Source organism: Leucobacter chinensis, from assembly GCF_019049105.1.
Lineage (GTDB): Bacteria > Actinomycetota > Actinomycetes > Actinomycetales > Microbacteriaceae > Leucobacter_A > Leucobacter_A chinensis.
In genome coordinates, this window is record NZ_JAHQZR010000013.1 from 114,684 (window position 1) to 172,354 (window position 57,671).

Genomic DNA, 57,671 nt, shown 5'->3' on the forward strand with positions numbered 1-57,671 from the left:
GCCGACCGAGAGCGGCGTCATCTCGCTGAACTGCTCGAGCGTCGGACCGTGACCGTACACGGGCGCCTCGTTGAAGTAGGGCCTGAAGCCCTCGTAGGCATCCTGCGACTTCTTCGCGATGAACGCCTGGCCGCCGAGCCCGACGATCGCCTGCTTCTTCGCGCCGTGGCCGTAGTGCTCGTAGCGCTCGCGGTAAAACTCGACGAGCCGCATCGAGTGCTCAGTCGGAGCGAAAATGTGGTTCGCGAAAAACCCGTCGCCGTAGTAGGCCGCCTGCTCGGCAATCTCAGGGGTGCGGATCGACCCATGCCACACAAATGGCGCCACGTCATCGAGGGGGCGCGGCGTCGAGGTGAAGCCACGCAGCGGCGTGCGGAAGTTGCCCTCGTAGTCAACGACATCTTCGGCCCAGAGCTTGTGCAGCAGGTTGTAGTTCTCGAGGGCGAGTGGCAGCGCCGTGCGAATGTCTTTGCCGAACCAGGGGTACACGGGCGCGGTGTTGCCGCGGCCCAGCATGAGGTCCATACGGCCGTCGGCGAGGTGCTGCAGCATCGCGTACTCTTCGGCGAGGCGCACGGGGTCGTTCGTAGTAATGAGCGTCGTCGAGGTGGTCAGCTTGATGCGCTCGGTCTGCGCTGCCACGTACGCGAGAAACGTGGTCGGGCTTGACGAGAAGAACGGCGGGTTGTGGTGCTCGCCGATCGCGAAGACATCGAGGCCCACCTCTTCGGCCTTCTTGGCGATTTGCGCGGTCTGCTTGATGCGCTCGGCCTCGCTCGGGGTGTAGCCCGTCACGGGGTTGCGGGTGATGTCGCTGACGCTGAAGAGTCCAAATTCCACGGGGTGCTCCTTGGGGTGTGTTCGATGCATCTGAATTATATGCGTATGCATGTAATAACGTCTGGGTGCTGGGTTTATTCCCGCGAGCTTCTATCGTTTCTGTTTAGAAGGCTTTCTGGCTTTACTTTTTGTCTTTCTTGCTGTTCTCTCGTGCTCGGCTCGTGATACGAACTGCTGTACGAACTATTGCCTGATTTTTGAGCGAAAAGCACCCGAAAAGGCTCAAAAGCGGCGAAAAATCAAGCAATGGTTGCTAGCGGGGCGCCCAGAAGAGCTTCAGTGCGCGTGCGGAGTTCGTGCTGGTATCGGTAAAGCAGGCTCGCCGTCACCCTTAATGTGTGCCAGCCGGCGGCTGCGTAAGCTGAGTATTTTTCGATGTCACGGTTCCACTGACGGGTGGTAACTCTGTGATGGTCACCTTCATACTCCACGGCGACTCTGAGGCGAGGGTATGCAATCTCACTGCACCCGAGAAATTCACCTCTTGTATTGCGCACGTCGTAGTCGAGCGCTTCGGGAGGATAGCCCCACGACGCTAAAAGGAGCCGAAGGTGTGACTCTGGCACTGAGGCTGCGTGCTCTGTGAGCTGTTGCAACTGGTTGGCGAGCAGCGCTCGGTGTGGTCGGTATGGGGTTGCGGTGATGCGCTCGAGTTCTTTCCGAGTCGCAAGCGGTTGTCGTGAGTAGCGTGATGTTCCGCCGATGCGAGGCCGATGTAGAACGGCATCACCCAACGCGATCGCATCAGCAACTGGTAACGAAGGAGCGAGTACAGCCCAGGTATGCGCGGGGCTGCCGAGGGCTTTCTCGTGTGAAAAAACGATCTCTGCAAAATTGGCCCCCACCTGCACAGAGCGAATACCTCGTCGTTGAAGACGGCCCACTCCTCGTATAGAACTCACCGTGATTGGCGTCTGAGCAGTGACCTGCACTGGTAATCCCCACATGAGTGCCGCTGTCTCGTGCGAGAAAAACTGTCCGGTGCGTAGATGTGAGGCAACACCATTTGCGCGCGAAAGATGCGCCGTTCGAAGGGCTGCGTACGACGTATGAACCGACATGGTGTGAGTCTGCCCGGGGCAGCACGCAATGAACGAGGCTCCTCACAGGAGTTAAAGACAATGCAGCTCATGGCGGCATGTGAACGGCTAACAGAGCTGCGTCGTCGAAATGCCAACGGGCTTACATGCCCAACACACAAAAGCACCAACCCAGCCCCGCAAAGCACCCAACCCAGCCCCGCAAAGCACCCAGCTCAGCTCAGCTCAGCCCAGCCCCGCAACGCCACCACCGAACCCCACCCCCAAAAAAACGCAAAAGCGGGGTGCGGATCGCGCGGCCCGCAGTGGGCCCCGATCCGCACCCCGCTGGCGTCGAACGAAGGGGCGCGCGCCTTACTTGGCGAGCAGCTTCTGGATGCGCTGGATGCCTTCGAGCAGGGCGTCATCGCCGAGAGCGTAGCTGAAGCGCAGGTAGCCTGAGCGGCCGAAGGCCTCGCCGGGAACGGCTGCGACCTCGGCCTTGTCGAGAATGAGGTCGGCGAGTTCGAGTGAGTTCTGCGGGGTGACGCCTGCGATCTCGCGGCCGAGGGCCTCGGTCACGTCGGCGTAGGCGTAGAAGGCGCCCTCTGGGTTCGGGCAATTGAAGCCGTCGACCTTGTTGAGCTCTGCGATGATGACCTTGCGGCGGCGGTCGAATGCCTGGCGCATGCTCTCGACGGCGTCTTGCGGGCCACTGAGGGCTTCGGCGGCGGCGATCTGCGCGATGTTGTTGATGTTCGAGGTCATGTGTGACTGGAGGTTCGAGGCAGCCTTGGCGATGTCGGCGGGGGCGATCATCCAGCCGATGCGCCAGCCGGTCATAGCGTAGGTTTTGGCGACGCCGTTGACCAGGATGGTGTTGTTTGCGAGCTCGGGCACGGCCTCAACGATCGAGATGGCGCGCACGCCGTCGTAGGTGAGGTTCTGGTAGATCTCGTCGGTGACGACGAGCAGGTTGTGCTTGAGTGCCCATTCGCCGATGGCGCGGGTCTCGTCGGGTGAGTAGACGGCGCCAGTAGGGTTTGAGGGCGAGCAGAACAGCAGCGCCTTGGTGCGGTCGGTGCGAGCGGCTTCGAGCTGGTCGACCGTGACTTTGTAGCCCTGGTCGGCGCCAGCGAACACGGCGACGGGAATGCCGTCGGCGAGCTGAATCTCTTCGGGGTAGCTCGTCCAGTATGGGGCGGGCAGAATGACCTCGTCGCCCGGGTCGAGAATGGTCTGGAACGCCGAGTAGACAGCGTGCTTGCCGCCGTTCGTGACCATGATCTGCGAGGGGTCTACCTTGAGCCCTGAGTCGCGCAGCGTCTTGGCTGCGATTGCCTCGCGCAGTACGGCGAGGCCGGTGGCCTGCGTGTAGCGGAAGTTCTTGGGGTCGTCGAGCGCTTTGCGGGCGGCTGCGACGATTGAGTCTGGCGTTGCAAAGTCGGGCTCGCCCGCGGCGTAGCTAATCACGGGGCGGCCCTGAGCCTGGAGGCCCTTGGCTTTGGCGTCAACTTTGAGTGTCGCCGATTCGGCGATCGCGGCAATTTTCTTCGAAATACGAGAGTTCTCAGTCACCCCTCCAGTCTAGCTCTTTGGGGTCTTTCTGTCAGTGATATATCGCCGGTAACACAGGTAGTGTTGAGGCATGAGTAACGCTGAGGTTGATCCGCTCGAAACGGTGTGCGCCGCGGGTGCGTCGCGGGGCGCCGGTGTCGAGCTCATTGAGCCGCGCGATGTGCCTCTTGGCGGGCTTCGCGCGATGCGGGTGCGGCGCACGTTACCGCAGCGCCGCCGCTCGTTCGTTGGCGCGTGGTGTTTTCTTGATCACTACGGCCCCGAGCTTGTCGAGCACTCCGGTGGAATGAACGTCGCCGCCCACCCTCACACCGGCCTGCAGACGGTGAGCTGGCTCTTCGAGGGTGAGATCGAGCACCGTGACAGTGCCGGCTTTCATGCGATGGTGCGGCCCGGCGAGATGAATCTCATGACCGCGGGGCACGGCATTAGCCACTCTGAGCGCAGCACTCCCGAGACGACGACGCTGCACGGGGTGCAGTTGTGGGTTGCGCTGCCCGAGTCGGCACGGCACGGCGCGAAGACCTTCGAGCACTACGAACCTAGCCCGATCGAGGGAGAAGGGTGGCGTGCCTGGGTCTTTCTCGGGTCACTGCTCGGCGAGACCTCGCCCGTCACGATGTTTACGCCGCTCGTCGGCGCCGAGATCGTGCTCGAGCCCGGCGCGAGCATCACGATCGCCGTTCACAGCGAGTTTGAGCACGGCGTGCTGGTCGACGCTGGCGAGGTGACGGTTGCAACCATCACGGCGGATCGCCCCTCCCGCACAGGCCTCTCAACCGATGAAACGCTCTCGCACGAGCCCGTCGCCCACGCGCACCTGGGGTACGTTGCCCCGGGCGCTACTCAGCTCGTGGTGAGTGCCGCTGCGGGCGGTGGGCCCGCCCGCGTCATCCTCATCGGTGGCGAGCCGTTCGCCGAAGAGATCGTGATGTGGTGGAACTTCATCGGGCGTGACCATGACGAGATCGCCCAGGCCCGGGCCGATTGGCAAGACCAGATTGAGGCGACCGGGGTGGGTGACCCGAGCGATCCGCTGGGGGAGTCTGGGCGGGGGCTCACGCCCGAGCCCGGTCGGTACGGGCTGCCAAACGATGAACCCGAGCCGCCGCTGCCCGCCCCGAAGCTGCCAATCGCGAGGCTGGTGCCGCGAAAGCAGCCGGGAGAGCGGGCGGGAGAGCGGCCAGGGGAGTAGCCGGGGCAGTGGCTAGCGCCGTCGTGAGTGCCGCCGGGGCACGGGCAGCGTGTGAGGTGCTGTCAGCGGTGCGCCACGCGCGGGAAGTGTCAGCAAACGAAAGAAAAACAAACACCGGGTTAGACATTGAGGCTTTGATCCCGTAAACTTTCACGAGGTTGCTTCACCGCATAATTTTTCTATGCCTGCTGATCGAGCGGGAGTAGCAGAGAAAATGCGATGAAAAACCCACCGAGGGCGGTGGCTCAATTGGTAGAGCAGCGGTCTCCAAAACCGCAGGTTGCAGGTTCGAGTCCTGTCCGCCCTGCCACCCCAGTAAGCAGAAACCGGAACTGCTTTCTGGAATATCGAAAGGACACGCACGTGAGCAGCAACGAAATCGAGGCCTCAGGCGCCCCGAACAACGGTGCTGAGGCTTCTGGAAAGAAGCTTTCGTTCATCGGCAAGATCGTGTTGTTCGTACAGCAAGTCTTTGCTGAACTGAAGAAGGTTACGACTCCGACGCGCAAGGAGCTCGTGAACTTCACGCTCGTCGTGCTCGGCTTCGTCGTTGTGATGATGGCGCTTGTCTGGGCGCTCGACCGGGTGTTCAGCTGGCTTGTGCTGTTTGCGTTCGGTACTCCAGGGTTCTAACGAACCGAACGGGTAATACGCATATCAGTGGCAAACGAAACGAATTGTAGGTAGAGGCGACTTCTTATGGGCGATGCACATAACACCGAGCAAGAGCTTGATGCGGCTCTCGACGCACTCGCGACCGAGGTTGGCGCTGACCCTGTCAAGCAGGAAGAAGATTCGAGCGTAGACCCCTACGCCGAGTTCAAGCGTGAACTTCGCCGTAAGCCGGGCAAGTGGTACGTGATTCACAGCTACGCCGGTTACGAGCGCAAGGTGAAGTCAAACCTCTGGAACCGTCGTGAGGTCATGGGTGCTGTTGAAGACATCTATGAGATCCAGGTTCCGATGGAAGAGGTCATGGAGGTCAAGAACGGCCAGCGCAAGATGGTGACCCGCGTTCGCATTCCGGGTTACGTTCTTGTTCGCATGAACCTCAACGAGAACTCATGGTCTGTCGTGCGCCACACTCCTGGCGTGACGGGCTTCGTCGGCAACGCGCGTGATCCGATTCCGCTCCGTTTCAACGAGGCATTCGAGATGCTCAAGAGCACCTTCGAGCTCGAGCCAGAGCAGTCGCAGGCAAAGGGCGTGCCGCAGAGCCAGCCCGTTGCTGAGATCGACTTCGAGATCGGTGAGACCATCACGATCAAGTCGGGCTCGTTCGAGGGTCTGCCTGGCACGATCTCAGAAATCAACCCAGCGAGCGGCAAGCTCACCGTGCTCGTCTCGCTCTTCGAGCGTGAGACCCCGGTTGAGCTCGCGTTCGATCAGGTTTCAAAGATTCTGTAAAGCTTTTCGCGGGGCCACCCGCGAAATACCGCTCTCGAGAAAAGCTCGAGTCGCGGGAGAAGTTGGTGACAACTTCGAGGAAAGGAAAAATAATGGCACCGAAGAAGAAGGTTTCGGGTCTGATTAAGCTTCAGATCCAGGCTGGCGCCGCTAACCCAGCGCCTCCCGTTGGCCCGGCTCTGGGTCAGCATGGTGTGAACATCATGGAGTTCTGCAAGGCTTACAACGCGGCTACCGAGTCGCAGCGTGGCAACGTGGTTCCCGTTGAGATCACCGTTTACGAAGATCGTTCATTTACGTTCATTCTCAAGACTCCCCCTGCTGCTCAGCTCATCAAGAAGGCTGCTGGCATTCAGAAGGGTTCAGGCACCCCTCACACGGTGAAGGTTGCAAAGATTACCGGCGAGCAGGCTCGTGCGATTGGTGAGCAGAAGATGGCTGACCTCAACGCAAACGACCTCGACGCTGCTCAGAAGATCATCGAGGGCACTGCCCGCTCGATGGGCGTCACGGTCGAGTAGGGAGAAGAGACATGTCAAAGAATTCAAAGGCTTACCGTTCAGCGGTAGAAAAGATTGTTCCTGGCAAGTTCTACACCCCTGAAGAGGCTGTAGCACTCGCAAAGGAGACCGGCTCGAAGAAGACCGACTCGACCGTTGAGGTTGCCCTCCGTCTCGGTGTCGATCCTCGTAAGGCCGACCAGATGGTTCGAGGCACCGTGAGCCTGCCTCACGGCACCGGTAAGACGGCTCGCGTGATCGTCTTCGCAACCGGCCCCGCAGCAGAGGCAGCACTCGCTGCTGGTGCTGACGAGGTTGGCGGCGACGAACTCATCGAGAAGGTCGCTGGCGGCTACACCAACTTTGACTCGGCAGTTTCGACTCCCGAGCTCATGGGCAAGGTTGGCCGTCTTGGTAAGGTCCTGGGCCCCCGTGGTCTCATGCCGAACCCCAAGACCGGCACCGTTACCCCCGATGCAGCCAAGGCTGTCACCGATATCAAGGGCGGCAAGATCGAGTTCCGCGTTGACAAGCACGCAAACGTGCACTTCATCGCAGGTAAGGCTTCGTTCAGCCCCGAGCAGCTCAGCGACAACATTCGCGCAGCGCTCGACGAGATCGTACGCCTCAAGCCCTCATCTTCAAAGGGCAAGTACATCATGAAGGGTGCCGTCTCAACGACGTTCGGCCCGGGCATTCCGCTCGACACCGCAAGCATCTAACGCATCACTCACAGGGCCTCGGGAAATCCCGGGGCCCTTTGCGTATCATTGAAGGTGGGCCCATTGCGTGAAAGCTTGCACGCGACGCGCCAGCTGCACCAGGGAGGGAATGAGACGAGATGACTCGCAACTACGGCGAAGAACCTGAATTCGACGACCAAGTGGTCGAAGACTACCGGCGTATCTCGGCCGAAGATTTTAGGCGCCCACCCTCAGCATCGCTTCGCCAGGCACCGAAAGAGACTCCCTTCCGCTGGCCAGGCATTGACCAGCGGCGCGACACGATTGCGCTGCAGCGTGATGAATTGCGTGAGGCGGTTGAACAGCATGGCGAGAAGGCCGCCCAGGCCGCGGCCAGGGGGCGCGCCGATTGGGTGCTCGAGCTCGTCGATGGCCCGCTGCTCGCGATGCCCTCGAAAGACGTCATCGTTGGACGTAAGCCTGGCACGATCCCCGGTTGCACGCAGCTTGCGGTTGATGACCCCGGGCGCACGCTCTCGAAGTCGCACGCTCGCCTCACGCTCGAGGGCGAACGCTGGGTCGTTGAAGACCTCGGCTCGACCAACGGCACAGCCACGTTGCATCCTGAAGACGATGGCACGATGAGCGAACGCCCGCTTGCCGCGGGTGAGCCGGCGTACGCGACTGACGTCTTTCGCATCGGCACCCTGCGTGTTCGTTTGCGCCCGATCATCACTCAGTAGGGGCTGGGACGAGTCGCCACGATCGACTACACTCGGAGCATACCGAGGGAGAAAACTATCGTGATTGACTGGATCAACGCACTTTTTGACGGCACACTCTACGCTGGCGGGGTCTTTCTCGTTATCGGCATTGTGGGCGTTGTTGTGCTGCTCTTTTCATTCTTGCTTGACGGCGTCTTCGACCTCTTCGACGGTGGCGACGGCCCGCTCAGCCTCACGACGGTTGGCGCCTTTGCGACCCTGTTTGGATTCACCGCTTTTGGGTGCGTTGGCGCTGGGGTTCCAGTCGGTATCGCGGCTCTGCTTGGCGCCATTGCAGGCGTGCTCGGAGGTTTTGGAGCATGGTGGCTCACGCGCTCGTTGCGAAACGATCAGTCGAACACCTCGGTGACGACGAGTTCACTCGTTGGCGAGACCGGCATGGTCGTTCTCGCCATTCCTGGCGGATCAGGCTTCGGTGAGATCGCTCTCACGAAGCATGGCGAGCGCGTGTCGCTTTCCGCGACCGCGTCTGAAGATATCCCGAGGGGAACCCAGGTGATCATCGTTCACACGCTCTCAGCAACGTCGGTTGCTGTTGAACCCTATCAATCAGCTGACGAGAACCGTTAGACTTTTCGAGACCAGCCCCCAACCCGAGCTCATCTGAGCCGAGTAAAGGAATATCGTGCCCCTTTCAATGAGCCCGATCATCGCAATTGTCGGAGCCGTGCTCGCGGTGACGCTTGTCGCTCTCGTGATCATTAAGCGTTATCGCATCGCGAAACCCGACGAAGCGATCATTGTCACCGGTCGCCGCGGCCACAACGCGACGCCGGGCGCCGAGGGCGACCTTAGCGGCCAGAAAGTGGTCACGGGTGGCGGTGTCTTCGTGCTGCCCTTTATTCAGAAGTCGTACTCACTCTCGCTGCACTCACGCCGCCTCTCAATTTTGACCGAGGCACAGACGACCGACGGCATTACGATTCAGGGCCAGGCCGTTGCCGTGGTGAAGGTTGGCGGCAGCCAAGAGATGATTCGTGCTGCTGCGCAGCGCTTCCTTTCGAACGCCGACGAGATTGATCAGTCAACGCAGGAGGTTCTCTCGGGTTCGCTGCGTTCGATCATTGGTGGCCTCACGGTCATGCAGATCATTCGAGATCGCGCCGTCGTCGCGCAGAACGTGCTTGAGGCTGCCGAAGAGGCGCTCACCAAGCAGGGTCTCGTCGTTGACACGCTCCAAATTCAAGAGATTCGTGACGGCGCTGACTACATTGCGAACATCGGTCGCCCCGAGGCCGCGAAGGTGCGCCAGGCGGCCGACATTGCCGACACGAATGCATACCAGGCATCAGAAGAGGCCAAGATTGGGGCACAGAAGGTGCTGCTCGATCGCAACCGTGAGCTGAAGCTTCGAGAAGCCGAGATTCTCGCTGAGACTGATCGTGCCGCAGCGCACGCTCGGGCGGCATCACCACTCGAAGACGCCGTGCAGCGCCAGGCTATCGTTGAGCAGGAGCAGATCGCGGCTCAGCGCGAGGTCAAGCTGAAAGAAGAGCGGCTGAACGCCGAGGTGCGCGTCGTCGCTGAGGCTGAGGCCTTTAAGGTCGAGGCGCTCGCAAAGGCCGAGGCCGCCGCATCGGTCGCAGCTGCAGAGGGCCGCGCCCGTGCTACGACCGTTGAGGGTGAGGCAGAAGCAAGCGCGATTCACGCGAAGGGTATCGCTGAGGCACAGGCGATCAACGCGAGGGCTGAGGCCCTCGAGCAGCAGTCGCAGGCGGTGCTCGCGCAAGAGCTTATTCACTTGTTGCCAGAGATCGCGGCCGAGTACTCGAAGGCGATCGGCGCGATCGACACGATGACCGTGGTGAGTGCCGATGGCACCTCGAAGGTCGCGAGCGACGCGATGGGCAACATGAAAGGTCTGCTCGACATGGCCCGCGATACCGTGGGCATCGACCTTGTGGGCATGCTCAACGGCGTGGTCACGGGTGGGGCCGCGGGTTCGGCAGCAGGCAAGCAGCTGCGCACCGAGGGCAGCGTGCTCACGGGCGATACGGGAGCGCACGGCCAGGTGGCGACATCTGAGGTGAGCCCTGCGGCCACCGGTGCAGCCGGCGCGGCGCGCGAAACCTCGCCGACGACCGATGCGGCCCGCGCTGCGGTGAACGACACCGCTGGCAACCCCGCCAGCGAGTAAAGCAGAGACTCGGGAGCCCCGGGCACGCGTCACGCGGCCTGGGGCTCTGCTCATATACCGCCTGATGGCAAGAGTGCACCGTTCAGGCGGCAATGCGGCACAATAGAAGAGGCGAAAGGAATCTCTTGACGGTAACGATTGGTGTCATTGGTGGCGGTCAGCTCGCGCGAATGATGATCCCACCCGCAATTCACCTCGGTCTGAACATCAGCGTGCTCGCAGAAGTCGAAGGGTCGAGCGCGGCCCGCGCAGCCGACGCTGTTGGCGACTATCGCGACCCCGAAACGGTGTACGCTTTCGCCGAGACCGTCGACGTTGTGACGTTCGACCACGAACACGTTCCCAACGAGATTCTGCTCGAACTCGAGCGACGCGGCAAGCAGGTGCACCCGAGGCCGGGCGCACTGCAGTACGCCCAAGACAAGATTCTGATGCGCGAGAAGCTCGCAGCGCTGGGTGTCCCGATTCCCGCGTGGATCGCGACGAGCAACCCTGACGAGCTTTCCAGCTTCATCGCAGAACACGGCGGGAGCGCCGTCGTCAAAACTGCCAGGGGCGGCTACGACGGGAAGGGCGTGCGTGTTGTCGACACGGCCGCAGAGGTGAACGACTGGTTTGACGGCCTTGCCGAGGGCGAGCGACTGCTCGTCGAAGAAAAAGTAAACTTCGTGCGCGAGCTCTCGCAGCTCGTTGCGCGCCGCCCGAGCGGCGAGATGCGCTCGTGGCCCGTCGTTGAGACCGTGCAGAAAGACGGCGTATGCGCCGAGGTCATCGCGCCCGCACCGGTCGCGAACGCCACGACACTCGCGACCGCCGCCCAGATCGGTCACACCGTCGCCGAGGGCGTCAGTGTGACCGGCGTTCTCGCCGTCGAAATGTTTGAGACGACCGACGGGCGCGTGCTCGTCAACGAGCTCGCGATGCGCCCACACAACTCAGGCCACGTGACGATCGAGGGCAGCGTCACGAGCCAGTTTGAACAGCACCTGCGCGCTGTCGCTGACCTTCCGCTCGGCTCGCCAGCCATGACCGCCCCCGTCGCGGTTATGGTCAACGTGCTCGGCGGCCCGCCAGAGGGCACGATGTCGCTCCGCTACCCCGAGGTGCTCTCGCAGTACCCGAACGCCAAGGTGCACAGCTATGACAAGACCCCTCGCCCTGGCCGCAAGGTAGGCCACGTCACGGTAACCGGCGATAGCCTGCCCGAGGTGCGCGGCGAGGCAAACGCCTGCGCCGCGGCATTCCTCTAGGCGGGCACGGCCGCGCGATCCGCCCGGTGAACCACGGGCATCGCGACGTGGGGTGGCTCGCAACCGGGTACGATTGAGCCATGACACAAGCACTCGTAGGCGTAATCATGGGCTCAGATTCTGACTGGAATGTTATGGGCGACGCTGTCGACGCGCTCGCCGAGTTCGGCATTCCCTACGAGGTCGAGGTCGTCAGCGCGCACCGCACCCCCGAGAAGATGGTTCGGTACGGTCGCGAGGCCGCCGGCCGTGGCCTGCGCGTCATCATCGCCGGTGCTGGAGGGGCCGCACACCTGCCCGGCATGGTCGCCTCGCTCACGACGCTGCCGGTGATCGGCGTTCCCGTGCCCCTCGCAAAGCTTGACGGACTCGACTCGCTACTCAGCATCGTGCAAATGCCGGGTGGCATTCCAGTTGCGACGGTCTCGATCGGTGGCGCGAAGAACGCGGGCCTGCTCGCAGCACGCATGCTCGGTGCTCACGACGAGGCTCTCGCGGCGAAGCTCGCCGAGTACGCGGCCGGGCTTGAACGCATGGTCGAAGAGAAGAACACGGCGCTGCAGCAGCGCGTCTCAGAGCGCTAAACTCGCCGACCCGCCGAACCCACCGGCGGACCGCTAAGCTCGCCGTACCCGCAGGGCCGGGGCTTCTAGCGCCTTCCGTACTGCGCCGCAATCGGGCAGTCGAAGGGGTCGCGGGCGGCGAGCCCCACCCGGTTCAAATACTCGATCACAATCGCGTATGAGCGCAGCAGTGAGGTCTCGGTGTAGGGCACATCGTTTTCGCGGCAGAACTCGCGCACAATGAGCCTGGTCTTTGCGAGGTGCGGCCGTGCCATGCTCGGAAAGAGGTGGTGCTCGATCTGGTAGTTGAGGCCGCCCATGAGCACCGTTGCCCACCAGCCGCCGCGAATGTTGCGTGACGTACGCACCTGCTTTGCGAAGAAGTCGAGGCGCGTGTTGGGGTCAATGACGGGCATGCCTTTATGGTTGGGGGCAAAGCTTGCTCCCATTCCTACTCCGAATACCGCGAGCATGACTCCCGAGAGTGCGAACGCTTTGCCCACGGGCAGGAAGAAAAAGATCGCCCCGAACAGCAACACGAATCGTGTGCAGATCAGCACGATTTCGGTGGCGCGCGCCTTGACGGGGCCGCGGCCGAAGAGGTGCTTGAACCCGTGCAGGTGAAGGTTGATCCCCTCGAGCGTGAGCAGCGGGAAGAAGAGCCAGCCTTGACGCTGGGTGATCCACCGAATAATGCCGCGGGACTCAGCAGCATCGACCTCGAGAAATGAGATGGTATCAACTTCGATGTCTGGGTCGCGGCCAACCTGGTTCGGGTTTGCATGGTGGCGGCTGTGCTTTGAATCCCACCACGAGTAGCTCATGCCGATTGATGCGGCGAATACCCGTGCGAGGCGATCGTTCGCTGGCCCGGTCGAAAGGATCTGGCGGTGCGCAGCCTCGTGTGTCAGAAAGGCGACCTGTGTGAAAAGCAAGCCGAGCGCGGCACCGATGGCCAGCTGCCACCAGCTGTTGCCAATGAGTATGGCGCCCGTGATGGTGATGGCAAAACCGAGCCCGATAGCAGAGGCGACGAGGGCATAAAAGATGGGTGCGCGGGCGAGCAAGCCCTGCTCTTGTACCGTGCGTGAAACCGTGCGGTAGGCCTTGGTGACCGATGGAAAGTCTTCTGCGCGAGCGTAGGTCTGGCGTACCGGGCCGAGGGTAGCAGTGAGCGGTGCGGTTGCTGATGGCAAAATCGGAACCTGTCGTTTGGGGCAGCGCATGGAGCCGCTGTCGTGAAGCCAAAGGCGGTTGCCGATTGCTCTTTCACTGTAGTAAGTAAGGCATGCGGTATTGCATATATAGTGCGTGCCGCTCTGGCGCAGAGACCCGCCCACGCATACCCTTGAAGAGGCTCGGCCCGGGGTGCCGGCCAAGAACTCACAGAGAGGTGGTGTGTCGTGCCAACGACGCAAAAGATTCTCACGCACCCGAATATCATTGGTGCCGTGCCAGATACCGGCGTAGAGGCAGCCGTAATCGATGCGCTGCTTGTCGATGGCGGTGATATTCTTGCGGTTGGCGAACGCGACGATCTTCGCGAGCGCTACCCTCAAGCGATTGAGGTACGGTTGCCGGGGGAAGCGATCGTTGCGGGGTTTCACGATGCGCATATACACACGGGTAGTTACGCGCGGGCACTCGCTACGGTGAACCTCAGAGGCGCTGAAACGCTTGATGAAGCTCAGCAACGCCTCCGTGAATTTGTCGTTGAAAGCGAAACCCGGCACCCGGGCGACGACCCTGAGAATGCCAAGCGGTGGATCACCGGTGGCTACTGGGATGCGAATTCGTGGCCCACCGGTCTACCGTCGAGGCACGACCTTGACGCAGTGGTCGCGCATCGCCCGGTTGCGCTTTCGAGTATTGACGGGCACTCGTTATGGGTTAATTCCTTGGGTTTGAAAATCGCTGGTATTGGTGCCGAAACCAACGACGTTCAGGGTGGGGTCATCGTTCGAGAAGGCGAGGGGCGTGAACCCTCTGGCCTGCTGCGCGAGCTCGCCTGCGACCCCGTGATGGCATGTTTTGCTGAGCAGAGCAATGAGTCGCTACCTGAGCTGCTTGCTGCCGCACAGGAACGGCTGCTCGCGATGGGCATCACGCACGTGACCGACTTTGATGAAGACGCAACACGGCTTGCATTCGAGGCGCTGCACGAGCGTGGCGAACTCAAGCTGCGGGTGCACAAGGGTATTCCGGCGGTTGATCTTGACCGTGCGGTCGCCGAGGGGTGGCGAACGGGGGAGGGCGACCGTTTTATAACGACCGGGCCCGTGAAACTCTTTTCTGACGGGGCGCTCGGCTCACACAGTGCCCATATGCTGGCAGACTTTGCCGATGCGCCGGGCAACCACGGCGTCGAGGTCATTGACACCGAGGCGCTCACGGCTCAGGTTGAGAAGGCGAACGCGGCCGGTATCGCTGTCGCCACGCACGCGATCGGCGATGCGGCGAATCGTAGCGTGCTGAACGCGTACGAGCGAACAGCCAGCCTCACGGTGCAGCGGGGGCTGCGCAATCGCATCGAGCACGCACAGCACGTGGCTCAGAGTGACCTGCCGCGCTTTGCATCGCTCGGCGTTGTCGCTTCGCTGCAGCCAACGCACTGCACCACAGACTTTGCGCTCGCCGGGCGCCGTATCGGCGACCGTGAAGTACTCAACTACGCTTGGCGCTCGCTACTCGACTCTGGTGCGCGGGTCGCATTTGGCTCTGATGCGCCGATCGAGCCTGCCGAGGCACTGTTTGGGGTGCACGCCGCAGCGACGCGTCAAAACCGGCTCGGGCAACCAGCTGGAGGGTTTGAGCCTCATGAGAGAGTGACCGTGGCAGAGGCTCTGACGCTCTTCAGCGAGGGCCCCGCCTATGCCGCGGGGCTCGAAAATGTAGTGGGGCGCATCGCCGCTGGGCAGTACGCCGATCTTGTCGCGTTGAGTGATGACCCACGCGAGTGCGACCCGGCGCAGATCGCCGAGTTGCGCGTTATCGCGACGGTGGTCGACGGTGAGTACGTGTATGAAGCAGACGACAGTGAAAGGAACCCGCGATGACGCAAAGAAATACGAGGCCGCGGCTGCAAGAACTCGGGGTGGGCGAGGGGTCAGCACCGCGAGGCCCGCTCAACGCGATCACTGATGTTGCGGGAGTTGCCGTGGGGCATTCGACCACTCGCACCGAGACGCTCAGCACGGGTGTTACCGCGATTGTTCCCGAGGGTTTTGCCGCGGGCCGGAAGACCTTCGCCGCGGCGCTATCGGTCGGCAACGGTTATGGAAAACTCGTTGGTGCAACGCAGGTTTGCGAACTTGGCGTCATCGAAACCCCGGTGCTGCTGACCAGCACGCTCTCGGCCTTTAAGGTTGCAGACGCGCTCGTTGGCTACGTGCTTGAGCAGCCGGGGTATGAGCAAACCACCACGCTGAACCCGGTGGTCGGCGAGACAAACGACGGCTATCTCTCTGACATTCGGTCGAGACCCGTGAACGATGCGATGGTGCGTGAGGCGCTCGCCGCCGCATCCCGGGGTCCCGTGGCTGAGGGCTGTGTCGGTGCTGGAACCGGTACGGTGGCGCTCGGCTTCAAGGGAGGTATCGGCACATCGTCGCGCATCGTGCCGATCGGCGAGGCCGAGTACACCTTTGGGGTTATTGTGCAGAGCAACTACAGCGGCACCCTCATGATCGACGGGGTGAAGATGCCGGCCGATGAGATGCTCGCTGAAGAGCCAGCCGTTGGCCCCGGCAACTCTTGCATGATTGTTGTTGCGACTGACGCTCCCCTCGATGCAAGGCAGCTGAAGCGCGTTGCTAACCGCGCCGTCTTTGCGTTGCGCGGCACAGGGTCAGACTTTGCCGAGGGCAGCGGCGACTACGCGATTGCGTTTTCAACTGGTGACGCTCGTGCGCCCGAAGAAGGACTCCTCTCGCCCGTGTTTCTCGCGGTTATGGAGGCAACCGAAGAAGCCCTCATTAACTCGGTGCTGCGTGCTGAAACCCGCGTGGGGTTCAAGGGGCGCACGGCGCGTGAAATTCCGATTGACCAGGTGAAGGAGCGTCTCGCGAGGCGCTGACGAAGCACGCAGTTGCTCGGTCAGTGGAGGGGGAGTCGTTGATATTGCATCATACGTTTCAAATGCTTGCCTATTTTTCATCGACTCGATAGCATTTACGCATGAGTGCCAATGATGATACGAAACGTAATAGACAAGCTTTAACCCTCGCCCAGATTGGTGAGTGGGACGCAAGATTTGCAGCCGACGAGCGTGCCCGCCTCGCGATGAACGCGGTCGCCCGCACCTCGGTCGATGAGGTTGCGCTCGATCGCGAAAAAATGCTCGGCGTGCAGCTCAGTATGTCGCACCGACTTGACGACTGGGAGGCCGCGAACCAGAAGCGCTCGGGTCGCTGCTGGCTCTTTGCCGCGCTCAACCTGCTGCGTGCAGACACCCGTAAGCACCTCGGCGTTAAAAATTTCGAATTTAGCCAGAACCACGCGATGTACTGGGACAAGATCGAGCGGGCGAACTATTTTCTTGAAGACATGATCGATCTTGCCGGGCAGGCGCCCGATGACCGTGTGCCCATGTTCCTGCTGAGCAATGTGCTCGACGATGGCGGCCAGTGGAACATGGAGGTCGCGATCTTCGAGAAGCACGGTGCGGTGCCCAAAGCGCTCATGCCTGAGACCGAGTCGTCATCGAACACCTACCGCATGAACGGTTCGTTGCGCACACTGCTGCGCAAGGGCGCAAGGCTGCTTCGTGAAGCCGCCGAGCAGGGCGCCAGAGCCTCAGCGCTCGACGATCTTAAACAGGCCATCATGGGCGATGTGCACCGTGTGCTCACGATTCACCTCGGGGTGCCGCCCACGTCGTTTGAATGGCGCTGGAACGATGATGAGGGTAAGTTTCACGACGCGGGTACCTTCACGCCGCAGGAGTTTCTCGCAAAGTACACCGACATCACGCTCAGCGACTACGTGTGCCTCGTTGACGACCCGCGCAGTGAGCACCCGAAGGGCCGCGCCCTCACGGTTGCGCACCTTGGCAACGTCGTTGGCGCCGACCCCGTGTTGTACCTCAACACCGACGCTGAAACGATGAAGCGCATCTCGGCTGAAACGATCGTGGCCGGCGAAACCGTGTGGTTTGGCTGCGATGTTGAACCGCAGATGGAAGACAAAGAGGGCCTCTGGTCAGCCGGACTTATCGATTACTCGACGACCTACGGTGTCGACCTCGAGACGACGAAGGAAGACCGGGTTCGCTACGGCGACTCGGCCATGACGCACGCGATGCTCTTTACCGGCGTCGATCTGGTTGATGGCTCGCCTCGGCGCTGGCGCGTTGAGAACAGCTGGGGTATCGAGAAGTTTGACAAGGGCTTCTGCACCATGGACGACTCCTGGTTCGACGAATACGTGTTTGAGGTTGTCGTGCGCAAGGATCGCCTGCCAGACGAGCTCAAAGCCGCTCTGACAGAAGAGCCCATCGTGCTCGATCCGTGGGATCCCATGGGTGCGCTCGCGTAACGGCTGATCACATGAGAGGGCCGGCATGACTTGCAGTATTGCTCGTCGTGCCGGCCCTGCTGTTTCTATCGCGCGAGTGCTGCCCGAATCTCATCGCCGAGGCCACGCATCGACGCGAGCACCCCGTCGCGCGCATCGGCTCCCGAGCGCCAGTTTGCGAGCACAGCGTAGGCGATACGCCGCTCGCCGTTCATGACGAGGCCCATGTCGGCGCGCACGTTTGAAATGGTTCCGGTCTTATTCCACAACCAGATGCCGCGGTCGTAAAAGTAGTGTGCAAGCGGATCGAGCCCGAACGCCGAGGCCACCATCGAGAGATCCATCCCGGCGCCGAGCCAACGCTGCAGCGTGTCACTCGAGGCAGGCGTCAGGTCGTCGGCGCGAGCGACCCGGGAGACGAAGTCGACAAGCTCGCTTGCGTTTGCGTGCGAGAGCGTTTGGGGTGCTCCCGTTGGAATCGGCCAGCGCACGATATCGTCGAGCGCAGACTCGGTATAGCCGAGTGAACGCGTGTGTTCTTGAACGACCGGCAGGCCGAGCACGCGGCACAGGGTGTTCGTTGCGTAATTATCGCTCACCGCGCCGACGAGTGCGGCAACGTCATAGAGTGACAGGGTGTCGGCCTGCAGCAGATACCACAGACCCGAGTTGTCGATCCACTCGAATGGCTGCCTCGTGACGCGTTCTTCGAGCGTGCGGGTGCCCGCATCGACCTCTGCCAGTAGCCGGTGCAAGAGAAAGACCTTGCCGATGCTTGCGGTGTCGAGTACGCGCTCGGGGGTCTCGCGAAACAGCGTTTCACCCGAGTCGACGTCGATGGCGAGGGCTGACCAAACCGTCTCGTGTTCGGTAAAGAAGTGGTGAGTCATGTGAGGGTCTCCTCTCGGCGAAGGCCGGTAATGCGAGCGCGAACCTGCTCGCCGAGGTCACGCATGGCGTCGAGCACCGGTGCGCGAAGGTCGTTCGGGAGCGCCTGCCTCCAGTTTGCGGCAACCGCGTAGGCCACGCTGCCCCCGGGGCCAGAAGCGTGCCCCACGTCGATGCGGGCAAAATCGGTCGTGCCTGTTTTATGTCGCAGCGTGATGCCCTGGTACTCCGCATCAACATGCGCGAGCGGATCGAGCAGTAGCGAGTCGGCAAGCATCGAGGTATCGGCGTCGGAGGCGAGCCACGAAAGCACCGTCGCGCTCACCCCGGTCGAAACGATTTCGCCCCGAGCGAGCCGCAGCATGAGATCGCTGAGCTCGAGAGCGGTGCCGTACGAGGGAGTCCAGGGCATGTCTGGGGTGCGCTCATCGCGAAGGTAATCGTGCAGCGAGGTGTTCGCGTAGCCGAGCGAGGGGGCGACGTCGCGTACCGACTGTAGGCCACAGCGGTAAATGAGCGCGTTGGTCGCGAGGTTGTCGCTAAACGCGCCCACGAGCAGGGCCATGTCGTCGACGCAAAGGTGCTTCGCTCGCATGCGGTAGAGCAACCCAGAATCGGCGACCGCATACTCTTCGGGCACGATAACGGGGCTCGCAGGGTCGAGCTCGCCCTGTTCAATGAGGGTTGCGACGCGAATGAGCAGAAAGATCTTGCCGATGCTCGCTGTCTCGCACTGCGTGGTCGCGTCGTGCTCGGCGAGAACTTCGCCTGTCTCACCGTCACGTATCATGATGCTCCAGGTCGCCGCCTCAGTGAGCGCTGGCATGACGAACTGAGACATTACTCGTGGCCGCCGTCGAGGGTTGAGGCTGAGACGGTGAGGCGAGGTGCTGCGCCGGTCGCGTCGAGCAGACCATCAACCCCGAACGGCACGCTGAGCGCGTTGGGGTCGTGGCCGAAGCCTTGCTCCCAGATGACAGGAACACCGAGGTGCCCGACGTATTCTTCGAGCAGGTCTTGCACCTCGTCGAGTGTGCCGCATTCGTGCCATGAGCCGAGCACAAAACCTGTTGCGGCGTCGAGTTTACCGGCGCGCGCAAGCTGAATGAGAAGGTTGTCGAGACGATAAATATCTTCGTCGATGTCTTCGAGAAATAGCAGACCCGATGGGCTCGACGCGCTTTCGGGAGCTCCGAGCGACGCGGCGAGCAAACTCAGGTTGCCGCCCATGAAGCGACCCGCGCTCTGTCCTGAAACGAGAATCTCGGCCTTGGGCCCGATGAGTTCGCGGCCGGCCCAGGGCTCGAAGAGCCAGCGGTGCACATCGTTGCGAATGAAGGATGAGTCTTGAAAAACATCGTTTCCGGGCATCGGTGAGAAGAGCGACGAAATATCGAGGTGAGCACGAAACGCCTCGTGAAGCGCTGTGATGTCTGACGAACCCGTGAGCAGCTTGGGGCGACCGTCGGCTCTAAGACCGTGCTCGCGCATTTCGGCCCAGTCGATGCCGTCGAGCAGGCGCATAGCGCCGTAGCCGCCACGCAGGCTCACGACAGCGTCGACCTCCGGGTCGCACCAGGCGCTCACGAGGTCGTGTCGGCGGGCATCGTCTTCACCCGCGAGGTAACGCGATCGTGAATGCCGGTCAAGAACGTGCTCACCGACCCGAACGGTGAGCCCCCAGGCCTCAAAGTAGCCCACGGCGCGGCGCAGGCTTGAGCGTGTGCTTGGGCCAGAGGGGGCAACGATGGCGACGGTATCACCCTGAGAGAGTGGGGCTGAGTGAAGGTAAGCGGTGCGATTCATCGGGACTCCTCGATCACGCTGGGAGCTGCGTCGAGCAGCTGGCGGGTGTATTCGTGTTGGGGGTTGAGCAGCACCTCTTCGGTGGTGCCCTGCTCGACGATCTCGCCGCGGTACATGACGGCGACGCGATCGGCGATGTTCCAGGCAAGGCCGAGGTCGTGGGTGATCACGAGGGCCGAGAGGCCGAGCCGCTGCTTGAGCGAGAGCAGTAGGCCAAGAATCTCGCCCCGTACCGAGGCATCGAGTGAGGCCACGGGTTCGTCGGCGATGAGCAGTTCTGGCTGCAGAGCGAGGGCTCCGGCAATGACGACGCGCTGCCGTTGACCGCCAGAGAGTTCTTGCGGAATCGAGCCGAAAAACTGCTCTGGTGGTGCGAGCTCAGCATCGATGAGGCTCTGTGCAACTCGGTCGCGTTCGTCGCCGTCGAAGCGCTGCACACGCAACCCCTCAGCGACCGATTCATACACACTGAGTTTCGGGTTGAGCGCGGCAGAGGGATCTTGCAGTACGAGCTGCATTTGTCGCCTGAAATGGCGCAGCTCACGCCCCCTGCGAGGGAGCGGCTTTCCTGCGAAGCGGATCATGCTGCCCGGGTCTGCGGGCTGCAAACCCATGAGCGTGCGTGCGAGCGTGGTCTTGCCCGAGCCTGACTGGCCCACGAGGGCGATGATCTCGCTGCGTCGCACGTCAAGGTTGACATCGCGAACGGCTCGGTTATTGCCCTGCCCCTGATAGGTGACGTTGACGTTTCGTGCCGAGAGCAACACCTCGTCACTCGGGGCCGAGGTGCCGGGCTCGGTTGAACCTGCGCCGTGGCGGGTGACGGGGCGCAAGCGTGATGCCGGGTCGCCGATTGTCGGGAACGCGTCGGCGAGCTTTTGGGTGTAGGGCTCGTTTGGTGTCGTGCAAATCATGCGTGCCTCGCCAACCTCGACGAGTTCACCGCCGCGCATGACAGCGATGCGCTCACACGCTGTTGCGAGCACTGAGAGATCGTGGCTGATCATGAGCAGCGAGATGCCGCGCTCAGCGACGAGGCGTGAGATCATATCGAGAATTTGTTTTTGCACGATGACATCGAGAGCTGTGGTCGGCTCGTCGGCAATGATGATGTCGGGCTCACAGGCGAGAGCCATCGCGATCATGACGCGCTGCTTCTGGCCCCCTGAGAGCTCGTGAGGGTACGAGCTCGCCTTGTCTGGTGCGAGGTCGACGATCTCGAGCAGCTCGGCAACGCGTTGCGCTCGGCCTGCGGCGGTCTTCCACTTCTCGGTCACGTGAATGCTGAGCGCCTCGGTGATCTGGTCACCAACCGTATGCACCGGGTTGAGCGAGTGCATGGCGCCCTGAAACACGATCGACGCCTGGGCCCAACGAACCGCGCGCAGCTCGCCAAACGACAGCTTTGCGACGTCGGTGTCACCAATGAGCACGCGGCCATCAAGCTTTGCGTTCTTGGGTAAGAGTCGCAGGGCACTCATTGCGAGCGTCGACTTGCCAGAGCCTGACTCGCCAGCGATACCGAGCGTTCCGCCCTCTGGCAGCGTTAACGATACCGACTTGACCGCGGCCACCTCGCCGCGTGTGCCTCGGCCAGAGGCTCCGTAGGTGATTGAGACATTTTCAAAGGTAAGGGTTGGCATGACTCATCGGCTCCTGAGCGTGGGGTTAACAATGTTTTCGACGGCACGACCCATGAGGGTAAATGCGAGCACGACAAGCACGATCGCGACGCCTGGTGTGAGCACGTACCACCAGTAGCCACTCGTTGCAGCCGAAACATCCATTGAATTCTTGAGCATGGTGCCCCACGACTGCACCGTGGGATCGCCGAGGCCGAGAAAGGCGAGGGTTGACTCCGAGATGATGGCAGAGCCTACCGTGAGCGTCGTGTTTGCGAGCACGAGGGGCATGACGCCCGGCAGCAGGTGCTTGATGATGATGTGCCAGTGTCCCGCGCCGAGGGCGCGTGAGCGCTCAATGTAGTCTCTCGATTCGACGGTGAGGGTTTGTGAACGAACCACACGCGCTGTTCCGGCCCACGAGGTGAGGCCGATAGCGATGATGATCGTGAGTACTCCTCGGCTCAGCACTGACGAGAGCACGATGGCGAGAATGAGCGAGGGCAACACGAGAAAGAAGTCGATGATGCGCATGAGTACTGCACCGGTGAACCCGGTGAAATGACCGGCTGCGATGCCCACGAGTGTGCCGATGACCATCGAGAGGCCGGTGGCGATGAGGCCCACGACGAGTGAGACTCTGGCACCCCATACGAGCCGCACCCATATTTCGCGGCCCTGGTGGTCGGTGCCGAGGGGGTGCTCGAATGAGGGCGGTGCAAAACGGTCTTGGTCGATGAGCTTTGTGACATCGAGCATGTGCGCGGGAGCGATAACCGGCGCAAAAATTGCGACGAGAGCAACGACGATGAGAAAGGCGAGACCGACCATGCCAGCACGGTGGGTTTTGAACTGACGCCAGAACGATGCGAGGGCCGCTCTGCGGCGATCCCACGCATACTGTCTCGGGGTTCGCTGCTTTGGGGTCTGCGAAGGCGACGGTGATGGGGCGGTCGTGGTCATGCTCGCCTCACTCTCGGGTCAAGTTGACGGTAAATAAGGTCGGCGATGAGGTTCATCACGATGATGATCGCTGAGAACACCACGAAGGTGCCCTGCAGGAGCGGAAGGTCGGGGCCACTGATCGCTTCGAAGGTGAGCTTGCCGAGGCCGGGCCAAGAGAAAACGGTTTCGACGGTGACCGCACCCGCGATGAGTCCGCCAAGGTGCATGAAGATGAGGGTCACGGTTGGCAGCAGCGCATTCGGTACCGCGTGGCGACGACGTACGAGGTCGTCTTTGAGCCCCTTCGCCCTCGCGGTCGTGAGGTAGTCGGCGCTCATCTCTTCGATGAGTGAGCTGCGCATCACCATGAGGTATTGGGCATAGACGACGGCGACCATCGTGATGACGGGAAGCACCATGTGAGCGGCAACGTCGAGGGCGGCCCCGAGCACGTCGCTTGGCGGGTTTGGCGATCGCATGCCGCCGGTTGGGAACCAGTGCAGCGTGCCACCGAACACCATGAGCAGAATGAGGCCAAGCCAGAAGGTAGGTACCGACCAGAAGATGAGCGAGGTCGACGAGACGAACTTATCGAAGCGTGAGCCGTGCTTCCACGCGGCCTTCTGCCCGAGCCACAGGCCGAGCGTAATAGCGAGAATTGCGGCCGTTCCGGTGAGAAGAATCGTGGGCCAGAAGTACTGCCCGATCAGGCTTGAAACCGAGGTCTTGTATACGTAGCTCTCGCCAAAGTTGAGCGTGAAAACATTTACGATGTAGTCGAGGAACTGTTGCCAGAGCGGCTTGTTGAGCCCAAACTGCTCGCGTAACAGCTCCATTTGCTCGGCGCTCATTTGACGCTCGCGAGCGAGGGTAGCAACGGGATCGCCCGGCAGCATCTTAAAAGCGAAGAAACCGAGCAGAATGACCATGCCGAGGCTGATGCCGGCACCGCCAAGCTTCGAGAGAAAATAGCTGAGGCCCGAGGTATCGCGGGGCCGCTCCTCGGCGTTCGCCGATGTGGCGATGGCCGAGGTTGAGGGTGGCACTGAGTTCGTCATGTGAGCTCCTGGGTATGTGAAGAAGGAGCCTCGTGGGTTGGTGAGCCAGCAGCACGCCAACCCACGAGGCAGCTCTTGCGATTACTCGACGTCGGCGCTGTTCTTACGGCGCTTGAGCATAAAGACAACTCCGCCAAGCACCACGATCAAGACCACGCCGCCGACCACGAAGAGCCCGGTGTTCGCGCTCTGGCCAGACGATCCCTCAGCACCGTCAACAGGTTCGACCGTGAGGTAGCCCCAGTAACCGGCCTGGTTGGCGATGATGCCACCCTCAGCGGGCTGAAGAGTGAAGTTTTCGAATCGGTCTGAGCGGTATGCCTCAAGGCTGTTGCCGTACCAGGTTGCAACCTGAACCGTGTCTTCATAGTTCATCGCCAGCATTTCATGAACGATTTCCTGGCGCTTCGCCTCATCGATTTCTGAGCGCTGTGCCTTGTACAGCTCATCAAATTTTGGGTTGCAGTAGCCGTCTTGGGTGGCGCCGCCGGTGCCATCGTCGTTCGTCGGCAGGCCAGCACACGTGTTGATACCGAGCTGGTAGTCGGGGTCTGGGTTGACCGACCAGCCTGTGAAGTAGAGATCGTAGTCGCCCTTGAGTGACTTCGCGCTCAGAGTGTCAGAGTCGGTTGACTCGACCTTAAGGGTGATGCCGATTTCTTTCATCCACGGCACGAGATATTCAGCGATCGACTGCTCTGTCGGGTCGTCGGCGTCAACGGCAAGGCGAAGTTCGAGCTTCTCGCCGCCCTTTTCACGGATGCCGTCAGCACCCTCGATCCACCCCGCACCCTCGAGTGTGGCCTTGGCCGCCTCGGGGTCGTAGTCTTTGAGCACGGGGTCGTTGTCAGGCAGGTGCCACTTGGGAAACGAGCTCGGGATGAAGCTCGTTGCAAGCACGCCCTCGCCATCGAGCACCTTGTCGAGCAGGGTCGCACGATCAACGCCCTGACGAATGGCCTGGCGTACCTCACGGTCTTTAAGCGCTTCAGAGCCGGTGCCGAAGGGTACGCCGTCTCGGGTCTGGTAGCCCGGGTTAAGTCCAATCGAGCTGTAGCGGCGGCCGATGCCCGACTGTGTGGTCACGCCCTCAACGCCCTCAAGCGCCTTGTACTGGGTGGGGTTGAGCCCCGTTACGATGTCAACATCGCCCGCCTTGAGCGCCTGTACCTGTGCGTCTGAGTTGGTGTAGTAGATGTACTGCAGCCCGTCGACCTTGGGAGCGCCGCGCCAGAAGTTGGGGTTGGCTTTAAACGAGATAGATTCGTTGGCCTTGTAGCTCTCGAGCACGAAAGGGCCTGAGCCGACGGCATCGCTGTCATTCATGAAGCCGACGGGATCATCGATCTTTTCCCAAACGTGTTTGGGCACGATAGGAATCTCGGTGCCAGGGTTCGGCGCCTGTGGTGCTTTGAGGTTGATGACAACGGTCAACTCATCGGGGGTTTCAATCGACTCGAAGCCTGAGACGAGGTTGCCGTTTGCGGTGCCGAGTTCGGGCACCGTCATCATTTGCTCATAGGTGTATTTCACATCGGCCGAGGTGATGGGCTCGCCGTCAGACCATTTCATGCCCTCGTGTAGGGTGTACACCCACTTCTGGCCGTCTTCTTGAATGTCCCACTCAGCAGCGAGCCCCTCGGTGGGTGAGCCGTCTTCAGCACTGTTTTGCACGAGTGATTCGTACATGTACCGAATCGAGTTGGTGGGCAAGAGGTAAATCGAGATAAAAGGGTTGAACGAATCGACGAAGCCAGAGGTCGCGATGCGAAAGGTCGTGGGCGAGGCCGTGTCTTCGGCCGCGGCAACCACTGAGCCGGTTGGCAGTGCGAAGCCTGCGGCCGGGGTCATGGTCAGTGCGGCGCAGGTGACCGCTGCCCCAACAGCGAGTGTTTTGAACCGACGTCTACGTTGATGTGTGGTCATGAGTGCTTCCCTTCAGCTGCGATCTCAATCGACATTGAGCTGAGATCGGTGTTCCTAATGGAACCGTAAAAACAAGAAATCGTCAACAGATTCGCAACGTATCATCGCTGATAATTGCAGAGCCTGTTCTGGTGATTGTGGGCCCTAGTGTGAATTTTGTAAATTTTTGAGGGTGTATTTGCTTAAAAAGCGATTATTTTAGGCATGTTTGTGCATTCGGCTCTCGGCGTCGAGTGCACCCGACGTGTCTGCTGGTAATCTATTCGTTACGTATCATTGCTCGGTGGTGCTGGCCTCCTTGAGGTGCGCGACTGAGGTGCGCGCGTCTTTTTCCTGTGTCTCGTGCTCTGAGATTCGGGTGGGCTCGGTATTGAGCACCTCGCACAAGAGCGCGATTCGGTCTGCAAGTGACGCCGTGATGATGTGCTCGGTGAGCGCGTGTGCTCCGCCGCCCAACGGGCCAAAGCCGTCGACGCTCGCGACGCCAAGACTGCCAACGAGGTTTGTGTCGCCGGCGCCAGCGGCGGGGCGGCCCGACAACGGCTGGCCCAGGCGGGAGGCAGCGGCAGTGAGCTCTTCGAGAAACGAGTCGTCAGCTGCAGAGGCCTTCCACGCTGGTCGGCTGCTGAGCATGCTCGTTGTAATTTGCGCCCCCGCTCGCAAGGGTCTGAGTGACGAGAGTGCGCTGAGCGTTGCCGTCTCAGACTCGCGATCGATAAAGCGCAGCCCAATCTCTGCTGAAGCTTGCTCGGCAACGACGTTTGCCCGGCTGCCGCCGCTTACCGTGCCAATATTGCACAGCACCGGCGAGAGTTGATTGCCGATGTCCTCAATGATGCCCCGCACCTGCACGAGCTGATCAACGAGCTCGTTAATCGCCGAGGTGCCTTTTTCTGGCTCGAGGGCTGCGTGCGCTGCTTTGCCTGTGACCGTGAGCGAGAGCCGCGTGCTGCCGCGGCGCCCAACCTTCAGGGCGCCATCGGGGTGTGGTGACTCGAAACCAATTGCCGCACGCACTCCCCGCGCCGCCTCGATGATGAGGTCTCGAGACGTGGGTGAGCCAACCTCTTCGTCGCAGGTGAGTAGCACTCGAACGGCGCAGGTGCGCGTGTTGCGTGTGCGTTCGAGCGCTGCGCACATAATGACGATGCCACTCTTCATGTCGTACACGCCTGGGCCGCGAGTGATGCCTGCTTCCTGTGACCAAGGAAGGTCATTGGCGAGGGTGCCGTGAGGCCATACGGTGTCGGTATGGCCGACGAAGAGGAGCGGGGCGCCGGGGCCGGCGAAGTCGGCAACAAGATTAGTTCCCGCTTCGGTGGTGACGAGCTTTACGTCGCCGCCCGCTGCCCTGAGTCGTTCAGCGATGGGGGCCACGACCCGTGCGCTTGACTCGGCGTCGAACGAGGGTGACTCGATCGCGACGAGTTCGCGCAGAAAGCGATAATCGGGGTCGCTCTCGCTCGTAGATGTAACGACATTGTTCATGGTTATGAATCGTATCTCAGGGTTGAAATGTGTGCAAGTGCCTTATAATATCGACTTATTCAATGTCGAATGATGCAGTATAGGAATCGTATGATGCACTCAGCTTTGCTCTCACTTGCCTTCGATGCAGCGCCTGAAGGTGGTGCCGCTGGGCAACTCTTGGCGCGTTCGTTGACTACATACCAAGATTTTTGTGCAGCATCATCGCTATACGTGAACGTGTTCGGGTACGAATCACCGGAGTTCTCGCTTAATCCTAATTTGCTCGGGGCCCTCGTGCAGAATGGTGGCTCGGCGGTTGGCGTTTTTGCACCCGATGGGGCTCTGGTGGGTTTCGCATACGGGTTTCCGGGCAAGGGCCCAGACGGCCGCGAATTTCACTACTCTCAGGCGGCTACGGTCGACCCGAACTATCAGGGCAGGGGCATTGGGCGCACCTTGAAGTTTTTGCAGGCCGAGGTTGCGAGGTCATGGGGCCACCGCACGATGCGATGGACCTTTGACCCGCTCCTTGCCCGCAACGCCCACTTCAACTTTGATGCTCTGGGCGCCACCGGTATCGGCTACCTACCCGATTATTACGGACGAAGCGACACCGGCCGGGTGCTCGTTGAATGGTCGCTCGAGGGCGAGGCACCTCAGCCTCGGCCAGAGCTTACCGCCCCTAGGTTTGATGTTGCCGATTGGGGCACAGCGCTGGCAGAGCGAGATGAATTGTGGATCGCTACCCCTGCCGTGCCTCCGGCCGATACCGATGAGCGCCGTGCGGTGCGGTCGGCGGTGGGCCGGGTTCTTTCAGAAGCCATTCTCTCTGGTCATTCTCTCGTCGCTTGTAAGAGAATCAACGATGAGACGGCAGCATATCTCGCGTTGTCGAGCACTGAACGGAGTAAAGATGACTCATGATGCGGCACATGCCAAGAATAATGACCTTGATCGCTCATTGAAATCACCCGGTGACCGTTTTGGAGAGCGCTTCAGGGCGAATCTCACCGCCGAGAGTATTCAGGCCAGCGTCATCGAAAGCGAGAAGCGCGCCCTTGAACGCACGCTTGATGCCCTTGCCGAGACTGGGGCTGTGCCTCGTGCTGCCGCGCTTATTCTGGGCGCTCGCCGCAGGTACATCGGGGGTGAGGGCAAAGGAAGCGCGTATGCGCAGCTGCTCAACGCCGACCTTTCTGCGACGCTCTCAAACGTCTTTCTCATCGATGGGCGGGGGCTTTCGCCGATCACCGTTCTGACCGATGTACGTGCGAGCGACGTGCTCGTTGTGTTTTCGATGCGGCGCTACCGCGAAGAAACGATCCGCCTCGGTCGTCTTTTTCACGAGGCTGGCGGCCAGCTTGTCGTCATCACCGATAGCGACGACGCGCCCCTTGCGAGTCTTGCGAGCGCGCTCATCATCGTGAGCACAGAGTCAGCCTCGTATGCCGACTCGCCCACGGCAGTTGCCGCGGTGTGTCACCTTCTCAGCACCCTCACGACCGCGAGTGCCAAGGGTGCGCGCAGACGTCTCAGTATGCGCGACCTGTACGCCAGTGAGCTCGCGCTCTACCTACCCGAAACCGAGCAGGAGAACCCTGAATGAGCATAGAACGAGTGAGGCTTTTCGCGTTAGAACTGCCCCTCATACACAGCTTTGAAACAAGCTCACACCGAAAGTCAGGTATCGAGCACGTGCTGGTCGAATTCACCGACAGTGATGGATGCACGGGGTGGGGTGAAATCGCTTCACCGAGTGACCCCTTTTACTGCTCTGAAACGGTAGACACTGCCTGGCTCATTGCAGAGCGTTACCTTGCGCCGTCGGTTCTGGGGCTGGAATGGCAGACGCCAGAGGAGTGCGAAGAGGCCTGGGCGAAGGTGCGTGGTCACGAGTTCGCTAAGGCCGGGTTCTCGGGTGCGGCGTGGGACCTCGCGACGAAACGCGATGGTGTGTCACTCTCGAAGAAGCTCGGTGGCACTCGAGCCGAGGTCGTGTCAGGTGTTTCGCTTGGCATCGAGAAAACGACCGATGCTTTGCTTAAACAGGTCGCGCTTCACCGTGACGCAGGGTATTCACGGGTGAAGCTCAAGATCGCTCCGGGGTGGGACATTGAGCCGGTCGCCGCGGTTCGCGAAGCGTTTGCCGACCTCGACTTGCACGTAGACGCTAACGGGGCATACGGGACTGACGATGCTGCGTTTGCGACGCTACGCGGGCTCGATAGATTTGGCCTCACCATGATTGAACAACCGTTTGCTTCGCGAGACTTTATCGCGCACGCGGCTCTGCAGCAACAGATTGATACGCCCGTGTGCCTCGATGAGTCAGTAGTCACGGTCGAAGATCTTGAAACGATGATTCGCCTCGACGCGGGCCGGGTTTTGAACATTAAGGTCTCTCGCATGGGCGGGGTGCTGCAGGCAAAGCGCGCGCATGACCTGGCGCAGAACGCGGGCATTCCCGTCTGGTGTGGCGGCATGCATGAGTTCGGCATTGGCCGTGCAACAAACATTGCCGTCTCGTCATTGCCGGGCTTCCTGCTGCCCTCTGACGTTTCGGGGTCAGATAAATACTACGAGCGAGATATTATCTCGCCGCCAATACGTGCCGAGCAGGGGCTCGTGCAGGTGCAAACCGGGCCTGGTATCGGTCACGAAGTTGATATCGAGTGGATCACGGCTCATGCGAGCCGTACGACAGAAATGGTTCTCGAAGAGGGAGTAGCGTGAAACAGTATCCGGTTATCGATGGGCATAACGATCTTGCGTGGGCAGCCCGTGAGGCGCGCGGCTACAGCGTCGAGGGGCTTGACACTGGCGTGCCTGAATTCCATACCGACCTGCCAAGACTGCGTGAGGGCGGAGTCGCGGGGCAGTTTTGGTCAGTGTGGGTCGACCCTGTGCTCGAGGGGCCTGAGCAAGTCGTTGCCACGCTTGAGCAGATTGATTTCGTGCAGCGCTTCGTTGAACGCTATTCGAACGCCCTCGCGATCGCGCAAACTGCGAGTGAGGCCCGGGCGGCGATGAACGATGGCAAGATAGCCTCGTTCATCGGTGTTGAAGGCGGTGCCCAGTTTGGCGGTTCGCTCGCCTCACTGAGGCAGTTCGTGAGGCTCGGGGCGCGGTACATGACGCTCACCTGGTCACGCACGATTGATTGGGCAGACTCGGCGACCGATGCTGCGGTGCACGGCGGTTTGACTGAATATGGGCGTGCGGTCGTTCGCGAGATGAACCGTATTGGCATGCTCGTTGACCTCGCTCATGTTGCTCCCAGCACGATGCGAGATGCCCTTGAAGTGAGTCAGCGGCCCGTCATGGTGAGCCACTCTGGCGCTTATGCGATGTGCCAACACGACCGCAACGTTCCCGACGATGTGCTTCGCACGATTGGTGAGCGAGACGGTGTCGTGATGGTGGCTTTTGTGCCCTCCTTTCTCTCAGAAGAGCGACGTGCGTGGGTCGTCGATGGTATGCACGGCGAGGCGCCACCAGTGGGGGTTGGCCACGTAGCTGACCACCTTGACCACATGCGTGAGGTCGCCGGCGTGCACGCCGTTGGCATCGGAGCAGACTATGACGGCACCGACGCAATGCCAGAAGGCCTTGACAGCGTGGCCGGCTATCCGGCCCTGTTTGAAGAGCTTGAACGCCGAGGCTGGTCTGAGCGGGAGCTCATGCAGCTTGGCCGAGATAACGTGCTGCGGGTTGTTGAAGCTTCTGACCCCGACTACGTGGCGTTTCGTGAAGGTCGTGCGCCTCAACCTGAAACGGTTGCACTCACACCAGCGGTATCACCGAGCGCCGCATAACCCCTGACGACCGACCAGTAAGAAAGAACGATACGCAGTGACCAATACCCCAAGAGTTCTCGTCGTTATTAACTCACCCAGCTCTGGGCCTCGAAGGCTGACCGGGTGGCTCGAAGCAATGGGCATTGTACTTGTCGAACACCATGGTGCCGACGGACTGCCAGAAACCCTTGCGGGGTTTCACGGTGTGGTGTTGCTTGGCGGGGGGCTCATGCCCAATGACTACGAGAAGGCGCCGTGGTTGCATACTGAGCGCGCTCTCACCCGTGAAGCGATTGATGACGATGTACCGACCCTGGGCATTTGCCTCGGTGCTCAAATTATTGCCGATGTTGCCGGTGGCGAAGTGCGTGCGAGCTACGGCCCGAAGGAGCGCGGTAGTACCCCGATTCATGCGACAGAGCTTGGCGCAGCCGATGCCGTGATTGCGGCGATTGGCGAGACATCGCCCATGATCGAAAACCACGAAGACATGATCACGGTTTTGCCAGAGGGGGCGCGATTGCTTGCCTCAAGCGATGCGGTCGAAAACCAGGCCTTCGTGATTGGGCAACACGTTCGCGGCGTACAGTTTCACCCCGAAGCTTCTGCCGAGAGCCTGCGGCTATGGAACGAAGCAGCGCTTACCGAACAGGGGTACGACGTGCAGGCGATGCTTGACGCCGCTGATGCCCACCATGAGGCGAACACGGCTGCGAGTAAGCGGCTCATCGAGGCGTTTGGCCGCGAGGTACTCGCCCGGGCTGAGGCTCACGCAGAGGGAGCGCAATAGTGTCATTCGAATCGCTCGAGACCGTACTCGACACCGCGCAAGAACGGTTTGATCCCGCGACTGCACCGGCCATGGTCACAGCGGTGTTCACCCGCGATGGCGTGGTGCGGTACCGTGCGACAGGCGCCCCCGCGGGGCCGGGTACGGTGACCGAACGGGCTACCGTATTTCGCATCGCATCAATGACCAAGAGCTTTCTGGCGGCCACGGCCCTTCTCTTGCGCGATGAGGGGCTGCTCGACTTTGCGGCCCCGATTACCCAGTATGTGCCTGGCTTGCGGTTTATGTATGGCGGTGACGAGCAGCGGGTAACCATCGCGCAGTTGCTCTCGAACCAGTCGGGGCTTGCCGAAGACAACGCTTGGGGTGATCGACGCCTCGGCGATCGACGTGAGTCGATTCAGGCGCTCGCTGAAGAAGGGCTCCGCTTGACCGCCGAGCCGGGCGAGCTGTATCAGTACTCGAATCTTGGCATGTCTTTTGTGGGGCGCGCGATCGAAGCGGTCACGGGTTCTTCGGTTGAAACGGTGATTCGGGAACGGCTGATCGATCCGCTCGGTCTTTCACGCACCCGCTTTAGCGCCGATGAATACCCGGCTGACGTGCCTCTTGCGTGGGGGTTTCGCACCTTTGACGAATCAAAGACGCTGAGCGAAGAACCCTACGTCGGTAATGGTGCACTCGCCTGCATCGGCGGGCTTTTTAGCACGGTTGACGACATCGCGTCGTGGGTTGCTTTTCTTTCTTCGGCCTACACCGACGCTCCGATTCGCCCAGACCTCATGGCTCCCGCCACGAGGCGCGAGATGCAGCGCATTCATACCGCTGCGGCACCGGGCGGCAACCAGGAGAGTCGGGAGCTTGACGCCTTCGGTTACGGGTACGGGCTTGACGTCGAGCACGACAGAGCTTTTGGGCGCATCGTGCAGCATTCTGGCGGGCTTCCAGGTTTCTCGTCGCACATGCGTTGGCACAGCGCGAGTGGCATTGGGGTTGTGGCTTTTGGCAACTGTGACATGTTTCGAGCGGAGGTGTTTGCGGCGCAACTACACAGCGATGTGCTCGCTGCTGAGAACATCGTTTCACCATCGTCTCAGAGCCCACGCTCGGCCGAGTCCTGGCCCGAGACGCTTGTTGCAGCGCAGCGTCTCGATGAAGCCCTGCGTTCGGGTACTCCTCTTGAAACGCTTGATGGGGTGTTTGCGGTGAACGCGATGCAAGATGTTCCGCCAGCCGTGCGCCAGCGACGCCTCGATCAGGCTCTCGAAGAGACCGGGCCCGTGAAGTCAGCGCAGGCGCCGCTTGAGCAGCGCATCGTTGCCCAGGTTGGCCCAGCCGAGCTGCGGTGGCGCATCGAGTGCGAGCGTGGCGCACTGCTGTGCGATGCGCGGCTCGTCGGGCTCAGTACGCCGCTCGTGCAAACCTTGATCGTGGCGGCCGCCGATCAACACTGAGCGGATCTTAGCCGGTGCGCTCGGCCTGCCCCAAACGCCAGTAGCCCATGAAGGCAACCCTACTGCGGTCGATTTTGTGGTGGGTGACGAGCGTGCGCCGCAGTTGTTTGATGACCGCTGACTCGCCGGCGATCCACGCGTAAAAACCGCCGTCGTGTTGGGCTTCAGGCGAGTCCCACAGTGTCTCGGTGTTGACGTCGATGTCGGCGAGTTGCTGAGTGTTTGCAGTTGCCGCATTGGCGACGGTAGCGGGATTCTCTGCGATCCAAGTATCGAGTGCCGGCCCGAGGAGCGCTCCAATGGGAGCCCCCTCGCGGGCAAGATACTGAACCCTGACGTTGCTTCCGGTATCGAGTGGTAACGCGTCATCGCTTGAGGGCACCTCAATCAATGCTGTTGCGTTGTGGTGCGCTGGGATCGTTTCGAGAATGCTCGCGATTGCGGGAGCTGCAGTTTCGTCACCGAGCAAGAGCAGCGTGGTGGCGTTACCGGGGCGCCAATCAATGCCCTGGCGCGAGTCGGGGCTGCGCACGTCGGGGCCAACAATGATGAGTTCTTCGCCGGCTTGAACGGTGCTGAGCCACTGCGCCCCGGGACCCACGGGAACGCCAGCTTCGGTGTGAACAACGAAATCGACATGGAGCGTGCGAGTAACAGGGTCGAAAGCACGCACGGTATAGGTTCTGAGCGGGCTGCGCCTCGTCTCATCGAGGCCCCTCCAGCGTTCGTACCAGGTGCCCGAAGCGAGCACGGTCTCGTCGTCGACTCCCAATTCTGAGAAGCTCTGCTCATCTCGCGGGAAGACAAACTTGATGCGTTGGTCGAGCGCGTGAGGGGCGAAGTGCTCGAAGTCGACACCCGAGAACGAGACGCGAACGAAGTGCGTGCTGAGCTGCGTGATGGATTGGACCTGCGCACGGTATGGGCGGTACGAGGGCCGTGAAGCCGGTGCTGAAGAGGGAGACAAAGGGGCTCTTTCTTTAGTTTCAAATAAATTGAAAGTTCTTTTAGGTAATGCTAGCCTAACCGAGATGTGATGAATGGATCACCCCTTTTGAGAGGAAATGTCAGGTATGACCAAGCACTCCCGGTTGCGTATCGTTGCCTGTTTGGCGCTCGTCGGAGGAGCCCTCGTCGGCTGTGCTCAGACCGATGGCGAAGAAACCACCGCTGAGACCGAGTGGCAGCCCGTCACCATTGAGCATGCGCTGGGTGAAGCGGTGATCGAGTCGGAGCCCGAACGCATCGTGACGCTTGGCCAGGGCTCGGCTGAAACCGCGATTGCGCTTGGAACGGTTCCCGTCGGCGTCGAAGAGTATCCGTGGGGAAGCGACGAGACCGGCTACCTGCCCTGGGTACATGAAGCGGTCACCGAGGCTGGCGCTGAACTGCCCGAGCAATTTACCGGTGCGACAGAGCTCGACATCGAGGCTATCGTTTCTCTTGAACCCGACCTGATTCTTGCTCCGTGGTCGGGGATCACCCAGGCGCAGTTCGATATCTTGAACGACATTGCCCCGACGGTCGCGTACGAAAAAGAGCCGTGGGTGATCACCTGGAAAGACCAGATCTCGGTGATCGGCGAAGCGATGGGCAAACCTGACGAAGCCAAAGGCCTCATCGCCGACATTGAACAACAGCTTGAGCAGGCCGCACGTGAGGATTACGCGGGGCTGACGTTCTCGTACATCTATAACGCCGGCCCCGGTACTCTCGGAGTATTTTTTGAAGACGAGCAACGGGTCGCCATGGTGAGGGCGCTTGGCCTTACGGTTGACCCGGTCGTGGCAGAGCTTCGCGAGTATGAGGTTGAAGGAACCGACTCGGCAGCTATTGGGCTTGAAAACGCCGAGAAGCTCGTCGACTCAGACCTTATTTTTACCTTCTACTCTGACGAAGCCAACCGTGCCGAAATCGAGTCGCAGCCGCTCTACAAGGAAATTCCGGCCGTTGCACGCGGATCGGTCGTCGCTCCCACTGACCAGTCATTTGTGACCGGCTCATCGATCATTACGCCGCTTACGGTGCCGTGGACGCTTGAGCGCTTTGTGCCCCTCATTGATGAGGCCATCGAAAAAGTCGGTCGGTGACGCGAGACTCAACCCTCGGTAAAGCTAGCATTGTCGCGCTGTGCTGCGTCGGGCTCGCGGGTGCAGTACTCGCGAGCCTGATGTTTGGCGGCCGCGCTGTATCGTTTGACGAATTGACCGCCGCGATGCGGGGCACTGGCGACTCGTACCTTGCCGCTATTGTTGACTCGCGGCTGCACAGGACCGTGTTGGGGGTGCTCTGCGGAGCGGCGCTCTCGGTCTCGGGCATGCTCATACAGGGCGTGACACAGAACCCATTGGGTGACCCGGGAATTCTCGGCATCACCGTTGGCGCCTCTGCCGCCGTCGTGACGGTAGGCGCTATCACGGGAAGCGCTGGGGCCGCTGGCTCATTCCCGTGGGCATTCATGGGGGCGCTCATTGCCGTCGTGCTCGTGTTCGTGCTGAGCGGCCGAAGCAGATCGCACGTCGCCTTGTTACTCACCGGCGCCGTCGTCTCGGCAGTACTGACGGCATACATTCAAGCGGTCATTCTCAGAAACCCGGCGATCTTTGACTCATTTCGGTTCTGGGTCATCGGCTCTTTGAACGGCAGGGACCTGCAGGTCGCTTTCTCGATACTCCCGGCCGTCGCCGTCGGGCTCATCGTCGCTATGGTGCTGTCACAGCCGCTCAATACCCTGGCTCTTGGCGACGAGGTTGCGACCTCGCTTGGAACGCCGGTGGTGCTCATTCGGTATGTTGGTCTCGCCGTAGCCGCCCTTCTCGCGGCTGCGGCAACGGCTGCAGCTGGCCCGATCGCCTTTCTCGGCCTGATCGTGCCCCACCTCGGGCGCTCCGTTATCGGAGTCGACCATCGGTGGCTGTTGCCCGCCGTCACCATGCTAGGGGCGACCCTGCTCCTCGCGGCCGACACGCTGGGGCGCGTGATCGCACGACCAGACGAGGTGATGGTCGGCATCATGACGGCCCTCGTCGGGGCACCGATATTGATGCTCGCCGTGAGAAAAGGCTGGGCCACGCGGTGAGGCAGCATCATCATCTCTCGCGTGGTGATGGGCAGTACCGGCAGGCACATCGCTTACGGTCGCTGATTTTCGTCGGCGCCACCTGCCTCGCGCTCGTCGTCGTTTTCGTGTTGACCCTCATGCTGGGAGACCTCGGGCTCTCGTTCGCCGACCTTACGGCAATGGTTACTGGCGACCTCGAGCCCAAGACATCGTTCGTATTACAGCGTCTGAGGGGGCCACGAGTGCTTACCGCCCTGTGCGCGGGTGCCTTGCTCGGTCTCGCTGGGGCACTTTTTCAAACCATTACCAGGAACCCGCTGGGCAGTCCCGATGTGATTGGCATTGGGGCTGGCGCCGGCGCTGGGGTCGCGTGCATGACGGTGATCGCGCCAACGCTCGCTCCCGGATTCGGCTCGGCGATCGGGGCGATGTGCGCTGCGGCCCTCGTGTATTTCGCTAGTGGGAAGGGCTTTCGTTCTGCCACACGGCTGGTCATCGTTGGTATTGGTGTGGCAGCACTGGCCAGCGCCGTGACACAGTACATCGTGATCGTGCACCTGCGCGATGCAGCACAACAGCTCGCGGCTTACCTTGTTGGTTCGCTGAACGCCGCGAACGCCCAGAGCGTCGCCGTGGCGGCCCTTGCGCTCCTGGTGCTCTTGCCGCTTGCGTTGTTCTACGGCAGAGACGTCACGATGCTCGCTATGGGCGATGAGGCAGCGGCGGGAATCGGGGTCGACCCAGAGCGCACCCGCGTCATTGCTGTGAGCATTTCGATTATGGCGACCGCAGTGGCCGTCGGTGTTGTCGGCCCCGTGGCATTCGTATCGTTGACCGCCCCTCAGATCGCGAGACGCATACTGAATACCGCTGATGTGAGCATTGGTGCTTCTGCTCTGACGGGGGCGCTGATTATGAGTCTGGCTGACCTCGCGGCGCAGCGGGTACCGTTCTTCGCTGGGCTGCCGGTTGGCGTTCTCACGCTTGGCGTTGGCGGAGTGTATTTGGGGTACCTGCTTGTGCGTCAGCACCAGAAAGGAAGTTTCTTGTGACGAATGAACCGCAAATGGGCGAGGCCACACCAGGCCTTCGCCTGCATGACGCCGTGCTTGGCTACGGTCGCACCGTGGTGAGCCAGGGGCTCACCTTCTCGGTTCCCAGAGGGCACTTTACCGCGGTGATCGGGCCGAACGGGTGCGGAAAATCAACGATGTTCGGGGCGCTCGCGAGAACGCGGCGTCCCCTCGCAGGCTCGGTGACCCTCGACGGGCGTGACATCTATGCGACGCGCTCGAAGCTGGTGGCTCGGCGAACGGCGTCACTGCCGCAGCATCCCATCGTGCCGGAGTCGTTGCGGGTGCGCGAGCTCGTGGCACGGGGCAGGCACCCGCACCATTCGATCTTTCAGCAGTGGGCCAAGGGAGACACCGAGATCGTCGACCGTGCCATGAGAGCGACCGGCGTTGAAGATCTTGCCGATCGATTTCTCTCAGATCTGTCGGGCGGCCAACAGCAGCGCGTCTGGATCGCCATGATCGTGGCTCAAGAGACCGAATACGTTCTGCTTGACGAGCCAACCTCGTTTCTTGACCTGGCTCATCAGGTTGACCTCTTGCACCTGTGCCAGGACATGCGTGAAAACGGGAGCACGGTTCTTGCGGTCTTGCACGACATTAACCAGGCGGCTCGCTACGCGTCACACCTCGTCGTCATGCACGAGGGGAACATCGTTCGTCAGGGAGCTCCCGGCGAGGTGATCGATGAGGCACTCCTGCGAGACGTGTTCGGGGTTGATGCTGTTGTTGAAGAGGATTCGCAGAGCGGAACCCCCAGCATCACTGTTCGGCAGCGTCTCGGGCGCGCTTGAATTCTTGCCATCCCCGTGGCAGCTGCAGGGCAACGAGCCAGCCCATGTAATCACGCATGTTCTGAATGCGGCCCCATGCGGGGCTCCCAGGGGCGAAGAGCGGAAGGGCGCTTTCAGCCAACGAGCGTTGCTTTTCGAGGTAGGTTTGTTCAGCCTGAATGAAGTCAGCCCAGACATCGCTACTCATCATAAAAAAATGCGCACGAATACCAGGTTTGCGTACTCGGTGCACGAAGCCTCGCTCGATGAGTTGCCGCGTGTACGTTGAGACCGATCCGCTGCTGATCGAAAGTTGTTCGCTGAGCTCTGCAGCGCTGACGCCGCCTTCGTTGTCGACCAACAGGTAGCCTGCGATGAGCCCCTCGATTCGCGAGGCCCCACCGGCAGACCAGTGGTCGGCGAACGTCTCAATGAAAGCCGTCTCGTGTGGTTGACGCTGCAGGTTCATGAAGATTCAGTGCACCTTTCGTATGCCACGTTAGATGTTGGCGTGCACTTCCCACAGCTGCCAAGCGGTCGTGCGCCACGAGAACATGCGTGAGCGATCTTGTGCGAGCACACTCAGGCGGGCACGCTCCTCGTCATCGCGCGCAACTCGCGTGAGTGCCTCGGCGAAGCTCTCTTCGTTCTCGCCGGCTGTCGCACCGTCGAGAGCTGTCTCTGCCATGCAGGCAGCTCCTCCGTGCACGATGGGCACACCTGAATTGAGCGCACCGTGAATGGGCAGCAAGCAATCGGCGATGACCTGGGGAAGCACGAGCGCCCTCGCCCCCGCGATGATGGCGCCGATGTCACCGGGCTCGGCTCCCGACTCCTCGGTGAGCATGACCTGGTGCACGCGGTCGGCGAGCACGGGCCACGAGCTGAGGTCAGCTTCTGCACCCGGGCCAACGAGCACAAGCGGTGGCAAATCGGGGTTAGCTTCGAGCGTGCGCAGGATCCACTCGAGTCTGCCGGTCTCGCCCGGGTAAGCGGTCGAGACAAAATAGTGTTCGGGCATGCCGAGTGTGTGCAAACGTTCAACGATGTTCTTTGGAGCGAGGTATTCCCGCGGCGCAGCGAGGGGCAATACCTGAACCGAGATATAGGCCCCATAGATTTCACGGAGTCGCTCGGCCACAGCGTGGGTGGGGGTCAAGATCACGTCGGCGTGCTTGACCGCGCGTTTCACGTGTTGACGCAGTTGTTTTGCTTGGCCCTTGGGAAGAACATCGGGGGCGTCCCAAGCCAGAGTGTGAGGCACGGTGACGGTTGTTTGCGAACCATCGGCCTCTTCGCGCTGGCGGAGTGGAATGAGGGGGCTCAGCGAGTGTACGAACTCGCCATCGAGTGGCCGGGCTGCTGGGCCGCCACGCCAGACGAGGGGAATCATCGAGCTGTGCAGTGACATGACCTCTACGCGAGCTTTAGGGTGATCAATCTCAGGAGCCTCGCTGTTTGAAGCGATGAGCAGAGCAGATGCGCACCCCCTCGGCGCGGTATCGGCGAGAGCGATGGTCAGTTCGCGTGCTGAAGCCCGCTGACCGCTCTGTTCCCAACCTTCGAGGAACTCACCGATGACGTTGAGCGTAGACATCAACCATCCTCTCAAGCAGGCTCAATTTACCCGTATACTTCGACCTATTCTATGGGCTATCAAGCCGAAAGAACCCCGAGGCGACGCATTACGCAACCGTTTCGTAATTTGCCGGGGGTTTCATGACAATCCGGTGCAGGTTCGGCAGAACGTAAAGGTTTATCGTCTACCCTTTGGAGTATGCGCGTATTACTCACCGGCGGCGCCGGTTATATTGGGTCTCACACCGCACTCGTGCTCACTGAGCGCGGGCACGAGGTTATTGTCGTCGACAACTTCTCGAATAGCAGCCCCGAATCGGTACGGCGGGTAGAGCAGCTAGCCAACGCTTCGATCGAACTCATTGAGGCTGATCTCGCTGACCGAGAGCAGGCAAAGCGGGCGCTCGAGCCTCTCGAATTTGACGCGGTCGTTCACTTCGCCGGCCTGAAAGCCGTTGGCGAATCAACGCAGCAGCCGGCCAGGTATTACCGCACCAATATTGACTCGACCCTTAACCTGCTCGACATCATGCGAGAGAAAGGCGTCACGAAACTCGTCTTTAGCTCGTCGGCGACGGTCTACGGCGACCCGCAGTACTTGCCGCAGGATGAGCAGCACCAGACGGGTGTTGGCGTGACCAACCCGTATGGGTGGACAAAGGCGATGATCGAACAGATCATTCGCGACGTGCAGGCCGCCTGGCCCGAGCTCAACGCCGTGATTTTGCGTTACTTCAACCCGGTTGGTGCGCACCCGTCAGGGCGCATCGGCGAAGATCCCGCTGGTATTCCCAATAACCTCATGCCGTTCATCGCCCAGGTTGCGGTGGGCAAGCGCGAGAAGCTTATGGTGTTCGGCGACTCATACGAGACCAGTGATGGCACCGGCGTGCGTGACTATATTCACGTGATGGATCTCGCCGAGGGGCACGTTGCCGCTCTCGAGCAGGCCCCGAATGGAGTCAGCACCTACAACCTTGGTTCGGGTAAAGGATCGAGCGTGCTCGAGGTGCTGCGCGCCTTTGAGAAGGCCGTTGGCCGTGAGCTCCCTTACGAGGTCACCGCCGCACGAGCTGGCGATGTCGCCGAGATGGTCGCAGACCCAGCGAAAGCAAACCGTGAACTCGGGTGGGCTGTGAAGCGCACGCTCGATGAGGCATGCTCAGATGCCTGGGCGTGGCAGAGCGCAAACCCCGACGGCTACGGCGCATGAGCCTCTCGCAGCAGCTCGAGCACCCGATCAGGTACCCGGAGCGAACGTCGCCGCCCTTCATGACGAAGCGCTCGTTCTGGCTCGTGGTACTCGGCTTCGTGCTACCAGGTAGCGCGCAGGTGCTCGCGGGCAACCGAAAGCTCGGCAGGGTTGGCCTCGGGGCTACGATCGGGCTGCTTGCGGGAGGGCTGCTGTCACTGCTCGGCTTCATCTTTTTTCGTGTACCGACGCTTTCTTTCTTCACCCACACGATCGTGCTCTTCGTGCTGCAGTGGGTCATTGTGGCCTACGCGATTCTCTGGGTGATTATCGGTTTTGACACCCTGCGCCTGACGAATCTCGTCAAGGTCAGCAAGAACTGGCGGGTGCCCGTCTCAATTCTGAGCGTGTGCCTCACGGTGCTGCCGGTTGCCGGGGCCCTGTGGATGTCTGGCACGATCGGCATTGGCCGTGATGCGCTCAGCTCGATCTTCGCTCGCGGTGCGAGCGTGGCGCCGGTCGACGGTCGCTACAACATTCTTTTACTTGGTGCTGACGCGGGTGATGGTCGCGACGGCCTGCGCCCCGATAGCATCTCGGTTGTGTCGGTCGACGCGAAGACGGGGCAGTCGACGATTATTGGCTTGCCGCGTGAACTCACCGGCATGCCTTTCCCAGAAGACTCGCCCATGCACGAGCAGCACCCGACCGGGTTCGGAAATGACTGGGGCTGCTACATTGGCCGCTGCTACATGAACGGTCTCTACACCGAGATCTCGATCTTCGACCCCGACCGTTACGCGGGGGTAGCGAAGGCAGGCGAAGAGCCCGGTATTCTCGCTCTTGTCGATGCGGCGTCGGGTGCGACGGGGCTCGACGTTCAGTTTTACGTGCTCATCGACATGGACGGCTTCTCTGACCTCATCGATGCGCTCGGCGGTGTCGACATCAATGTGCAGCAGCGCCTGCCGATTGGCGGCGACGCACACGGCAACGGCATTGAGGGGTGGATCGAGGCTGGTCAGCAGCACATGAACGGCTTCACCGCCCAGTGGTACGCCCGCTCGCGCTACACGACCGACGATTACGATCGCATGCGCCGCCAGCGTGAGCTGCAAGAGGCCATTCTCGCGCAGATGAACCCGGTCAACGTGCTCAAACAGTTCAAGGGCATCGTCGAGACGGGCAGTTCGATTGTTTGGACGAACATGCCCGAGTCAATGCTCGGCCCCTTCCTCGACCTCGCGACGCGTGCGAAAGACCACACGCCCGTCACGGTCGAGCTCACCCCGCCCGAGGTTCAGCCTGAGGCCCCCGACTACGATTACATTCACGAGCTTGTCGCCGACGCTGTGCGACAGGCCTCACCGGCTGAAGAGGAGGAGTAGTGCGGGTTGCAGCGGTTATGGTTGCGTTTAACCGTGCAGAGCTTTTGAGAGAGGCGCTCACGGCGGTCGGTCAGCAGACCCGGCCGGTTGACGAGCTCATCGTGGTCGACAATGCCTCGACCGACGAGAGCGCTCAGGTGGCCGCTGAGATGGTTGCGCGCTTCGGCGGGCACGCGAGGCTCATCGCACTCACCGAAAACACCGGCGGCGCCGGCGGCTTTGCCACGGGCATCGCCGCGGCCGTGCAGGACCCTACGATTGACTGGGTGTGGGTGATGGATGACGACACGGTGCCCGAGCCCACGGCCCTCGCCGAGGCGCTCGCCGCACACGAACGGTTCATCGAGGCGGGCAGGGGGCGCGACGATCTCGCGGTCATGGGCTCGCGTGTCGTGTGGACCGATGGCGAAGACCATCCGATGAACACTCCGAAGCCCAAAATCGGTGCCTCTCAGGCGGAGCGCGATCGAGCGGCCGCGGCAGGAGTTCTCGAGATCCGCTCGATCTCGTTTGTCTCGGCCTTCGTGCGCGCCGAACTCGTGCGTAAGATGGGCCTGCCCATCGCCGACTACTTCCTATGGAACGACGACTTTGAATACTCGGCCCGCCTCTTGCGTCGCGCTCGAGGCATTCAGGTGCCTGGCTCAGTCGTCGTGCACAAAACGAAGATTCGCGGCTCCTCTGACCAAGACCCCGGCGAACGCTTCTACTTCGAGGTGCGCAACAAGCTCTGGCTCTTTCGCACGTCGAAGGCGCTCAAGCCGTGGGAGAAGCTGGCCTACACGGCGGCCTCTACCAGGCGCTGGGCCCGCACATTCAAGGCCTCATCGAACCGGGGTGTGCTGTGGCGCTGCCTGGGTCGAGGGTTGCGCCACGGCCTCTTCACAAGGCCGCGGCCGACGGTCGACGTGCTCGCCGAGGCAGGCCTACCTCTTGACGTGAGTGACACGGTGTTCTCGCTCACCGAGGGGCCTGGGCGGTCGTAGTGGCGAGCGCCGACTTCACCCTGCTGCTTCCCGTGTACGCGGGCGATACCCCCGACGCACTTCGGCTCGCGCTCGAGAGCTCGACGGTGGTGCAAAGCCTGATGCCTGCCGAGGTGCTCGTTGTGATTGACGGGCCGATCTCTGCGGCACTTGAAGCGGTCATCGATGAGTTCGAGGCTGGCGGTGCGGTGCCCCTCACCCGGGTGCGTTTCGCCGAGAACCGCGGGCTCACCGAGGGGCTGAACGCCGGGCTCGAACGCGCAAGATACGACGTTGTCGCTCGCATGGATGCCGATGACGTCTCGGTTTCCGACCGTTTCTCGAAGCAGTGGCCGCTCCTAGAAGCTGGCTACGACCTCGTGGGTGCGGGCATGGTCGAGTTCGACGATGACCCCGAAGTGTGCGGCGTGACGCGCATTCCTCCCGTCGGTGAAGAGAACATTCGTGACCACGCTCGCACGCACAACCCCTTTAACCACCCCACGATGATGTACCGAGTCTCGCGGGTCAGGGAGGTCGGTGGGTATGAGCCCTTCGGCAAGATGGAAGATTACTGGCTCGGCATTCGCATGATTGTGAGCGGTGCGCGGGTCGAGAACATTGCCGAGCCACTCGTGAAATATCGCGTCGGATCGGGCGCGTTTGCTCGCCGGGGCGGCTGGCGTGAGGCGCAAACCGAGATCCGCCTCCAGAAGGCCATGCTCGACATGGGCTTTATTGGCCGTGGCGAGTACCTGCGCAACGTGGTCATGAAGGGTGCGTACCGGCTGCTGCCGGCGTCGGTGAAGCAAGTGCTGTTTCGGCGTTTCGTCGCGGGCGGCCTGCCGAGTGATCAAAAGAGCAAAGATACGCAAAAGTAGCTTTCTAGCGAAGTGTTTTCCAATTCTTGTCAAATCGGTTAGGTAACAATATGGAAACACGAAAAATGCCTGATCAGGTTACCGAAACGATGGTTGCCTGAAGCAAGGTTCTGCGAGAGAAACAAGGTGTTTCGTAAACCCCTTGTTATGGTCGAAGTATGTTCTTTGCCGCTCTGTGAGGCGAAGCAAGGAGCAGAAATCCGGCAGAGTGCCGGGCCGTGAAACGAAGCGCGTGAGTAGAGTGGGCCGCCTGCCTTAAGGTGGCCGTGATTGAGGGTGAGTGACCAGGATGCTGTTATTCCCTGACCTACCGCCCTATCAGATTGCCCTCACCTCGTTTTGCGAAGAAACGAACGTTACTCTCGGAGGAGAACAATCGTGACCAACCCCACAACCCGTGGGAGTCACGGTGATGCTGGGCCACAGGCCGGGCAACACCATGATTCCGCATTGGCATTGCAGGTCTCAAACGTCTACAAAGTGTTTGGCCGCAATCCTAGAGAAGCGGTAAAACGTCTCAAAGCGGGCGACACCCGCGAGGGAGTACAGCCGCTCGGCACCGCCGCGGTGATCGACGCCAGCTTTGAAGTGAAGCCGGGCGAAATTTTTGTTGTCATGGGCCTCAGCGGCTCGGGCAAGTCAACGCTCATTCGCATGCTTAACGGTTTGAACGATACGACCGACGGTTCGATCAAGATTTTTGGCGAAGAAGTCGTTGGCCGTTCAGACGCGGAGCTTCGCGAACTGCGCCGCAAGAGTATGTCGATGGTGTTTCAGCACTTCGCGCTCTTGCCCCACCGCACCGTGCTCGACAACGTCGCCTATGGGCTTGAGCTACAGGGCATCGACGCGTCGACCCGCAGGGCGAAGGCTCAGAACTGGCTCGAGCGCGTCGGCCTTGCCGGGTGGGAGAACCACCTGCCCGACGAACTCTCGGGCGGTATGCAGCAGCGCGTGGGTATCGCTCGCGCACTCACGGCCGACACCGAGATTCTGCTCATGGATGAGGCCTTTTCGGCCCTTGACCCGCTGATCCGCCGCGAAATGCAAGAACAGCTCGTTGAGCTGCAGCAGGAGCTTGGCAAGACGATCGTGTTCATTACGCACGACCTGAACGAGGCCATGTTTCTCGGCGACCGCATCGCCGTCATGCGTGACGGCCGCATCGTGCAGGTGGGTAGCCCCAACGACATTCTCACCGACCCGGCAAACGACTACGTTGCGCAGTTCGTGCAAGACGTCGACCGTGGCCGCGTGCTTACCGCTGGCGACGTTATGGAGCCAGCCCTCGCTGCGATTCCCGCGAGCGCAGGCCCCCGTGCGGCGCTCAAGACGATGCGCGACATGCAGACCTCGGCCTGCTTCGTGACCGGCAACGGTCGCAAGCTCATTGGCGTTGTGCGCGATAAAGACGTGCTGCGCCAGGTTCGCGAGGGCAGCACCGATATTCGTGAGCGGCTGCGCCCGGCTCCCTCGACGGTGAGCCCCGACCAGCACATTTCAGAGCTGTACGAGATGGCCGTCGAGAGCCCACTGCCCGTTGCCGTCGTTGACGAGCAGCACCGCCTGCTCGGCGTCGTGCCCAGGGTCACGCTGCTCGCGGCGCTGGCCGACCTGCCAACCACCACGAGTGCGATTCCCATCATCGAGCCACGGCCCGATGTGCCAGAGACCACGATGACCGAAGCACTCGAACTCGGCGGCCTCGCCGACACTGATACCGATACTGATGCGCGAGAAGAAAACGGCGCTACGAAGGGAGAACAGGCGTGAATATTCCTAAGATTCCCATCGGTACATGGGGCCAGGTTGTTTTTGACTGGTTCCGCGACACCTTCGACTGGCTCATCGACTTTTTCAAGGTATTCATCGACATTCTCGTCAACGGCATCGTTGACGGGCTACTCTCGGTGCACTTTCTCGTCGTTATCGTGCTGTTTGCGGCGCTCGGCTGGCTCGTTCGTTCGTGGCAGCTCGCCGTTGGCACGATCATCTCACTCCTGCTGATCGTCTCGATGGGGTACTGGCAGAGCGCGATGCAGACGCTCGGCCTCGTGCTCGTCGCAACGCTTATTGCTGTCGTGATGGCGATTCCGCTCGGTATTCTTGCGGCAAAGAGTGACCGCTTCAGTGCGTTCATGAAACCGTTGCTCGACTTCTTGCAGACGATGCCGGCGTTCGTGTACCTTGTGCCTGCCGTACTGTTGTTCAGCATTGGTTTCGTGCCCGCGATCTTCGCGACCGTGATCTTTGCGATCGCTCCCGGCGTGCGCTTCACCGAACTCGGTATTCGCGGCGTTGACGGCGAGGTCGTCGAGGCTGGTCAGGCCTTCGGCGCGAAGCCGGGCCAGATTCTGCGCGGCATTCAGCTGCCACTCGCCCTGCCAACCATCATGGCTGGCATTAACCAGGTCATCATGCTCTCGCTCTCGATGGCCGTGCTTGGCGGCTTCGTTGGCGCCCCTGGCCTCGGTAAGGACGTTGTCGCGGCCGTGATGCAGCAGCAGTTGCCCGCCGGTATCGAATCGGGCGTCAGCATCGTGATCATCGCGGTCTTCCTCGACCGTGTCACCGCAGCGCTTGGTAACCAGTCTGAATACCAGTCGTCGCTGCTCGGCCTCTTCCGCAAGCGTAAGGCCGACGCCAAGAAGGCATAAGCCCTGCGCCCGCAGGAGCTTTACTCAAACCTAATCTGTATACCCAATCACTGTGGCAAGGCCACAGGACGAAAGGAACACATCATGAAAAAACGTTTTATGGGTGCACTCGCACTCGGCACCGCAGGGCTTCTTGCACTCGCTGGTTGCGCAAGCGATGGTAGCGGCGGAACGAGCAGCGGCGGCTCAGACAACGGTTCGTCGGCAAGCGGCGACACCATCAAGGTTTCGTACATTGCTGGCTGGACTGACGGCCAGAGCATCGCGTACCTGCTCAAGGATCAGCTTGAGAAGAAGGACTTTAAGGTTGAGGTTGATGACCTCACCGACAACGGCCCCATGTACGCGGGCCTCTCGCAGGGCGACATCGACCTCTTCGCTTCGGCTTGGCCTGAGGTAACCCAGGCAAGCTACATGGAGGAGTTCGGCGACAAGATCGAAGACCTCGGCACCTGGTACGAGGGCGCAACGCTCACCATCGCCGTTCCTTCATACTCGAAGCTCAACTCGATCGACGAACTCAAGGACAACGCTGACCTCTTCGGCAGCGAGATCATCGGCATCGAGCCCGGCGCAGGCCTCACCGGCGTGACCGAAGACTCGATGATTCCCGAGTATGAGCTCGAAGACACGATTACGCTCAGCACCTCGTCGACCGCGACCATGCTCACCATGCTTGGCGAAGCGATCGACAAGAAGGAAGAGATCGTTGTGACGCTGTGGCGCCCCTTCTGGGCAAACAGTGCCTACGATGTGAAGGACCTCGAAGATCCTAAGGGCGCAATGGGTGAGGCCGAGGGCCTGCACATTCTCGCTCGCGATGGCTTCAAAGAAGACTACGCAGATCTTGCTGACCTGATCGAACAGATCAAGCTCGACGACGACGCGTATGGTGCACTCGAGGAGCTCGTCACGAGCGACGAGTACGAGAATGACTCAGAGGGTGCCGTCTCGAAGTGGATCGAAGACAACGCAGACGCGTTCCCTGGCCTGCTCAAGTAGTTCTGGGGTAGGGTCGAGACCCTAACGCACATTCAGCGGGGCTCGCTGGCTGGTTTTCCGGCTGGCGGGCCCCGCTTTTGTGTGCGCGTCGGTCGTGTGCCATTGTGCGCGGCGGCCGTGTGCGATTGCATGCTGCCTCACGTCACCTCAGACCATCGCAGGTCACCTCGCGCCAACTCAGGCCATTGCACGCCACCTCGCGCCACCTCGCGCTACCTCACGCCACTTCGTTTAATCTCTAGGGTCACGTTTCTCACAGCGCCGTCGCGCTACGCCCTTCTGTCGGCCCAGGTCCCTCCGCCCGCTCGCCCCTCACCGAAAGGTCAAAAAGTGTCGAAAACGCTCTCGAAAATCGACACTTTTTGACCTTTCGGCGGGTGCCGGGTGCGCCGGGGACGGGGACGAGACGGTGAAGGAGGGAAGGAAAGCGGGAAGGCGAGCGACAAGCCGCCTACCGGCGAGCGCGCACTCAGTGGCGCAGCGCTCGGCGTGCCAGCGAGTTGCCCACGAACTGCAGCAGCTGCACGAGCGCCACGATGACGAGGGTCGCAACGAAGGTGACTTCCCAGCGGAACACCTGATACCCGCGCGTAATCGCGAAGTCGCCGAGCCCGCCGCCACCAATCACGCCGACCATGGCCGACATGTCGACGATGCCGATCACGATGAAGGTGTAGCCGAGAATGAGTGGGCCGAGGGCTTCGGGCAGCAGCACCATGAGGATGATGCGCAGCGGCCGTGCTCCGGTCGCCCGCGCCGCCTCAATGACGCCGGGGTCGACGGTGACAAGGTTTTGCTCGACGATGCGTGCGATCGAAAAGACCGCACCGATGGTCATGACGAAAATGCCCGCGTTGATGCCGATGATGCTGCCGGTCACGAGTTTCGTAAGGGGGCCGAGTAGGGCAACGAGAATAATGAACGGGATGGGCCTGAAAAAGTTCACGATCACGTTGAGGGTCGTGTTCACGAAGCGGTTCGCGAGAATGCTGCCGGGGCGGGTGACGGTGAGCAGCACGCCGATGATGAGGCCGATGAGGCCTGCGACGAGCAGCGTGAGTGACACCATGTAGAGGGTCTGCCCGAGGCTCTTGAAGAGTAGCGGCCAGAGGGTTTCCCACGGGGTTTTGTTGTTGCTGAGATAACTCATGCGGCGAGCTCCTCTACGGTTGCGTGCTCGCGCAGGTGTGCGAGCGCTTCGTCGACTCGGTCGCCGCTGAGCGCGACGGTGAGCGACCCGAATTGCTGTTGTTGAATGATGTCGATGCCCCCAAAGAGCAGAGCGAAGCGGATCCCGTAGCTGGCAACCGCGTCAGAGAGCAGCCCGCCGACATCTCCGTCCCGGGTTACCTGAATCGTGAAGAGACGTTCGTGGCCGCGTTCGCGCAACGAGGCGATCTGTGCGGTATTGGGCTCGGTTTGCGAGACCGCTGCGAGGAAGGCTTTCGCCCGTTCGGTTTGCGGGTTGGCGAAGAGTTCGTAGGTGGTGCCGAGCTCGACGAGGTGGCCATTGTCGAGCACGGCGACGCGGTCGGCAATACTGCGCACGACGTCCATCTCGTGGGTGATGACGACGACGGTGACGCCGAGCTCGCGGTTTGTGCGGGCGAGCAGTTGCAGCACCTCGTGCGTTGTTTCGGGGTCGAGTGCGCTCGTGGCCTCGTCGGCGAGCAGCACGCTCGGTTTCGCGGCGAGAGCACGGGCGATGCCGACGCGCTGGCGTTGGCCTCCCGAGAGCTGCTCCGGGTACATCCAGGCCTTTTCGGTGAGGCCCACGAAATCGAGAAGCTCCCAGATGCGTTCGGTGCGATCCGCCTTGGTCCATCCGGCGACGATGAGCGCAAACTCGATGTTGCCAAAGACGGTGCGCGACTTCATGAGATTGAACTGCTGAAAGACCATACCGATGTTGCCGCGCACGCGGTGCATTTCGCCCTCGCGCAGGTCGCTCACGCGGGTTCCGTCAACGTCTACGGTGCCGGTGGTGACTTTTTCGAGGCCGTTGATGAGGCGTACGAGGGTCGATTTGCCGGCTCCGGAGTAGCCGATCACAGCGAAGATCTCGCCTCGATGTATGTCTAGGGTGATGTCAGTAAGCGCGGCTGAAGCGGCTTTGGCGAACGTCTTACCTACCCCGGTGAAACGAATGATCGAATCGGTCGACGCTGCGTCGGGGCGGCTGATGCCAGAAGCGTGCTCCGAGCGGCCCAGCTCGGTACGTGTCATGGGTAAGAGTGTAGTTCGATTTCGGCCGTTGACCCGCATCGAGTGGGCTATAACGTAACACTCGGTAACACTCTTTTGGAAGCCTGGTGACTGAGCCCCTACAGTAATGCTGTTCGCCCCTGACGCTTTCAAGGAGAAGATCATGTCAGCACCCACTCCCCAGCCTGCAAGGCCCGAGAAACCCAAGTCGCGCGTCGGCCTTTGGGTCACGATCGCGATTGTTGCCGTTCTGGCTGTGATCGCCGCTTTTGTGGTGCCGAAGCTCGCCCAGTCGAGCGACGCCGATGCAAAGCCAGCGGGCGGCAGTGAAGAAGTGACCAAGGTGAAGCTCGGCGTGAACGATATCGCCGAAGCGCACTGGGAGGTTCTTGTCGACCTCGCGGCCGAAGAGAACATCGAGGTCGAGCTCGTCTCGTTCACCGACTACACGACGCCGAACCCGGCCCTCGCTTCGGGTGACATCGACATCAACAAGTTCCAGCACGTACGCTACCTCGCGCAGCACGTTGCGACGCAGGGTGATGATCTGGTCCCGATTGGCTCGACCGAGATTTTCCCAATCTCGATCTTCTCGAAGCAGTGGAGCTCGATTGACGAGGTTCCCGAGGGCGGCGAAGTGACGATCTCGAACAACCCGGCAAACCAGGTGCGCCCGCTGCTCGCCCTCTACAACGCGGGTCTCATCAAGTTCAAGGGTGAGGCCGACTGGAACGTCACGATCGATGACATCGACTACGAGGCTTCGAAGCTCGGCAAGGTCACCCCGATTGATCCGTCGCAAACGGCAGCCTCGCTCGACTCGGTCGATATCGCGTTTGTCGATACCCCGTTCCAGCTTGCGGCTGGCCTCGGCGAAAAAGAGACGATCTACCGTGAAGATGCCAACCGTTCTGATCTGCAGCAGTACGTGAACGTGTTCGCGGTGCGTGGCGAAGATCGCGACAATGAGGCACTCAAACGAGTCGCAGCGCTGTACCACGCTCCAGAGGTGCAGGCCGTGATCAACGAACATCCTGAGTATGACGGTGTTGAGAAGGATGAAACGCAGGAAGAGCTGCTCAAAGTTCTCGCCGAGCAAATCAAAGAATTTGAGTAAGCGTTAGCCCGCTCCCTGAGCGCGCAGGCCCCGTTCATCGCGGGTGCCTGCGCGCTTTCTCGTTCATTGAATCTCCAGCGAATACTCGTGTTTTGCCCATACGAGCCAGGTAGCGTACCAATATGTCTGCGGTCATGACACAGTCGAATACCTCGAGACCAGTGCGTGCGAAAGGCGGGCACCGAACCGACATTCAGGGCCTCCGTACTGTGGCCGTCATGCTCGTGTTGCTCTATCACGCGGGCGTGCCTTTCTTCTCTGGCGGCTTCATCGGTGTCGACGTGTTCTTCGTCATCTCGGGCTTTCTCATTACTGGTCTCATGCTGCGAGAGGTGAGCCGCACCGGCCGCATCGACCTCGCCGACTTCTATGCGCGACGCATTCGACGCATTCTGCCAGCCGCGACCCTCGTGATCGTGGTCACGCTCGTGCTCTCAATGCTCATCCTGCCCCCGTTGCGTTGGCAAGATACCGCGCTTGAGGCGGCGGCCGCCGCCGTCTACGTCGCCAACTGGGTGTTTGCTGCAGGCACCGGTTATCAGAACGCGGGGGCCTCGGTGAGCCCGCTGCAACACTTCTGGACGCTCTCGGTCGAAGAACAGTTTTACATCGTGTGGCCCCTGCTACTCATCGTTGTGCTCGTACTCATGAGACGCAGTGCCCGTGCCGTGGGAACCAGCGAGCCGCTCAGCGAGTCTCGCTTTCGCCGGTGGGCGCTCGCCGCAGCCCTGCTCGTCGCCGTGCCCTCGCTCATCTGGGCAGTGGTCGCGACGGCCCGCACCCCCGAGGTCGCCTACTTCGTCACGACGACGAGACTGTGGGAGATCGCAGTAGGCGCGCTGCTCGCCATTCTCGCACCACAGCTGAGCCGCATACCCTCGCGGGTAGCCCTCACGCTCGGCTACATTGGCGCCGCTGCGCTCATCGTTGCCGGCATGACCTTCGTCGTCGGCGAGATCCCTTTTCCAGGCCCCGCCGCTCTTGTACCGACTCTCGCGACAGCCGCGGTTATCATCTCAGGGTTCGAGGGGCGCGACGCCGTCGGCATCGGTAGACCGCTCTCGCTGCGCCCGATGCGCTTCGTCGGCGATCTTTCGTACTCGCTATACCTGTGGCACTGGCCGCTCATCGTATTTGCGACGGCGTTACTCGGCGGAACCCTCACGCCAGCCTGGGGCCTCGTGACGTGCGCCCTCGCGTTCGCGCCCGCCTACGCGAGCTACCGCTTCGTCGAGGTGCCGTTTCGCGACTGGGGCCGCGTGAAGAAGAGTTCGTGGGCTGCGATCCGCTCGGGGTTTGCAATGATCATGATCACGGTGGTGACTGCCGCGACCGTGTTCGGCTTTGCCCGAATCACGGGTGCCGAGCAGCCGGTCGCCGAGAACGCGCAGGGAGCTCGGGTGCTCACCGATGACGTTTCAGACGACGATTTGAGCTCGTTTGAGGGATCGGGCACGCCCGTCGACGTGGTGAGCGACGGCATCGCGCCAGCGGTGCTTGAGGCCAACAAAGACAACGCGCAGCATTACGGTGACGGAAAATGTCACCGCGATTACGAGGGAACCGAGCCCGCCGATTGCTCGTTCGGTGACACCGACTCGAGCACCGAGGTCGTGCTTGTCGGCGACTCGCACGCCGCGAACTGGGCACCGGCACTCATCGAGATCGCCGAAGAACAGGGCTTCAAGCTCACTGTGCACACGAAGTCGGGTTGCGCGTTTGCCCCCGCTGACCAAGTGAAACAAGGCGGATCATACCCAGAATGCCGCGAGTGGGTTGACGCCGTATACGACGAGATCGAAACGACCAGCCCCGACGTCGTGATCACGAGCAACGAGGGCAGCCGAGGCATCATGAAGGGCGGTGAGATCTTGCCCGAAGACGAGAGAGAAACGGTGCTCGAGAATGCCTATGAAGATATCTGGGACGGCCTGACCGAGCAGGGCATCGACCTCGTGGTTATCGCTGATACGCCTGAGATGGGTCACCACGTACCCGAGTGCGTGTCAGAGCATCCGACGAAACTCACCAAATGCTCGACGCCGCGCAAGGAGGCTCTCGAGGAGATTCCGCGCCCAGAGCTCGACGCCGCCGAAGAGGTCGACGGCGTCGAGGTTATCTCGATGGACAACTGGGTGTGCCCCGACGCCGACAACTGCCCGGCCGTCGTGGGCAACAACCTTGTATGGCGCGATAGCCACCACCTCACGGCGAGCTACTCGGAGTCGTTGGCGGATCCGCTTGCTGAGAAGCTCGGTGAGACCCAAGCGGCGGTAGCCGTTCAAACGCAAGAACATCTGACCAAAGCGGAGTAGTGAGTGAACAGCAATGTGAACCTGTCGGGTTTGGGCGTAGGAGCCTGTGAGAGGGAGTCTTTGCTTTCAACGGAGGCTCTCAGTTTGCGCACCTAACAGGCCAAAGTGCTTAGCCCTTAAAACTTCAGCTTATGAAGCGATAAGCTGCAACGATCAAGATAGGCTAGAACCAGTAGTAATGAGCGAGACTGGTGCGTCGAGACGGCTCCGGGAGATATCGGATTCGAAGTCCGCGATGTGTTGACCAAATTTTGACAGGCTGCAGCTCGAATTATAAAAGGATAGGTATGGCGGTTTCGGGGAACTTTTTGAAAAAGAAGCTTGATAGCTTTCTGGTCAATGAAGAAAAGACGCAACTCCGCAGGTTTCTTTTTGATGGGCTGCCGCTTCCGCTGAGAAGAACGGTACGCAGAGCTTTGCAAGGCGAATCACTTTTCAAGGGAGAGCCTGAGAAGGTTTCCATCATTGTTCCCATTTATAACGTCGAGAACTATCTTGCTGAATGTTTGCGTTCCATCGTCAACCAGAGCTATACCAATCTAGAAATCATTTTGGTCAATGACGGTTCGACTGATAACTCCCGAGCCATCGCCGAACGCTATGCGAAAAAAGATCGCCGAATTAAGCTGATTTCACAGCCGAACGCAGGGCTCGGTGCTGCGAGAAATACTGGGCTGAAGCACGCTACAGGCGCTTTTGTCGTTTTCTCCGACTCTGATGATGTGGTTCCTCCTCAAGCAGTCCAGGTGATGCTTGAAACATTGACTGAGTCGGGGTCGGACTTCGTTGTTGGCGCTTACTTCAGAATGACTGAGGTTTCTGACTATCTGCCGCCTTGGTTGGAGCGCTTGCATGAAAATAAGCGCCTCGGGCTGACCATTCACGATTACTTGGATGGGCTGCCGAACGTTTTTGCTTGGAACAAGATGTTCAGAAAAAGCTTTACTGATTCGATCGGTTTCGCGTTCCCCGAGGGGATCCGCTACGAAGACCAGTATCCGCTTACTCGGGCCTATGTTCTGGCGGAGCGGTTCGATGTCATTCCAGACGTTGTCTTTAAATGGAGAATTAGAGCGGATCGCTCTTCGATCACCCAAACGAAATGGCAGTTAGAAGACGTCCAGGACCGGCGTAGTGTGCTCACGTCTGTCTTGGAGTTCTTATTGGAGCTCGATGACGAAGAGCTCTTTAATGCCTGGCTCGCGAAGGTGTTGAGCATGGACCTCACTCCATACCTCACAGAAGCCGCTTCAGCAGCTGAGGAATATCGTGCTGAGGTACACGCCATCGTTTCGATGCTAAAACCGTATATAACGGCTGAAGCGATCAAGGGTATTCCGGTCAAAACTCGGCTGGCGCTCTTGGCCTTGGAAAATGAATCAGAAGAGCTCTTGGGAAAGGTGCTCCTAGCAAACAACCAGATAGGTGGACATTTACCAACGCAAGTCTTTGAGTCTGGCGAGGTACTGTTTAGCCCCGCTTACCTCGAGGCTTTTAAAACCCCTGTTCCTCGCGCGTTACTCACGCTTAGCCCTTCAGAGCTCCTTGTAGAACACAGGGTGAACCAAATCGTCTTTACCGAAGACCAACTTACGTTTGAAGCTTGGGCATTTGTGAAGCACGTTGATCTCTCAGAACCGGGACACCATCTGGGAAGGGTTTTTTTCCGCTCGTCAGAAACGCAAGAAGAACTTGAATTCGATGTTGAAATGTCGAGAGATTTTGTTTCAAGGAGCGTTGGATCGAAGTGGCCCGATTATGACCCATCGGCTTTTTCTGCCTCGGTTGGAATTGCCGCGCTTATCGAATTCGTGAAGAAAAATGGCGATTCACTGTTGGTTGCTGAACTGACTACGCCTTGGGGAACCGAAGAAGTCGAACTCTCTCGTTACTCGGAGCACTCGTTGAGGGCCCCTATACGTGAATGGGTTTCTCCCACTGGTGAGGTCGTTTCTGTGTCGAGGAACGAAGACCGAGTCTTTGCTTTGAGTTTCAGAGAGAGCACGCGTGTTCTTGAGAAAATCCAAACGCAAACAGGTCAACTTGTTATTGAAACAGCCCGGCCTCGAGTAGGGGCCGAGGGCGGGGGAAAGACGCACGAAACCTTCACGTTCAAAGCTCCTCGTTCCAAGAGAACAGCACGTCTGAATAATCAAAAAATTCAAGCTCTTGAAATTGACGTGCCTTTTGGAACACTTGAAGACCACGCGGCGCGTTTGGGCGAGCACCTTGTGTACAAAGGACTCCATAACAAACTGTTTGTGCAGCCAAAGCATGGGTTTGTAGAAGTGCAGCATATGGAGTTGCAAGGGACTCAGCTGAGGGTCAATCTCCAGTACGCAGGTGAAGTTGCTGACCTGGAACACATTACGTTGAAGAACAAGCAACATATTTTTACTGTTTCGAAAACCAGTAAGAGTGGTGCAACTACCGATCTCTTTTTCGATCTGACGATCGATGAATTCGGGCACAAGCGGATTGCCCCATACGGAGAGTATGTCCTTGATGGGCTGAAGGGGAGTAAAGCCGAAGCCGTAAGGTATAGCTTTTCAGCAGTGAAGAACTTGCCAGTTGAGATGCTTGGCGAGACCTACCGTGTACGATTCCTGACGAACCGAAAGGGTAAAGTCCTCGTGAGCCTCGGCTTCGCTTCGAACGATGAGATTACAGGTTCGCTCGGGCAAGCTCGTTTACAACGGTGGCACCAGGAGGCTCATTTTGAGCCCATCGAAAACTCTGTGTTCTTCCAGTCCTACCTAGGGGAGCAAGCTACTGACTCGGCACTTGCTCTGCACAAAGAGCTCCGGAAAACGTTCCGTGATATGAAACTCTACTGGGGCGTCATCGACGAGACAGTGCAACTTCCGGAAGGCGCAATACCAGTACTCCGCTACAGTCGTGAGTGGTTTGAAGTCATTTCTCGTGCTCAGTACCTGGTCAATAACGTTTATTTCTTCACCTGGTTCAGGAAGCGTGAATACCAGACCTATATTCAGACTTGGCACGGGACGCCTTTGAAGAAGATCGGACGTTCCTACTGGGAAGACCAGCAGAGAAGTGAGTTCTGGATTAGGACCATGGAAGAGCAGGCAGCGGGTTGGGATTATCTGATCTCCCCAAGTCGTTTTGCATCAGAAAAGCTCGTTCATGAGTTCAGGTTTAAAGGGCAGTTGCTTGAAGTTGGATACCCGAGAAACGATGTTCTGACATTGCCTGACGATCAAGACACCCGAGCAATTCGTCAACGTCTTGGAATCCCAGATGGCAAACGAATTGTGATGTATGCCCCCACCTGGCGAGATAATAAATCCGCCAGGGGCTGGGAAGCAGAAATCGTCACTTTCCTCGATCTTGATAAATTCTCATCAGAACTTGGCGACGATGTCGTTATTCTCATGCGTGGACACGGACATAACGCGAGAGCCGGATCTAAAACGGATGAAACAGAAACGGTTATCGATGTTACTTATTACCCCGAAATTAATGACCTCTATAGAGTTGCTGATCTCGTGATCACCGATTACTCATCGGTGATGTTTGATTATGCTGTGACAAAGAAACCGATGGTATTCTTTGCGCCAGACCTTGAACAATATGGCGAAGGCGTGCGTGGTTTCTACCTTGATTATGAGGATCTTATTCCCGGGCCTTTGGTAGAAAAAGCAGAGGACGTCGCGAAAACTGTTCAAACGATGTTGCTTTCGTCGTGGCAACCCGATGAAAAGTATGAACGCTTTTATGAGCAATACTGTGCTCTCAACGACGGACTGGCCTCCGAACGGACTGTTCAGGCTGTTTGGGGAACGGCCCACTAAGACACAGGACGAGTTCGCATCATAGGAACTCGGCAGAGCGCAAACGTGAAAGGCCCGGCTTCATCTGAAGCCGGGCCTTTCTTGCATGCTCACGGAGTTTTGAGATCGATCCTGAGGTGCAGCATGTTGCATCGAGGCAAAGTCAGCGTCAACTGCTTAAAGACAAGTTCCTGCGTCTTAAGGAAAAGGTTTCAACCGTGAGAACTCAGCAAGCGTGACGGTCTCTCGACAGGGCCGTCGTGAGATCCTTCAGCAAGAGCCTACTCGCCATGTGGGGCCTGGGGCTCTTCATCTGTTTGAGCCTGCTCTGGGCCTTCCTCTACGATGTCGCTTTCTACTTCGGGGCTCTCCACAGGTGAAGGTTCTGAACTGAGAGGCGAGAGTGTTCCTTGCTCTTCAAGTAATGGGCTGTTTCTTTTCTG

Annotated in this window: 50 protein-coding genes and 1 tRNA gene (2 of these 51 cut by a window edge); 34 read left to right on the top strand and 17 right to left on the bottom strand. The window is 60.4% G+C overall.

All coding sequences use genetic code 11. The annotated features are described in order from the left end of the window. On the bottom strand, positions 1–840 hold the 5' portion of the coding sequence (locus KTJ78_RS11620; protein WP_217135958.1) for a CE1758 family FMN-dependent luciferase-like monooxygenase. Its footprint begins 345 nt before the window's first position; only the first 840 of its 1,185 coding nucleotides appear in the window; its start codon is at positions 838–840; its stop codon lies off the left edge, out of view. 1,394 nt (positions 841–2,234) lie between these two features. Continuing rightward, positions 2,235–3,437, bottom strand: a complete 1,203-nt coding sequence (locus KTJ78_RS11625) for a pyridoxal phosphate-dependent aminotransferase (protein WP_217135960.1) — start codon at positions 3,435–3,437, stop codon at positions 2,235–2,237. A gap of 70 nt (positions 3,438–3,507) precedes the next feature. On the opposite strand from KTJ78_RS11625, the gene KTJ78_RS11630 reads away from it, so the two are divergent. The 11 genes from KTJ78_RS11630 to purE all read left to right on the top strand — a co-directional run bounded on the left by KTJ78_RS11630 (position 3,508) and on the right by purE (position 11,978). After that, complete coding sequence (locus KTJ78_RS11630; protein WP_217135962.1) at positions 3,508–4,632, top strand: pirin family protein; 1,125 nt, start codon at positions 3,508–3,510, stop codon at positions 4,630–4,632. 234 nt (positions 4,633–4,866) lie between these two features. Continuing rightward, positions 4,867–4,942 (top strand) — tRNA-Trp (locus KTJ78_RS11635). Between the two features lie 53 nt (positions 4,943–4,995). After that, the gene (gene secE / locus KTJ78_RS11640; protein ID WP_217135964.1) at positions 4,996–5,265 is read left to right on the top strand and encodes a preprotein translocase subunit SecE; all 270 of its coding nucleotides are present in this window, start codon (positions 4,996–4,998) and stop codon (positions 5,263–5,265) included. 66 nt (positions 5,266–5,331) lie between these two features. Continuing rightward, positions 5,332–6,039 (top strand): transcription termination/antitermination protein NusG, encoded by a 708-nt coding sequence (nusG, locus tag KTJ78_RS11645; protein ID WP_217135966.1) that lies wholly within the window; start codon positions 5,332–5,334, stop codon positions 6,037–6,039. A 92-nt stretch (positions 6,040–6,131) separates the two neighbouring features. Beyond that, a complete protein-coding gene (gene rplK, locus KTJ78_RS11650) occupies positions 6,132–6,560 on the top strand; it encodes a 50S ribosomal protein L11 (protein WP_217135969.1) in 429 nt (142 codons plus the stop codon). A gap of 11 nt (positions 6,561–6,571) precedes the next feature. Next, positions 6,572–7,261: a 50S ribosomal protein L1 gene (gene rplA / locus KTJ78_RS11655; protein ID WP_217135971.1), complete on the top strand. Its 690-nt coding sequence runs from the start codon at positions 6,572–6,574 to the stop codon at positions 7,259–7,261. A gap of 119 nt (positions 7,262–7,380) precedes the next feature. After that, positions 7,381–7,965 carry an FHA domain-containing protein gene (locus KTJ78_RS11660; RefSeq protein WP_217135973.1) on the top strand — a complete coding sequence of 195 codons (585 nt, stop codon included), beginning with the start codon at positions 7,381–7,383 and terminating at the stop codon, positions 7,963–7,965. 60 nt (positions 7,966–8,025) lie between these two features. Further along, entirely contained in the window at positions 8,026–8,577 is a 552-nt protein-coding gene (locus tag KTJ78_RS11665; RefSeq protein ID WP_254259642.1) for an NfeD family protein, read from the top strand. A gap of 55 nt (positions 8,578–8,632) precedes the next feature. Beyond that, positions 8,633–10,144, top strand: a complete 1,512-nt coding sequence (locus tag KTJ78_RS11670) for a flotillin family protein (protein ID WP_369808081.1) — start codon at positions 8,633–8,635, stop codon at positions 10,142–10,144. Between the two features lie 92 nt (positions 10,145–10,236). Beyond that, positions 10,237–11,394, top strand: coding sequence for a 5-(carboxyamino)imidazole ribonucleotide synthase (locus tag KTJ78_RS11675; RefSeq protein ID WP_217135975.1), 1,158 nt, complete (start codon positions 10,237–10,239; stop codon positions 11,392–11,394). A gap of 80 nt (positions 11,395–11,474) precedes the next feature. After that, positions 11,475–11,978: a 5-(carboxyamino)imidazole ribonucleotide mutase gene (purE, locus tag KTJ78_RS11680; protein WP_217135977.1), complete on the top strand. Its 504-nt coding sequence runs from the start codon at positions 11,475–11,477 to the stop codon at positions 11,976–11,978. Positions 11,979–12,043: 65 nt separating this feature from the next. On the opposite strand, the gene KTJ78_RS11685 is transcribed toward purE, so the two are convergent. Continuing rightward, positions 12,044–13,183 carry a fatty acid desaturase family protein gene (locus KTJ78_RS11685; protein WP_217135979.1) on the bottom strand — a complete coding sequence of 380 codons (1,140 nt, stop codon included), beginning with the start codon at positions 13,181–13,183 and terminating at the stop codon, positions 12,044–12,046. Between the two features lie 177 nt (positions 13,184–13,360). Here KTJ78_RS11685 and KTJ78_RS11690 point away from each other — a divergent pair, with 177 nt between their 5' ends. The 3 genes from KTJ78_RS11690 (at position 13,361) to KTJ78_RS11700 (ending at position 17,492) form a co-directional block, all read left to right on the top strand. After that, positions 13,361–15,013 carry an amidohydrolase gene (locus KTJ78_RS11690; RefSeq protein WP_369808082.1) on the top strand — a complete coding sequence of 551 codons (1,653 nt, stop codon included), beginning with the start codon at positions 13,361–13,363 and terminating at the stop codon, positions 15,011–15,013. Beyond that, a complete protein-coding gene (locus tag KTJ78_RS11695; RefSeq protein WP_217135981.1) occupies positions 15,010–16,032 on the top strand; it encodes a P1 family peptidase in 1,023 nt (340 codons plus the stop codon). The genes KTJ78_RS11690 and KTJ78_RS11695 overlap by 4 nt, the downstream gene beginning before the upstream one ends. 101 nt (positions 16,033–16,133) lie before the next feature. Beyond that, on the top strand, positions 16,134–17,492 hold the full coding sequence (locus KTJ78_RS11700) for a C1 family peptidase (RefSeq protein ID WP_217135983.1): 1,359 nt from the start codon (positions 16,134–16,136) through the stop codon (positions 17,490–17,492). Positions 17,493–17,557: 65 nt separating this feature from the next. Here KTJ78_RS11700 and KTJ78_RS11705 read toward each other — a convergent pair whose 3' ends face one another. The 8 genes from KTJ78_RS11705 to KTJ78_RS11740 form a co-directional block, all read right to left on the bottom strand. Continuing rightward, entirely contained in the window at positions 17,558–18,361 is an 804-nt protein-coding gene (locus tag KTJ78_RS11705) for a serine hydrolase (protein WP_217135985.1), read from the bottom strand. Beyond that, on the bottom strand, positions 18,358–19,200 hold the full coding sequence (locus KTJ78_RS11710; RefSeq protein ID WP_254259644.1) for a serine hydrolase: 843 nt from the start codon (positions 19,198–19,200) through the stop codon (positions 18,358–18,360). The genes KTJ78_RS11705 and KTJ78_RS11710 overlap by 4 nt, the downstream gene beginning before the upstream one ends. Continuing rightward, positions 19,200–20,165, bottom strand: a complete 966-nt coding sequence (locus tag KTJ78_RS11715) for a S66 peptidase family protein (protein ID WP_217135987.1) — start codon at positions 20,163–20,165, stop codon at positions 19,200–19,202. Before KTJ78_RS11715 ends, KTJ78_RS11710 begins: the two co-directional genes overlap by 1 nt. After that, complete coding sequence (locus tag KTJ78_RS11720; RefSeq protein ID WP_217135989.1) at positions 20,162–21,808, bottom strand: ATP-binding cassette domain-containing protein; 1,647 nt, start codon at positions 21,806–21,808, stop codon at positions 20,162–20,164. Before KTJ78_RS11720 ends, KTJ78_RS11715 begins: the two co-directional genes overlap by 4 nt. A 3-nt stretch (positions 21,809–21,811) precedes the next feature. Continuing rightward, positions 21,812–22,750, bottom strand: coding sequence for an ABC transporter permease (locus KTJ78_RS11725; protein ID WP_217135991.1), 939 nt, complete (start codon positions 22,748–22,750; stop codon positions 21,812–21,814). After that, positions 22,747–23,790 (bottom strand): ABC transporter permease, encoded by a 1,044-nt coding sequence (locus KTJ78_RS11730; RefSeq protein WP_217135993.1) that lies wholly within the window; start codon positions 23,788–23,790, stop codon positions 22,747–22,749. The genes KTJ78_RS11725 and KTJ78_RS11730 overlap by 4 nt, the downstream gene beginning before the upstream one ends. A gap of 81 nt (positions 23,791–23,871) precedes the next feature. Then, positions 23,872–25,716 carry an ABC transporter substrate-binding protein gene (locus tag KTJ78_RS11735; RefSeq protein WP_217135995.1) on the bottom strand — a complete coding sequence of 615 codons (1,845 nt, stop codon included), beginning with the start codon at positions 25,714–25,716 and terminating at the stop codon, positions 23,872–23,874. Positions 25,717–25,989: 273 nt separating this feature from the next. After that, positions 25,990–27,204: a M20/M25/M40 family metallo-hydrolase gene (locus KTJ78_RS11740; RefSeq protein WP_217135997.1), complete on the bottom strand. Its 1,215-nt coding sequence runs from the start codon at positions 27,202–27,204 to the stop codon at positions 25,990–25,992. 90 nt (positions 27,205–27,294) lie between these two features. Here KTJ78_RS11740 and KTJ78_RS11745 point away from each other — a divergent pair, with 90 nt between their 5' ends. From KTJ78_RS11745 to KTJ78_RS11770, 6 genes are read left to right on the top strand one after another with little or no spacing between them, the layout of a single operon-like run. Next, positions 27,295–28,110, top strand: a complete 816-nt coding sequence (locus KTJ78_RS11745) for a GNAT family N-acetyltransferase (RefSeq protein WP_217136000.1) — start codon at positions 27,295–27,297, stop codon at positions 28,108–28,110. Continuing rightward, positions 28,100–28,792: a MurR/RpiR family transcriptional regulator gene (locus KTJ78_RS11750; RefSeq protein WP_217136002.1), complete on the top strand. Its 693-nt coding sequence runs from the start codon at positions 28,100–28,102 to the stop codon at positions 28,790–28,792. Before KTJ78_RS11745 ends, KTJ78_RS11750 begins: the two co-directional genes overlap by 11 nt. Then, positions 28,789–29,919 carry an o-succinylbenzoate synthase gene (menC, locus tag KTJ78_RS11755; protein ID WP_254259645.1) on the top strand — a complete coding sequence of 377 codons (1,131 nt, stop codon included), beginning with the start codon at positions 28,789–28,791 and terminating at the stop codon, positions 29,917–29,919. The genes KTJ78_RS11750 and menC overlap by 4 nt, the downstream gene beginning before the upstream one ends. Then, on the top strand, positions 29,916–31,001 hold the full coding sequence (locus KTJ78_RS11760) for a dipeptidase (RefSeq protein ID WP_217136004.1): 1,086 nt from the start codon (positions 29,916–29,918) through the stop codon (positions 30,999–31,001). The genes menC and KTJ78_RS11760 overlap by 4 nt, the downstream gene beginning before the upstream one ends. A gap of 37 nt (positions 31,002–31,038) precedes the next feature. Further along, the gene (locus tag KTJ78_RS11765) at positions 31,039–31,773 is read left to right on the top strand and encodes a type 1 glutamine amidotransferase (protein WP_369808083.1); all 735 of its coding nucleotides are present in this window, start codon (positions 31,039–31,041) and stop codon (positions 31,771–31,773) included. Continuing rightward, positions 31,773–33,227, top strand: coding sequence for a serine hydrolase domain-containing protein (locus tag KTJ78_RS11770; protein ID WP_369808084.1), 1,455 nt, complete (start codon positions 31,773–31,775; stop codon positions 33,225–33,227). Before KTJ78_RS11765 ends, KTJ78_RS11770 begins: the two co-directional genes overlap by 1 nt. Positions 33,228–33,234: 7 nt before the next feature. On the opposite strand, the gene KTJ78_RS11775 is transcribed toward KTJ78_RS11770, so the two are convergent. Further along, a complete protein-coding gene (locus KTJ78_RS11775) occupies positions 33,235–34,194 on the bottom strand; it encodes a siderophore-interacting protein (protein WP_217136006.1) in 960 nt (319 codons plus the stop codon). A gap of 106 nt (positions 34,195–34,300) precedes the next feature. Between KTJ78_RS11775 and KTJ78_RS11780 the strand changes: the two genes are divergently transcribed. The 4 genes from KTJ78_RS11780 to KTJ78_RS11795 are packed head-to-tail and all read left to right on the top strand — an operon-like array spanning position 34,301 to position 38,155. Then, positions 34,301–35,317 (top strand): iron-siderophore ABC transporter substrate-binding protein, encoded by a 1,017-nt coding sequence (locus tag KTJ78_RS11780; RefSeq protein ID WP_217136007.1) that lies wholly within the window; start codon positions 34,301–34,303, stop codon positions 35,315–35,317. After that, positions 35,314–36,306: a FecCD family ABC transporter permease gene (locus KTJ78_RS11785; RefSeq protein WP_217136009.1), complete on the top strand. Its 993-nt coding sequence runs from the start codon at positions 35,314–35,316 to the stop codon at positions 36,304–36,306. Before KTJ78_RS11780 ends, KTJ78_RS11785 begins: the two co-directional genes overlap by 4 nt. After that, positions 36,303–37,340 (top strand): FecCD family ABC transporter permease, encoded by a 1,038-nt coding sequence (locus tag KTJ78_RS11790; protein WP_217136010.1) that lies wholly within the window; start codon positions 36,303–36,305, stop codon positions 37,338–37,340. Before KTJ78_RS11785 ends, KTJ78_RS11790 begins: the two co-directional genes overlap by 4 nt. Beyond that, positions 37,337–38,155 carry an ABC transporter ATP-binding protein gene (locus tag KTJ78_RS11795; protein WP_369808085.1) on the top strand — a complete coding sequence of 273 codons (819 nt, stop codon included), beginning with the start codon at positions 37,337–37,339 and terminating at the stop codon, positions 38,153–38,155. The genes KTJ78_RS11790 and KTJ78_RS11795 overlap by 4 nt, the downstream gene beginning before the upstream one ends. Here the strand turns inward: KTJ78_RS11795 and KTJ78_RS11800 are convergent. Together KTJ78_RS11800 and KTJ78_RS11805 are read right to left on the bottom strand one after the other, a co-directional pair. Then, positions 38,124–38,603 carry a GbsR/MarR family transcriptional regulator gene (locus tag KTJ78_RS11800; protein WP_217136011.1) on the bottom strand — a complete coding sequence of 160 codons (480 nt, stop codon included), beginning with the start codon at positions 38,601–38,603 and terminating at the stop codon, positions 38,124–38,126. The two genes, KTJ78_RS11795 and KTJ78_RS11800, sit on opposite strands and share 32 nt — an antisense overlap. 30 nt (positions 38,604–38,633) lie before the next feature. After that, positions 38,634–39,731, bottom strand: a complete 1,098-nt coding sequence (locus KTJ78_RS11805) for a glycosyltransferase family protein (RefSeq protein ID WP_217136013.1) — start codon at positions 39,729–39,731, stop codon at positions 38,634–38,636. A gap of 180 nt (positions 39,732–39,911) precedes the next feature. On the opposite strand from KTJ78_RS11805, the gene galE reads away from it, so the two are divergent. The 7 genes from galE (at position 39,912) to KTJ78_RS11840 (ending at position 47,797) form a co-directional block, all read left to right on the top strand. Further along, the gene (galE, locus tag KTJ78_RS11810; RefSeq protein ID WP_217136015.1) at positions 39,912–40,925 is read left to right on the top strand and encodes a UDP-glucose 4-epimerase GalE; all 1,014 of its coding nucleotides are present in this window, start codon (positions 39,912–39,914) and stop codon (positions 40,923–40,925) included. After that, the gene (locus tag KTJ78_RS11815) at positions 40,922–42,292 is read left to right on the top strand and encodes an LCP family protein (RefSeq protein WP_217136017.1); all 1,371 of its coding nucleotides are present in this window, start codon (positions 40,922–40,924) and stop codon (positions 42,290–42,292) included. The genes galE and KTJ78_RS11815 overlap by 4 nt, the downstream gene beginning before the upstream one ends. After that, complete coding sequence (locus KTJ78_RS11820) at positions 42,292–43,278, top strand: glycosyltransferase (protein ID WP_217136019.1); 987 nt, start codon at positions 42,292–42,294, stop codon at positions 43,276–43,278. Before KTJ78_RS11815 ends, KTJ78_RS11820 begins: the two co-directional genes overlap by 1 nt. Beyond that, a complete protein-coding gene (locus KTJ78_RS11825; protein ID WP_217136021.1) occupies positions 43,278–44,138 on the top strand; it encodes a glycosyltransferase in 861 nt (286 codons plus the stop codon). The genes KTJ78_RS11820 and KTJ78_RS11825 overlap by 1 nt, the downstream gene beginning before the upstream one ends. Before the next feature lie 456 nt (positions 44,139–44,594). Then, a complete protein-coding gene (locus tag KTJ78_RS11830; RefSeq protein WP_369808087.1) occupies positions 44,595–45,911 on the top strand; it encodes a quaternary amine ABC transporter ATP-binding protein in 1,317 nt (438 codons plus the stop codon). Continuing rightward, positions 45,908–46,795 (top strand): ABC transporter permease, encoded by an 888-nt coding sequence (locus tag KTJ78_RS11835; RefSeq protein WP_217136023.1) that lies wholly within the window; start codon positions 45,908–45,910, stop codon positions 46,793–46,795. Before KTJ78_RS11830 ends, KTJ78_RS11835 begins: the two co-directional genes overlap by 4 nt. A gap of 84 nt (positions 46,796–46,879) precedes the next feature. Further along, entirely contained in the window at positions 46,880–47,797 is a 918-nt protein-coding gene (locus tag KTJ78_RS11840; RefSeq protein WP_217136025.1) for a glycine betaine ABC transporter substrate-binding protein, read from the top strand. A gap of 469 nt (positions 47,798–48,266) precedes the next feature. Here KTJ78_RS11840 and KTJ78_RS11845 read toward each other — a convergent pair whose 3' ends face one another. Next, positions 48,267–48,947 carry a methionine ABC transporter permease gene (locus tag KTJ78_RS11845; RefSeq protein ID WP_217136027.1) on the bottom strand — a complete coding sequence of 227 codons (681 nt, stop codon included), beginning with the start codon at positions 48,945–48,947 and terminating at the stop codon, positions 48,267–48,269. Continuing rightward, positions 48,944–50,023, bottom strand: coding sequence for a methionine ABC transporter ATP-binding protein (locus KTJ78_RS11850; RefSeq protein WP_217136029.1), 1,080 nt, complete (start codon positions 50,021–50,023; stop codon positions 48,944–48,946). The genes KTJ78_RS11845 and KTJ78_RS11850 overlap by 4 nt, the downstream gene beginning before the upstream one ends. Positions 50,024–50,165: 142 nt before the next feature. Between KTJ78_RS11850 and KTJ78_RS11855 the strand changes: the two genes are divergently transcribed. The 3 genes from KTJ78_RS11855 to KTJ78_RS11865 all read left to right on the top strand — a co-directional run bounded on the left by KTJ78_RS11855 (position 50,166) and on the right by KTJ78_RS11865 (position 57,249). Next, positions 50,166–51,119: a MetQ/NlpA family ABC transporter substrate-binding protein gene (locus KTJ78_RS11855; RefSeq protein ID WP_217136032.1), complete on the top strand. Its 954-nt coding sequence runs from the start codon at positions 50,166–50,168 to the stop codon at positions 51,117–51,119. A 122-nt stretch (positions 51,120–51,241) separates the two neighbouring features. Beyond that, positions 51,242–53,434 carry an acyltransferase family protein gene (locus KTJ78_RS11860; RefSeq protein WP_217136034.1) on the top strand — a complete coding sequence of 731 codons (2,193 nt, stop codon included), beginning with the start codon at positions 51,242–51,244 and terminating at the stop codon, positions 53,432–53,434. Positions 53,435–53,721: 287 nt separating this feature from the next. Then, complete coding sequence (locus KTJ78_RS11865; RefSeq protein ID WP_217136035.1) at positions 53,722–57,249, top strand: bifunctional glycosyltransferase/CDP-glycerol:glycerophosphate glycerophosphotransferase; 3,528 nt, start codon at positions 53,722–53,724, stop codon at positions 57,247–57,249. Between the two features lie 260 nt (positions 57,250–57,509). Here the strand turns inward: KTJ78_RS11865 and KTJ78_RS11870 are convergent. Then, positions 57,510–57,671, bottom strand: part of the annotated coding region (locus KTJ78_RS11870) for an LGFP repeat-containing protein (RefSeq protein WP_369808086.1) (this coding region is incomplete at its 5' end). The annotated region continues 431 nt past the right edge of the window; 162 of its 593 annotated nt are in view.

What these genes read in the sequence shown, in the direction of transcription:
- KTJ78_RS11630 (WP_217135962.1), top strand. Translation starts at nt 3,508, where the DNA reads ATGAGTAACGCTGAGGTTGATCCGCTCGAAACGGTGTGCGCCGCGGGT.
- nusG (WP_217135966.1), top strand. Translation starts at nt 5,332, where the DNA reads ATGGGCGATGCACATAACACCGAGCAAGAGCTTGATGCGGCTCTCGAC.
- rplK (WP_217135969.1), top strand. Translation starts at nt 6,132, where the DNA reads ATGGCACCGAAGAAGAAGGTTTCGGGTCTGATTAAGCTTCAGATCCAG.
- rplA (WP_217135971.1), top strand. Translation starts at nt 6,572, where the DNA reads ATGTCAAAGAATTCAAAGGCTTACCGTTCAGCGGTAGAAAAGATTGTT.
- KTJ78_RS11660 (WP_217135973.1), top strand. Translation starts at nt 7,381, where the DNA reads ATGACTCGCAACTACGGCGAAGAACCTGAATTCGACGACCAAGTGGTC.
- KTJ78_RS11675 (WP_217135975.1), top strand. Translation starts at nt 10,237, where the DNA reads ATGCGGCACAATAGAAGAGGCGAAAGGAATCTCTTGACGGTAACGATT.
- purE (WP_217135977.1), top strand. Translation starts at nt 11,475, where the DNA reads ATGACACAAGCACTCGTAGGCGTAATCATGGGCTCAGATTCTGACTGG.
- KTJ78_RS11685 (WP_217135979.1), bottom strand. Translation starts at nt 13,183, where the DNA reads ATGCGCTGCCCCAAACGACAGGTTCCGATTTTGCCATCAGCAACCGCA.
- KTJ78_RS11695 (WP_217135981.1), top strand. Translation starts at nt 15,010, where the DNA reads ATGACGCAAAGAAATACGAGGCCGCGGCTGCAAGAACTCGGGGTGGGC.
- KTJ78_RS11700 (WP_217135983.1), top strand. Translation starts at nt 16,134, where the DNA reads ATGAGTGCCAATGATGATACGAAACGTAATAGACAAGCTTTAACCCTC.
- KTJ78_RS11705 (WP_217135985.1), bottom strand. Translation starts at nt 18,361, where the DNA reads ATGACTCACCACTTCTTTACCGAACACGAGACGGTTTGGTCAGCCCTC.
- KTJ78_RS11710 (WP_254259644.1), bottom strand. Translation starts at nt 19,200, where the DNA reads ATGTCTCAGTTCGTCATGCCAGCGCTCACTGAGGCGGCGACCTGGAGC.
- KTJ78_RS11715 (WP_217135987.1), bottom strand. Translation starts at nt 20,165, where the DNA reads ATGAATCGCACCGCTTACCTTCACTCAGCCCCACTCTCTCAGGGTGAT.
- KTJ78_RS11720 (WP_217135989.1), bottom strand. Translation starts at nt 21,808, where the DNA reads ATGCCAACCCTTACCTTTGAAAATGTCTCAATCACCTACGGAGCCTCT.
- KTJ78_RS11725 (WP_217135991.1), bottom strand. Translation starts at nt 22,750, where the DNA reads ATGACCACGACCGCCCCATCACCGTCGCCTTCGCAGACCCCAAAGCAG.
- KTJ78_RS11730 (WP_217135993.1), bottom strand. Translation starts at nt 23,790, where the DNA reads ATGACGAACTCAGTGCCACCCTCAACCTCGGCCATCGCCACATCGGCG.
- KTJ78_RS11735 (WP_217135995.1), bottom strand. Translation starts at nt 25,716, where the DNA reads ATGACCACACATCAACGTAGACGTCGGTTCAAAACACTCGCTGTTGGG.
- KTJ78_RS11740 (WP_217135997.1), bottom strand. Translation starts at nt 27,204, where the DNA reads ATGAACAATGTCGTTACATCTACGAGCGAGAGCGACCCCGATTATCGC.
- KTJ78_RS11745 (WP_217136000.1), top strand. Translation starts at nt 27,295, where the DNA reads ATGATGCACTCAGCTTTGCTCTCACTTGCCTTCGATGCAGCGCCTGAA.
- KTJ78_RS11750 (WP_217136002.1), top strand. Translation starts at nt 28,100, where the DNA reads ATGACTCATGATGCGGCACATGCCAAGAATAATGACCTTGATCGCTCA.
- menC (WP_254259645.1), top strand. Translation starts at nt 28,789, where the DNA reads ATGAGCATAGAACGAGTGAGGCTTTTCGCGTTAGAACTGCCCCTCATA.
- KTJ78_RS11780 (WP_217136007.1), top strand. Translation starts at nt 34,301, where the DNA reads ATGACCAAGCACTCCCGGTTGCGTATCGTTGCCTGTTTGGCGCTCGTC.
- KTJ78_RS11800 (WP_217136011.1), bottom strand. Translation starts at nt 38,603, where the DNA reads ATGAACCTGCAGCGTCAACCACACGAGACGGCTTTCATTGAGACGTTC.
- KTJ78_RS11805 (WP_217136013.1), bottom strand. Translation starts at nt 39,731, where the DNA reads ATGTCTACGCTCAACGTCATCGGTGAGTTCCTCGAAGGTTGGGAACAG.
- galE (WP_217136015.1), top strand. Translation starts at nt 39,912, where the DNA reads ATGCGCGTATTACTCACCGGCGGCGCCGGTTATATTGGGTCTCACACC.
- KTJ78_RS11815 (WP_217136017.1), top strand. Translation starts at nt 40,922, where the DNA reads ATGAGCCTCTCGCAGCAGCTCGAGCACCCGATCAGGTACCCGGAGCGA.
- KTJ78_RS11840 (WP_217136025.1), top strand. Translation starts at nt 46,880, where the DNA reads ATGAAAAAACGTTTTATGGGTGCACTCGCACTCGGCACCGCAGGGCTT.
- KTJ78_RS11845 (WP_217136027.1), bottom strand. Translation starts at nt 48,947, where the DNA reads ATGAGTTATCTCAGCAACAACAAAACCCCGTGGGAAACCCTCTGGCCG.
- KTJ78_RS11850 (WP_217136029.1), bottom strand. Translation starts at nt 50,023, where the DNA reads ATGACACGTACCGAGCTGGGCCGCTCGGAGCACGCTTCTGGCATCAGC.
- KTJ78_RS11855 (WP_217136032.1), top strand. Translation starts at nt 50,166, where the DNA reads ATGTCAGCACCCACTCCCCAGCCTGCAAGGCCCGAGAAACCCAAGTCG.
- KTJ78_RS11860 (WP_217136034.1), top strand. Translation starts at nt 51,242, where the DNA reads ATGTCTGCGGTCATGACACAGTCGAATACCTCGAGACCAGTGCGTGCG.
- KTJ78_RS11865 (WP_217136035.1), top strand. Translation starts at nt 53,722, where the DNA reads ATGGCGGTTTCGGGGAACTTTTTGAAAAAGAAGCTTGATAGCTTTCTG.